The organism is Micromonospora sp. NPDC048842, from assembly GCF_040649935.1.
GTDB lineage: Bacteria > Actinomycetota > Actinomycetes > Mycobacteriales > Micromonosporaceae > Micromonospora > Micromonospora hortensis.
Genome location: NZ_JBEZGK010000006.1, coordinates 236,233 through 293,903 on the forward strand (window position 1 = coordinate 236,233; position 57,671 = coordinate 293,903).

46 protein-coding genes and 1 riboswitch (1 of these 47 running past the window's edge) are annotated in these 57,671 nt (G+C 72.4%); of the genes, 16 read left to right on the forward strand and 30 right to left on the reverse strand.

Features of this window, described 5'->3' with window-relative positions; genetic code table 11:
* Nucleotides 1–149: 149 nt before the first annotated feature.
* Nucleotides 150–2,984: a Na+/H+ antiporter subunit A gene (locus AB0C19_RS11390; protein WP_357182929.1), complete on the reverse strand. Its 2,835-nt coding sequence runs from the start codon at nt 2,982–2,984 to the stop codon at nt 150–152.
* Nucleotides 2,985–3,197: 213 nt separating this feature from the next.
* Nucleotides 3,198–3,584, reverse strand: coding sequence for a hypothetical protein (locus tag AB0C19_RS11395; RefSeq protein ID WP_357182933.1), 387 nt, complete (start codon nt 3,582–3,584; stop codon nt 3,198–3,200).
* 178 nt (nt 3,585–3,762) lie between these two features.
* Here AB0C19_RS11395 and AB0C19_RS11400 point away from each other — a divergent pair, with 178 nt between their 5' ends.
* Nucleotides 3,763–8,433, forward strand: a complete 4,671-nt coding sequence (locus tag AB0C19_RS11400) for a DEAD/DEAH box helicase (protein WP_357182937.1) — start codon at nt 3,763–3,765, stop codon at nt 8,431–8,433.
* A 114-nt stretch (nt 8,434–8,547) separates the two neighbouring features.
* On the opposite strand, the gene AB0C19_RS11405 is transcribed toward AB0C19_RS11400, so the two are convergent.
* Nucleotides 8,548–9,105 (reverse strand): hypothetical protein, encoded by a 558-nt coding sequence (locus tag AB0C19_RS11405; protein ID WP_357182940.1) that lies wholly within the window; start codon nt 9,103–9,105, stop codon nt 8,548–8,550.
* 273 nt (nt 9,106–9,378) lie between these two features.
* Here AB0C19_RS11405 and AB0C19_RS11410 point away from each other — a divergent pair, with 273 nt between their 5' ends.
* On the forward strand, nt 9,379–9,621 hold the full coding sequence (locus AB0C19_RS11410) for a CPCC family cysteine-rich protein (RefSeq protein ID WP_238671784.1): 243 nt from the start codon (nt 9,379–9,381) through the stop codon (nt 9,619–9,621).
* Nucleotides 9,622–9,654: 33 nt separating this feature from the next.
* Here AB0C19_RS11410 and AB0C19_RS11415 read toward each other — a convergent pair whose 3' ends face one another.
* Nucleotides 9,655–10,917: a hypothetical protein gene (locus AB0C19_RS11415; RefSeq protein ID WP_357182944.1), complete on the reverse strand. Its 1,263-nt coding sequence runs from the start codon at nt 10,915–10,917 to the stop codon at nt 9,655–9,657.
* Between the two features lie 109 nt (nt 10,918–11,026).
* Here AB0C19_RS11415 and AB0C19_RS11420 point away from each other — a divergent pair, with 109 nt between their 5' ends.
* Complete coding sequence (locus tag AB0C19_RS11420; protein WP_357182947.1) at nt 11,027–11,836, forward strand: DNA-formamidopyrimidine glycosylase family protein; 810 nt, start codon at nt 11,027–11,029, stop codon at nt 11,834–11,836.
* A gap of 165 nt (nt 11,837–12,001) precedes the next feature.
* Nucleotides 12,002–15,613: a hypothetical protein gene (locus tag AB0C19_RS11425; protein ID WP_357182950.1), complete on the forward strand. Its 3,612-nt coding sequence runs from the start codon at nt 12,002–12,004 to the stop codon at nt 15,611–15,613.
* A 91-nt stretch (nt 15,614–15,704) separates the two neighbouring features.
* On the opposite strand, the gene AB0C19_RS11430 is transcribed toward AB0C19_RS11425, so the two are convergent.
* The 7 genes from AB0C19_RS11430 to AB0C19_RS11460 all read right to left on the reverse strand — a co-directional run bounded on the left by AB0C19_RS11430 (nt 15,705) and on the right by AB0C19_RS11460 (nt 22,083).
* Entirely contained in the window at nt 15,705–16,490 is a 786-nt protein-coding gene (locus AB0C19_RS11430; RefSeq protein ID WP_091400455.1) for a hypothetical protein, read from the reverse strand.
* A 23-nt stretch (nt 16,491–16,513) separates the two neighbouring features.
* Nucleotides 16,514–17,386, reverse strand: a complete 873-nt coding sequence (locus tag AB0C19_RS11435; RefSeq protein ID WP_196921622.1) for a PspA/IM30 family protein — start codon at nt 17,384–17,386, stop codon at nt 16,514–16,516.
* A 198-nt stretch (nt 17,387–17,584) separates the two neighbouring features.
* Complete coding sequence (locus AB0C19_RS11440) at nt 17,585–18,019, reverse strand: helix-turn-helix transcriptional regulator (RefSeq protein ID WP_030489447.1); 435 nt, start codon at nt 18,017–18,019, stop codon at nt 17,585–17,587.
* 218 nt (nt 18,020–18,237) lie between these two features.
* Nucleotides 18,238–18,747: a CinA family protein gene (locus tag AB0C19_RS11445; RefSeq protein WP_357183163.1), complete on the reverse strand. Its 510-nt coding sequence runs from the start codon at nt 18,745–18,747 to the stop codon at nt 18,238–18,240.
* A 155-nt stretch (nt 18,748–18,902) separates the two neighbouring features.
* Entirely contained in the window at nt 18,903–19,493 is a 591-nt protein-coding gene (pgsA, locus tag AB0C19_RS11450; protein WP_357182955.1) for a CDP-diacylglycerol--glycerol-3-phosphate 3-phosphatidyltransferase, read from the reverse strand.
* Between the two features lie 77 nt (nt 19,494–19,570).
* Nucleotides 19,571–21,079 carry a 30S ribosomal protein S12 methylthiotransferase RimO gene (gene rimO, locus AB0C19_RS11455; protein WP_357182958.1) on the reverse strand — a complete coding sequence of 503 codons (1,509 nt, stop codon included), beginning with the start codon at nt 21,077–21,079 and terminating at the stop codon, nt 19,571–19,573.
* A gap of 80 nt (nt 21,080–21,159) precedes the next feature.
* Nucleotides 21,160–22,083: an ornithine cyclodeaminase family protein gene (locus AB0C19_RS11460; RefSeq protein WP_357182961.1), complete on the reverse strand. Its 924-nt coding sequence runs from the start codon at nt 22,081–22,083 to the stop codon at nt 21,160–21,162.
* 92 nt (nt 22,084–22,175) lie between these two features.
* Nucleotides 22,176–22,246, forward strand: a riboswitch (guanidine-III (ykkC-III) riboswitch).
* A 60-nt stretch (nt 22,247–22,306) separates the two neighbouring features.
* On the opposite strand from AB0C19_RS11460, the gene AB0C19_RS11465 reads away from it, so the two are divergent.
* Both AB0C19_RS11465 and AB0C19_RS11470 read left to right on the forward strand, forming a co-directional pair.
* Entirely contained in the window at nt 22,307–22,621 is a 315-nt protein-coding gene (locus AB0C19_RS11465; RefSeq protein WP_112586602.1) for an SMR family transporter, read from the forward strand.
* An 82-nt stretch (nt 22,622–22,703) separates the two neighbouring features.
* Complete coding sequence (locus AB0C19_RS11470; RefSeq protein WP_357182964.1) at nt 22,704–22,949, forward strand: hypothetical protein; 246 nt, start codon at nt 22,704–22,706, stop codon at nt 22,947–22,949.
* A 66-nt stretch (nt 22,950–23,015) separates the two neighbouring features.
* On the opposite strand, the gene AB0C19_RS11475 is transcribed toward AB0C19_RS11470, so the two are convergent.
* Nucleotides 23,016–25,478 carry a DNA translocase FtsK 4TM domain-containing protein gene (locus tag AB0C19_RS11475; protein ID WP_357182967.1) on the reverse strand — a complete coding sequence of 821 codons (2,463 nt, stop codon included), beginning with the start codon at nt 25,476–25,478 and terminating at the stop codon, nt 23,016–23,018.
* A gap of 113 nt (nt 25,479–25,591) precedes the next feature.
* Between AB0C19_RS11475 and AB0C19_RS11480 the strand changes: the two genes are divergently transcribed.
* From AB0C19_RS11480 to AB0C19_RS11490, 3 genes are all read left to right on the forward strand, one after another.
* On the forward strand, nt 25,592–26,071 hold the full coding sequence (locus AB0C19_RS11480) for a YbjN domain-containing protein (RefSeq protein WP_357182970.1): 480 nt from the start codon (nt 25,592–25,594) through the stop codon (nt 26,069–26,071).
* A gap of 86 nt (nt 26,072–26,157) precedes the next feature.
* Nucleotides 26,158–27,720 carry a YbjN domain-containing protein gene (locus AB0C19_RS11485; protein ID WP_357183165.1) on the forward strand — a complete coding sequence of 521 codons (1,563 nt, stop codon included), beginning with the start codon at nt 26,158–26,160 and terminating at the stop codon, nt 27,718–27,720.
* A 124-nt stretch (nt 27,721–27,844) separates the two neighbouring features.
* On the forward strand, nt 27,845–28,933 hold the full coding sequence (locus tag AB0C19_RS11490) for an LPXTG cell wall anchor domain-containing protein (protein ID WP_357182973.1): 1,089 nt from the start codon (nt 27,845–27,847) through the stop codon (nt 28,931–28,933).
* 79 nt (nt 28,934–29,012) lie between these two features.
* On the opposite strand, the gene AB0C19_RS11495 is transcribed toward AB0C19_RS11490, so the two are convergent.
* The 5 genes from AB0C19_RS11495 to AB0C19_RS11515 form a co-directional block, all read right to left on the reverse strand.
* The gene (locus AB0C19_RS11495; RefSeq protein ID WP_357182976.1) at nt 29,013–30,701 is read right to left on the reverse strand and encodes a ribonuclease J; all 1,689 of its coding nucleotides are present in this window, start codon (nt 30,699–30,701) and stop codon (nt 29,013–29,015) included.
* 52 nt (nt 30,702–30,753) lie between these two features.
* Complete coding sequence (gene dapA, locus AB0C19_RS11500) at nt 30,754–31,680, reverse strand: 4-hydroxy-tetrahydrodipicolinate synthase (protein ID WP_330440207.1); 927 nt, start codon at nt 31,678–31,680, stop codon at nt 30,754–30,756.
* A 47-nt stretch (nt 31,681–31,727) separates the two neighbouring features.
* Nucleotides 31,728–32,468: an FAD-dependent thymidylate synthase gene (gene thyX / locus AB0C19_RS11505; protein WP_091400425.1), complete on the reverse strand. Its 741-nt coding sequence runs from the start codon at nt 32,466–32,468 to the stop codon at nt 31,728–31,730.
* A gap of 975 nt (nt 32,469–33,443) precedes the next feature.
* Nucleotides 33,444–34,157: a DUF2752 domain-containing protein gene (locus AB0C19_RS11510; protein WP_357182979.1), complete on the reverse strand. Its 714-nt coding sequence runs from the start codon at nt 34,155–34,157 to the stop codon at nt 33,444–33,446.
* A gap of 4 nt (nt 34,158–34,161) precedes the next feature.
* Entirely contained in the window at nt 34,162–35,391 is a 1,230-nt protein-coding gene (locus AB0C19_RS11515; RefSeq protein WP_357182982.1) for a crosslink repair DNA glycosylase YcaQ family protein, read from the reverse strand.
* 79 nt (nt 35,392–35,470) lie between these two features.
* Here AB0C19_RS11515 and AB0C19_RS11520 point away from each other — a divergent pair, with 79 nt between their 5' ends.
* Entirely contained in the window at nt 35,471–36,022 is a 552-nt protein-coding gene (locus tag AB0C19_RS11520; RefSeq protein WP_357182985.1) for a GNAT family N-acetyltransferase, read from the forward strand.
* Here the strand turns inward: AB0C19_RS11520 and AB0C19_RS11525 are convergent.
* Nucleotides 35,921–37,195 (reverse strand): glycosyltransferase 87 family protein, encoded by a 1,275-nt coding sequence (locus AB0C19_RS11525; RefSeq protein WP_357182988.1) that lies wholly within the window; start codon nt 37,193–37,195, stop codon nt 35,921–35,923. The two genes, AB0C19_RS11520 and AB0C19_RS11525, sit on opposite strands and share 102 nt — an antisense overlap.
* A 35-nt stretch (nt 37,196–37,230) precedes the next feature.
* Between AB0C19_RS11525 and AB0C19_RS11530 the strand changes: the two genes are divergently transcribed.
* The 3 genes from AB0C19_RS11530 (at nt 37,231) to AB0C19_RS11540 (ending at nt 40,542) form a co-directional block, all read left to right on the forward strand.
* Nucleotides 37,231–37,827, forward strand: coding sequence for a GNAT family N-acetyltransferase (locus tag AB0C19_RS11530; protein ID WP_357182991.1), 597 nt, complete (start codon nt 37,231–37,233; stop codon nt 37,825–37,827).
* A gap of 94 nt (nt 37,828–37,921) precedes the next feature.
* The gene (locus tag AB0C19_RS11535) at nt 37,922–38,893 is read left to right on the forward strand and encodes a sigma-70 family RNA polymerase sigma factor (protein WP_357182994.1); all 972 of its coding nucleotides are present in this window, start codon (nt 37,922–37,924) and stop codon (nt 38,891–38,893) included.
* A gap of 74 nt (nt 38,894–38,967) precedes the next feature.
* Nucleotides 38,968–40,542, forward strand: a complete 1,575-nt coding sequence (locus tag AB0C19_RS11540) for an MFS transporter (RefSeq protein ID WP_357182997.1) — start codon at nt 38,968–38,970, stop codon at nt 40,540–40,542.
* A gap of 53 nt (nt 40,543–40,595) precedes the next feature.
* Here AB0C19_RS11540 and AB0C19_RS11545 read toward each other — a convergent pair whose 3' ends face one another.
* From AB0C19_RS11545 to AB0C19_RS11560, 4 genes are all read right to left on the reverse strand, one after another.
* On the reverse strand, nt 40,596–41,483 hold the full coding sequence (locus AB0C19_RS11545) for a carbohydrate ABC transporter permease (protein ID WP_357183000.1): 888 nt from the start codon (nt 41,481–41,483) through the stop codon (nt 40,596–40,598).
* Nucleotide 41,484: 1 nt separating this feature from the next.
* Nucleotides 41,485–42,606 carry a sugar ABC transporter permease gene (locus tag AB0C19_RS11550; RefSeq protein ID WP_357183003.1) on the reverse strand — a complete coding sequence of 374 codons (1,122 nt, stop codon included), beginning with the start codon at nt 42,604–42,606 and terminating at the stop codon, nt 41,485–41,487.
* Between the two features lie 72 nt (nt 42,607–42,678).
* Nucleotides 42,679–43,929: an extracellular solute-binding protein gene (locus AB0C19_RS11555; RefSeq protein ID WP_357183006.1), complete on the reverse strand. Its 1,251-nt coding sequence runs from the start codon at nt 43,927–43,929 to the stop codon at nt 42,679–42,681.
* A gap of 24 nt (nt 43,930–43,953) precedes the next feature.
* Entirely contained in the window at nt 43,954–44,943 is a 990-nt protein-coding gene (locus tag AB0C19_RS11560) for a LacI family DNA-binding transcriptional regulator (protein ID WP_357183009.1), read from the reverse strand.
* A gap of 145 nt (nt 44,944–45,088) precedes the next feature.
* Here AB0C19_RS11560 and AB0C19_RS11565 point away from each other — a divergent pair, with 145 nt between their 5' ends.
* Nucleotides 45,089–47,197, forward strand: a complete 2,109-nt coding sequence (locus AB0C19_RS11565; protein ID WP_357183012.1) for a glycogen debranching N-terminal domain-containing protein — start codon at nt 45,089–45,091, stop codon at nt 47,195–47,197.
* A 237-nt stretch (nt 47,198–47,434) separates the two neighbouring features.
* Here AB0C19_RS11565 and AB0C19_RS11570 read toward each other — a convergent pair whose 3' ends face one another.
* The 7 genes from AB0C19_RS11570 to truB all read right to left on the reverse strand — a co-directional run bounded on the left by AB0C19_RS11570 (nt 47,435) and on the right by truB (nt 55,270).
* Nucleotides 47,435–47,905, reverse strand: coding sequence for a GNAT family N-acetyltransferase (locus AB0C19_RS11570; protein ID WP_357183015.1), 471 nt, complete (start codon nt 47,903–47,905; stop codon nt 47,435–47,437).
* A gap of 67 nt (nt 47,906–47,972) precedes the next feature.
* A complete protein-coding gene (gene dapB / locus AB0C19_RS11575) occupies nt 47,973–48,740 on the reverse strand; it encodes a 4-hydroxy-tetrahydrodipicolinate reductase (RefSeq protein ID WP_357183018.1) in 768 nt (255 codons plus the stop codon).
* A 107-nt stretch (nt 48,741–48,847) separates the two neighbouring features.
* Nucleotides 48,848–50,245, reverse strand: coding sequence for a pitrilysin family protein (locus tag AB0C19_RS11580; protein ID WP_357183021.1), 1,398 nt, complete (start codon nt 50,243–50,245; stop codon nt 48,848–48,850).
* 47 nt (nt 50,246–50,292) lie between these two features.
* A complete protein-coding gene (locus tag AB0C19_RS11585; protein WP_357183024.1) occupies nt 50,293–52,683 on the reverse strand; it encodes a polyribonucleotide nucleotidyltransferase in 2,391 nt (796 codons plus the stop codon).
* A gap of 227 nt (nt 52,684–52,910) precedes the next feature.
* On the reverse strand, nt 52,911–53,180 hold the full coding sequence (gene rpsO / locus AB0C19_RS11590) for a 30S ribosomal protein S15 (RefSeq protein ID WP_030337594.1): 270 nt from the start codon (nt 53,178–53,180) through the stop codon (nt 52,911–52,913).
* Between the two features lie 199 nt (nt 53,181–53,379).
* Nucleotides 53,380–54,309: a bifunctional riboflavin kinase/FAD synthetase gene (locus tag AB0C19_RS11595; protein ID WP_196921595.1), complete on the reverse strand. Its 930-nt coding sequence runs from the start codon at nt 54,307–54,309 to the stop codon at nt 53,380–53,382.
* Between the two features lie 76 nt (nt 54,310–54,385).
* Nucleotides 54,386–55,270, reverse strand: a complete 885-nt coding sequence (gene truB / locus AB0C19_RS11600) for a tRNA pseudouridine(55) synthase TruB (RefSeq protein WP_091402049.1) — start codon at nt 55,268–55,270, stop codon at nt 54,386–54,388.
* Between the two features lie 202 nt (nt 55,271–55,472).
* Between truB and AB0C19_RS11605 the strand changes: the two genes are divergently transcribed.
* Together AB0C19_RS11605 and AB0C19_RS11610 are read left to right on the forward strand one after the other, a co-directional pair.
* Nucleotides 55,473–55,775, forward strand: a complete 303-nt coding sequence (locus tag AB0C19_RS11605) for a hypothetical protein (protein WP_357183028.1) — start codon at nt 55,473–55,475, stop codon at nt 55,773–55,775.
* A gap of 10 nt (nt 55,776–55,785) precedes the next feature.
* Entirely contained in the window at nt 55,786–56,778 is a 993-nt protein-coding gene (locus AB0C19_RS11610) for a hypothetical protein (RefSeq protein WP_357183031.1), read from the forward strand.
* Nucleotides 56,779–56,797: 19 nt separating this feature from the next.
* Here AB0C19_RS11610 and AB0C19_RS11615 read toward each other — a convergent pair whose 3' ends face one another.
* A protein-coding gene (locus AB0C19_RS11615; RefSeq protein ID WP_357183034.1) for an MATE family efflux transporter crosses the window boundary here: on the reverse strand, nt 56,798–57,671 show its 3' portion. 449 nt of this gene lie beyond the right edge of the window; 874 of the gene's 1,323 nt are visible here — the last part of the coding sequence; the start codon falls outside the window, past its right edge — the gene reads right to left on this strand; its stop codon occupies nt 56,798–56,800.

Consider the following 57,671-nt stretch of genomic DNA (forward strand, 5'->3'; position numbering starts at 1 on the left):
GGGGCTCGCAAACCCGGCTCACTCCTCGCGCTCACGGTGCCACCCCTGTTCGCGACTGCGGGGCTCGCAAACCCGGCTCACTCCTCGCGCTCACGGTGCCACCCCTGTTCGCGACTGCGGGGCTCGCAAACCCGGCTCACTCCTCGCGCTCACGCCCGGTCCCCCTTGTCGACGGCCAACCCGCCGGTGGCTGTACCGGTGGCCTCGATGTGCCGGTCCACCTCGGCACCGAGGCTGCGCAGGATGTCCAGCACCAACCCGATCACGACCAGGTACACGCCGATGTCGAAGAAGAGCGACGTGACCAGATGGGCGTCGCCGACCAGCGGCAGTGCCCTGTCGACCTTCGCGCTCTCCAGCACCGACCCGCCGACCAGCAGCGCCACCACGCCACTGCCCACCGCCATGGCCAGCCCGGCGCCGAGAATCGCGCCGGCACCGATCGGGGCCGCCTCGGTCAGCTCGTACCGGCCGCCGGCCAGGTAGCGCACCACCAGGGCGAGACCCGCCACCAGCCCGCCGGCGAACCCGCCGCCCGGAGCGTTGTGCCCGGAGAAGAGCAGGAACAGCGAGAACAGCACCACGGTGTGGAAGATCAGCCGGATGACCACCTCCAACACGATCGAGCGGCGCTCCTCGTAGAGGGTGGGGCCACCGCGCAGCCAGACCGGTCGGCCCCGTCCACCCACCTCCTGCTCGGAATCGGGCCGCCGCGGCCGCGGCCCGGTGCGGGAGCGCTCGAAGATCAGGCTGGCCACACCGGTAGCGGCCACCACCAACACCGCCAGCTCGCCCATCGTGTCCCAGGCCCGGATGTCGACAAGGGTCACGTTGACCACGTTGCGGCCGTACCCGTGCGCCACCGCCAGGTCGGGGAAGGCGGCGGAGATGTCCGGTGCCCGGCGGGCGCCGACGGCGGTGAGGGCCAACCCGGCGGCCACCAACCCCGCCGCCACCCCGATCACCCGACGGGCCCAGCGGGTACGGCGCAGCGGGCGGGCCGAGAACCGCTCCGGCAGGCGACGCAGCACCAGCACGAAGACCGCGATCGTCGACGTTTCCACCAGAAACTGGGTGAGCGCCAGGTCGGGCGCTCCGTGCAGCACGAACAACATCGCAGTGCCGTAGCCGGTCATGCCCACCAGAAGCATCGCGGTCAGCCGGCGACGGGCACCGACCGCCAGCACCGCCGCCACCGTGATCACCAGGACGACCACCGGTTGCAGCGCGCTGTCCCAGAGTGGAATCCGCGCCCGCCAGGGGCTGGCGGAGAGCATCGCCGCACCGGGCACCAGCACCAGGGTGACCAGGATGATGCCCAGATACTGCGGCAGTGAGCCGCGCTGGGTCGCGCTGGTGACCTCGATGGCCAGCCGGTCGAACCGGCCCACTACCCACTCGTACCCCTGGTTTCCCCCCACCGGTGACCGGAGCCGGGCCAGCACCGGGGCGAGCGGCCCGCGCACGGCGAAGAGCAGGCCGCCACCGACGAGCGCCAGCACGGACAGGCCGAGCGCCGGGGTCGGTCCGGCCCAGAGCGCCAGGTGCGCGTCGACCCCGCCGAGCAGATCGGCGTACGGGCGCAGCAGGTGGTCCAGCACGCTCGCGGCCGGGCCGGCGAGCAGACCGACACCGGCGAGCACCGCGGGCGGGACCAGCAGCGACGCGGCGATCGGCCCCGGCGGGACCGGCGCCACACCCGGCCGGTCGGCGAACGCGCCCCAGAGGAAGCGGGCGCTGTACGCGACGGTGAGCACAGTGCCGGCGACCAGGCCGGTCAGGAGCACCGGCTGGTCGGTGAACGCCGCGAACACCGCCTCCTTGGCCACGAAGCCGACCAGCGGCGGCACACCGGCCATCGACGCCGCGGCCAGCACCGCGACCACGAACAGCGCCCGGGACCAGTGCCGCACCCCGGACAGCTCGCGCAGGTCGCGGGTGCCGGCGCCGTGGTCGATGATGCCGACGACCAGGAACAGCGCCGCCTTGAACAGGGCGTGTGCCAGCAGCATCGCGGTGCCGGCCAGCGCGGCGTCCGGGGTGCCCGAGCCGGTCACCGCCACCAACAGGCCGAGCTGACTGACCGTCCCGTACGCCAGCAGCAGCTTGAGGTCGGTCTGGCGCAGCGCGGCCCACCCGCCGAGCAGCATGGTCGCCACGCCGGCGACCTGCACCAGCGGCCGCCACGGGCCGACCGTGGCGAGCACCGGGGCGAGCAGCCCGACCAGGTAGACGCCGGCCTTGACCATGGCGGCGGCGTGCAAATAGGCGCTGACCGGCGTGGGTGCCGCCATCGCCACCGGGAGCCACGAGCTGAACGGCAGCACCGCCGACTTGGACAGGGCACCCGCCAGGATCAGCAGCACGGCGCCCACCAGGTACCCGCCGCCGGGCAGCGGCTGTGCGCTGATCTCCGACCAGCGGTAGGTGCCGGCGTGCTCGCCCAGCATGATGAAACCGACCAGCATGGCGAGGCCGCCCAGCGTGGTGACTGTCAACGCCTGCGCCGCCGCCCAACGGCTGGACCGCCGTTCGGTGCTGTGCCCGATCAGCAGGTACGAGAAGATCGTGGTCAGCTCCCAGCCGACGTAGAGCAGCAGCAGGTCGTCGGCGAAGACCAGGACGAGCATCGCGCCCGCGAACGCGACCAGGACCGCGGCGAACTGCGCCAGCCCGATGGAGCCGGCGCCGAAGTAGCGGGCGCAGTAGACCAGCACCAGCGCGCCGACGCCGCCGATCAGCAGCGTCATCAGCCACGACAGCGTGGTGAGCCGGAACGCGATGTCGAGGCCCAACTGCCGGATCCACGGGTACGTCTCGACCACCGCCCCGCCGTCGGCGACGGCCGGGGTGCGAACCACCGCCCAGCAGAACGCTGCGGCCGGCGCGAGCGCCAGCGGGTAGCACGCGCGCGGACCCCACCAGCGGACGAGCAGGGGCGCGGCGAGGGCCGCCACGAGATGGAGGATGAGCAGTACCAGCACCTGCGCTCCCGATCGACATGGCCGACGCCCGTGGCAGCGGTGGCGCCTAGCAGCGATCAGACGCCAGTTCCTCCCCCGCCGGGCGGTTTTGCCAGAATTCGCCCCGAGAGCCCCAGCCCTCAGCTCAGCCCGTTGATCAAGAGGTTTGCGTCAGGAACACGGGCGCGGATGACGCAAATCTCTTGATCAACGCGGGAGGGGGGTGGCCGAGCGTTAGCGCAGCAGGGCGTTGTTGAGGGGTTGCACGTCGTCAGGGGTGGGGCGGTCGCGGCGCAGCACGGCCAGCAGGTCGAGTCGGCCGAGTTGGCGGGCGACCCGGTCGACCACCCGCTCGGCGGCGGTCAGCGACCGCACCGACAGCAGGCGGCCACGGCTCTCGCGGCGGAGCACGAAGTAGTGCACGGCAACGCGGACCTGACCCCGGTCGGCGGCGCTGGCCTGGGCGGTGCAGAGAACCATCTCGCGCAGACAGTGGGCGAGGCGTTCGGCGAGTTCGAGCTCGGGGCCGTGCAGGCCGGCGCGGAGCGCGGCGAGGTGGCTGTCGACCTTGCGAATCAGCACGTCGGTGCCCGGTTCGACGGTGCGCTGCTCGCCGGCCATCAAATCCCCTCACCCCGGTTCGCGTTGCGAGTGAAGTTACTTTATGTTGCTCCTTAGAAGCAAGCAGTTAAGTGAGACTTAACGTATTAAGCGCACGTTCCACGCTTTTTGCCTTTTGCTGGCTCATTCCGTCGCGAGGTCGCTCGTGGATGTCGGACCGGCGGGGCACGATGGACCGGTGACCGGGGCAGACGCAGACGCCGGCGCGGTGCTGGCCGGGTTCGGCCCGGCCACCCGCGCCTGGTTCGACAACGCCTTCGCCGCCCCGACCGCCGCGCAGACCGGCGCCTGGCGGTCGGTCGCCGCCGGCCGCAACGCGCTCGTGGTGGCGCCCACCGGCTCGGGCAAGACGCTCGCGGCCTTCCTCTGGTCATTGGACCGCCTCGCCCGCGAACCAGCACCGGCCGAGGCCCGCCAGCGGTGCCGCGTGCTCTACGTCAGCCCGCTCAAGGCCCTCGCCGTCGACGTGGAGCGCAACCTCCGCGCCCCGCTGGCCGGCATCCGGCAGGCGGCCACCCGGTTGGGCGTCGCACCGCCCGACATCACCGTCGGCATGCGCACCGGCGACACTCCCGCCGACGAGCGACGCGCCTTCGCCCGCACCCCACCGGACATCCTCATCACCACGCCCGAGTCGCTGTTCCTGCTGCTCACCTCTGCGGCTCGCGACTCGCTGCGCGGCGTCCAGACGGTGATCGTCGACGAGGTGCACGCGGTGGCCGGCAGCAAACGCGGCGCCCACCTCGCCCTCTCCCTCGAACGCCTCGACGAGCTGCTGCCCGCCCCGGCGCAGCGCATCGGCCTCTCGGCCACCGTCCGGCCGATCGACGCCTGTGCGCATTTCCTCGGCGGCGCCCGCCCGGTCGACGTGGTGCAGCCGGCCACCCCGAAGACCATCGAGGTCAGCGTGGAGGTCCCGGTGGAGGACATGACCCGCCTGGACGAGCAGGAGCAGCCACCGGAGGACGACCTCGGCGGCCCCGGGCCACGTCGGGCGTCGATCTGGCCGGCCGTGGAGGAGCGGGTCTTCACCCTCATCGGGCAGCACCGCTCGACAATCGTCTTCACCAACTCCCGGCGCAGTGCCGAGCGCCTGTGCGCCCGGCTCAACGAGCTGGCCGCCGAGGCGGTGGCCGCATCCGAGGCGGGCGAGGGCGCGATCGGCGTACCGGAGGGGTTGCCGGCCGGCGACGACCCGGCAGGCGACGGCGACCTGGCGTCCGGAGCGCAGCGCTGGGGTGGCCCCGCCGGTCCGGTGCGCAACCGGCCGCCGGCCGAGGTGATGGCCCAGTCCGGCGCGGCCACCGGCGCGACGCCCGTGATCGCCCGCGCCCACCACGGCAGCGTCTCCCGGGAGGAGCGCAAGCACATCGAGGAAGCGCTCAAGTCCGGTCAACTCCCGGCGGTGGTGGCCACCTCCAGCCTGGAGCTGGGCATCGACATGGGCGCTGTCGACCTGGTGGTGCAGATCGAGGCGCCGCCCAGCGTGGCCGCCGGTCTGCAACGGGTCGGCCGGGCCGGGCACCAGGTGGGCGCGGTTTCGCGGGGGGTGGTCTTCCCCAAGCACCGTGGTGACCTGCTCTCCTGCGCGGTGGTCGCCGAGCGGATGACCGCCGGCGCCATCGAGGAGCTGCACTACCCGCGCAACCCACTGGACGTGCTGGCCCAGCAGATCGTGGCGATGGTGGCGCTGGAGCCGTGGGCGCTGGGCGATCTGGCAGTGCTGGTCCGCCGGGCCGCGCCCTTCGCCGAGCTGCCCGACTCGGCGCTGCACGCCGTGCTCGACATGCTCTCCGGCCGCTACCCGTCCACGGCGTTCGCCGAGCTACGCCCCCGACTGGTCTGGGACCGGGCCACCGACCTGCTCACCGGCCGCCAGGGCGCGCAGCGCCTCGCGGTGACCAGCGGCGGAACGATCCCCGACCGGGGCCTGTTCGGGGTGTTCCTGGCCGGCGCCGAGCGGGCCGCCCGGGTCGGTGAGCTGGACGAGGAGATGGTCTACGAGTCCCGGGTCGGCGACGTCTTCCTGCTCGGCTCGTCCTCCTGGCGGATCGAGGAGATCACTCCGGACCGCGTGCTGGTCTCACCCGCCCCGGGGCAGGCAGCGCGCATGCCGTTCTGGAAGGGCGACCAGCTCGGTCGACCGGTGGAGCTGGGCCGGGCCATCGGCGCCCGGGTACGCACCCTGCTGCGCCAGACCGACGAGGCGGCCCTGGCCGCGCTGCGCGACGGTGGGCTGGACGACTGGGCCGCCGGCAACCTGATGGCCTACCTGCGCGAGCAGCGGGAAGCCACTCGCTCGCTGCCCGACGACCGCACGGTGGTGGTCGAGCGGTTCCGCGACGAGCTGGGGGACTGGCGGCTGGCCGTGCACAGCGTGCTCGGTGCCCGGGTCAACGGACCCTGGGCCCTCGCGGTGGGCCGCCGACTGGCCGAGCGGTACGGGGTCGACGCCCAGGTGATGCCCTCCGACGACGGCATAGTGGTGCGACTTCCGGACACTGCCGACGAGCCACCCGGCGCCGACGTGGTGGTCTTCGAGCCCGACGAGATCACCCAGCTGGTGGAGGAGTCGGTAGGCACCTCCGCCCTCTTCGCCGCCCGCTTCCGGGAGTGCGCCGCCCGGTCCCTGCTGTTGCCGCGCCGCGACCCGCGCCGCCGCCAACCGCTCTGGCAGCAACGGCAACGCGCCGCGCAACTGCTCGACGTCGCCCGCGAGTACGCGGACTTCCCGGTCACTCTGGAGGCCGCCCGGGAGTGCCTCCAGGACGTCTTCGACCAGCCGGCGCTGGCCGGGTTGATGCGCGACCTGGCCACCCGCAAGGTGCGACTGGTCGAGGTGGAGACCAGCGCGCCGTCGCCGTTCGCGCGGTCGCTGCTCTTCGGCTACGTCGGCGCGTTCCTCTACGAGGGGGACGCCCCGCTGGCCGAGCGCCGTGCCGCCGCACTGGCCCTCGACTCCACGCTCCTCGGTGAGCTGCTCGGCCGTGTCGACCTGCGGGAATTGCTCGACCCGGCGGTGCTCACTGAGACCGACCGGCAGCTGCGGTGGCTGACCGAGCAGCGCCGCCCCCGCGACGCCGAGGACGTCGTCGAGCTGCTGCGGGTGCTCGGTGACCTGAGCGACGCCGAGTTGACCGAGCGGGGTGTGCCGGAGACGTGGCTCAGCGAGCTGGAGGCCACCCGCCGGGTGCTGCGGGTCCGGATCGCGGGCGAGCAGCGCTGGGTGGGCGTCGAGGACGCCGCCCGCCTGCGCGACGCCCTCGGCGTGGCGCTGCCGATGGGGGTGGCCGAGGCGTACCTCGCCCCGGTGGCCGATCCGCTCGGTGACCTGGTGGCCCGCTACGCCCGCACCCACGGGCCGTTCGCCGCGGCCAGCTGCGCGGCCCGGTTCGGGCTCGGGGTGTTCGTCGTCGAGCAGGCGCTGCGCCGGCTCGGCGCGACCGGGCGGGTGGTCTCCGGGGAGTTCACACCGGATTCGGCCGGCGCGCAGTGGTGCGACGCCGAGGTGCTGCGGATGCTGCGCCGCCGCTCCCTCGCCGCGCTGCGCCGGGAGATCGAGCCGGTGCCGCCCCGGGCGCTGGCGACGTTCCTGCCGCGCTGGCAGCAGGTCGGCTCGTCCGCCCGAGGTGTGGAGGCGCTCGCCGCCACTGTGGAGCAGTTGCAGGGCACCGCAGTGCCGGCGTCCGCGCTGGAGCGGTTGGTGCTGCCCGCCCGGGTCGCGGACTACTCCCCCGCCCAGCTCGACGAGTTGTGCGCCAGCGGGGAGGTGCTCTGGGCGGGGTCGGGCGCGATCTCCGGGGGCGACGGGTGGGTCACCCTGGCGTACGCGGACGCCGCGCCGCTGCTGCTGCCGCCCCCGGACGAGGCGTTGACCCGTACCCCGCTGCACGACGCGGTGCTCGACGCGCTCGGCGACGGGCAGGCGCTGTTCTTCCGCCCGCTGGCCGACCGGGTCGGCTCGACCGACGACGCCGCGTTGACCGGGGTGATCTGGGACCTGGTCTGGGCCGGGCACCTCAGCAACGACACCCTCGCCCCGCTGCGCGCGGTGCTCGGCGCTGGCGGCGCGCACCGCTCCCGGCCGTCCGCGCCCCGCACCCGTTACCGGCGGCCCGGTCGGGTGGCGCTGCCGACCCGGGGTGGCCCGCCGACCGTCGCCGGCCGCTGGTCGCGTCTCCCGGAGCGAGACCTCGACCCGACCCGACGCGCCGCCGCGCTCGCCGACCTGCTGCTGGAGCGGCACGGGGTGGTCACCCGGGGCGCGGTGATGGCCGAGCAGGTGGTCGGCGGGTTCTCGGCGGTCTACCCGGTGCTGTCGGCACTGGAGGAGCGCGGCGCGGCCCGCCGGGGTTACTTCGTCGAGGGGCTCGGGGCGGCGCAGTTCGCCGTACCCGGTGCGGTGGACAGGCTGCGCGCGCTGGCCGAGCCGACCGACGGCGCCCGAGGTCGGGGCGCGGTGGCCACAGTGCTCGCCGCGACGGACCCGGCCAACCCGTACGGTGCGGCGCTGCCCTGGCCGGAACGAGTGATCGACTCCGGCGACGGCGCCACTCCGGCGACCGGGCACCGGGCCGGCCGCAAGGCGGGTGCCCTGGTGGTGCAGGTCGGCGGTGACCTCGTCCTCTACGTCGAACGCGGCGGCCGAACCCTGCTCTCCTTCACCGACGACACCGACACGCTCGCCGCGGCCGGGAAGGCGCTCGCCGACGCCGTCCACTCCGGGGCGTTGGGCGCGATGTCGGTGGAGCGGGCCGACGGTGAGGCGGTGCACTCGTCGCCGCTGCGGGACGCGTTGACCGCCGCCGGCTTCCGGGCCACGCCCCGCGGCCTGCGCCTGCGCGGCTGACGCCAGTGGCCCCGCCGAGGGCAATCCAGCAGAGAGCCTGATGTCTGTGAGTCATCGTGATGACTCACAGACATCACGGTCAAGAGAACGACATGCTCGGGCCACGCTGGCACATCAGCCCAGGCCGTTGAGGACCTTCTCGTAGCGGGGCCGGTCGGCGGCCGGGGTCTTCGCCTCCAGGTAGTTCAGCACCACGGCGCCTCGCCGGTACGACTGGCCACCCCAGGTCTCCGCGATGTCGCTGGCGCTGGTCTCGTCCGGAAACACGTAGACGGTGACGGCGTCGGTGGCCATCAGCTCGGAACAGCCCAGGCCGAGTCCGTCCGGCCCGCAGTCGACCGAGCGGTCCTTCGGGCGCGGCACCTTCAGGCCGGCGGCCCGGAAAGCGTCGACGACCTGCTTGGCGCCGGGCGCACTGGCCGGGCGCTTGGGCAGCACCACCGGCGGCGGGCTGGCCGGCCGCCGCTGCGTCGTGCCCTGTGCGGCGGCGGAGGGCGGGGTCGCGCCGTCGGCACTGGGTGCGGCTTGGGACGTCGGCGGGCCGGTCGGGGCCGCCTCGGACGAGACGGACGGGGTCGCGGTCGGGCTGCCGTCGTCGTCACTGCCACAACCGGCGCTGAGGGCGACGGCGACCAGCAGGATTCCGACTGCGGGGAGGTTCCGAGTTGTCACCAGGGCAGTCTGCCCAACGTCCTCCGGCGGCGGGAGGGGCCGGTCGGCCATCGCGCTGTCCCTTATCCGCCAGCACGCCGCGGTTCTACACCCATCTGGTGCCGCCGGCGGCCGGCCGGACTGGTGCGACTTCCGACGCCGACGGTGACCCGGGACGCCGAGGGCTTCACCGTCGAGGTGCTGACGGCGGGCGGGCCGCGGACCTCCTCGCCGCCTCTCCGGGGGACCTCCTGCGGGTATCGGGCTGATGTTCGACTGTGGAATGCTTCTCCGGTGGGTGAGCATGTGGTTCCTGTGGGCTGTCCCTGCTGTGCATCCCGGACCGGCGGGGGGACCTGCCCCGTCTGTTTCTGGACCGACGACGGCCAGACCGACGCCGACGCCGACGCCGTCCGGGGCGGCCCCAACGGCGACCTGAGCCTCACGCACGCCCGTCTCAACTACGCCGTCTACGGTGCCAGCCACCCGCGCTACCAGGACATGGTGCGCACGGCTCGCCCCGACGAGCGCCCCTGACGTTGACGGGGCGCCCGACGGGGTGAGCGTGGCTCAGCAGACCGGCACGCTGCCGCCGTACACGCCGGAGATGTACGCGTGGCTGACGTACTGGCCACTGGCCAGACGGTTCCAGCGGGTGGTGGTCCGGTAGGGGCCGGCGACCGACTGACCGGTGACGTAGCACTGGATCGGTACGTGGGCCAGCCGGGCCGCGAGGCCACGCGTCGCGTACGACGTGCTGGCCCCGGTGCGGATGTTGAGCGGCCCGTCACCGACCACGCCGCGCGGCCCGCCTCCGGTCCACAGGTAGGCGACGTCCACCCAGGCGTTGGTGGTCAGCCGCAAACCGTCCCAGAACGTACCGTCGGCAAGGTCGATGCCGGCCGGGTTGAGCACTGTCCGCCCGAACTGGTCCCGTCCGCCGTTGTAGCCGGACTGGTACGCGGCCTGCGCCTCGGGCCGGCCCTGCGGCAGGTTCTTCCAGTTCTCCCGGACCGACGAGGGGTTCCAGTAGTCGTCGCGGGTGTTCCACGGCCCGACGTCCCAGACCGGGGCGTACTCGCAGCGGGAGCCGCTGGTGGTGCAGACCCGCACCGTGTAGTCGCCGGTGTTGAGCGGGGAGAGCCCCCGCCGCGACGGCAGTGCGGCGAAGTGGTCCCGGGGTTGCACGGTACGGCCGTTGGCGGTCAGCTCACCGACCAGCCCGATGCGGGTGGCGTACACCCGGTAGGTGCGGCCGGGCGTGGCGGCGGAGACGGCGGCGTTCGCGTCGGCGGTGAGCTGCACGCCCCGTACCGTGGCCGTCGCGCCGCCGTTCGGGGTGGTGAGCACCACCCGGGTCTGTACCCGGGTGACCGGTCGGTCGAAGACCGCGCCGGTGGTGGCTGCCCGCCACTCCGTCCAGCCGGCGGCCCGCCAGCCGCGGACCTGCGCCTCCACTGTCGCCCCGGCCGGGACCGCGGCGTTGATCTCGGCACGGACCCGGGTGGCCGGCCGGGCGAGGGTGCGGGGCGTGGTCAGCAGCATCCCCTCGGCGACCGCGCTGTGCGGGCTGCGGGCGCCGCGCCAGGTGGACCGGGCCTCCCGCAGGCGCAGGCCGGCGGCGGTACTCCGGACGTTGACATCGTCGCGGTCGACGATGGTGAGGTCGGCGCTCCACCGTTCGTCGCCGGGTGCGGCGGCGACGAGGGTGATCGGAGCGCCGCCGGGTGCGACCGGGGCAGGGCCGGTCGCGGGTAGGAGCGCTGCGGTGAGCAGGAGGGCGAGGGTGGCGATGAGGGCGACGGATGGGATACGACAATGGGGTCGCGTCATGGGCATTCTCCTCAGAACCCCCTGACCTTCGCATGTCAGGAGATCATGAGGAACCTGAGTACAAATAGCGACACATGCGAATCTTGCTCGAAAGAGGGAGGATGGCAGGGTGCCCGAAGGCGACACCGTCTGGAACACCGCGCGCGTGCTGCACCGTGCGCTCGCCGGCGCGCGGATCACCGGCAGTGACTTCCGGGTGCCACAACTGGCGACCACGGACCTCACCGACTGGACCGTGAGCGAGTCGGCCAGCCGGGGCAAGCACCTGCTGCTACGGCTCGACGCCCCGACCGGGGAGCACTGGACACTGCACTCCCATCTGCGGATGGACGGCGCCTGGCGGGCGTACGCGCCGGGGGAACGCTGGAGCGGCCGGCCCGCGCACCTGATCCGGGTGGTGCTGCGCAGCCCCGGCGCTGTCGCGGTCGGCTACCACCTGCACGACCTGGCCCTGGTGCCGACCGCTGAGGAGGACCAGCTCGTCGGTCACCTCGGCCCCGACCTGCTCGGCGCCGACTGGGACGCGGCGGAGGCGGTCCGTCGGCTCGCCGACCACCCCGAGCAGACCATCGGTGAGGCGCTGCTCGACCAGCGCAACCTGGCCGGCGTGGGCAACCTCTACAAGTGCGAGGTGCTGTTCCTGCGGGGCGTGTCACCGTGGACACCGGTCGGCGGAGTACCCGACCTGCCCGGCCTGGTGGCCCTCGCGCAGCGGCTGCTCGCCGCCAACCGGGGCCGGTGGACGCAGAGCAGCACCGGCTCACTGCACCGGGGGCAGACCAGCTACGTGTACGGCCGCCGTGCCCAGCCCTGCCGCCGCTGCGGCACGGCGATCCGCAAGGAGGAACTGGGCGAACGGGTCACCTACTGGTGCCCGGTCTGCCAGCCCGAACGTCCGGGTGCGCCGTCATCCGGCTGACCAGGCTCTCACCAGACGGGATCCGTGGCAGAAACGGACGATTGGGTAATTCCTAACCGGCCGCCGGAGTCGCATGCTGCGGTTGAGCGCTCACCGACCGTCAGCAGAGTGCCGAGGTCCCCCACGCCGGGGTGGCGGACCTCGCGCCCCGAACCGGGGAGAGTCATGGCGATGTTCCGCAGACTCCGCTCCACCTTCTTCGAGCGGACCACCCGCGACACCGACGCCGACGGCCGGGCGGCGTCAGTGCCGGCCCCGCGTACCGCCGAGGAGGCCGTTGTCACGCCGAGCCTGGACCCGGCCGTCGTGCCCCGCTACTTCGGCCCGGTGCCGAACTTCGCCCACAGCCCCCGCCCGACGCGGAACCCCCACGGGCAGGTGGTCGCCGGGAGCGGGCTGCGCAAGTTCATCGACCCACTGCCCCTCCCGGGCCAGCCCGGCCGCGGTGACCTCGGCAGCCACCTGCCGGTGGCGGTGCCGGACACCATCAGCTATCCGGGCTGCGACTACTACGAGATCGGCCTACAGGAGTACGCCCAGCGGCTGCACCGGGACCTGCCGGTCACCCGGCTGCGCGGCTACCGGCAACTCAACCTGGGCACCGACCCGGCCGGCCACAACACTGTGGCGCCTCCGGAGCGGCAGTGGCACCTCGGGCCGATGATCCGCGCCCGTCGGGGTCGACCGGTCCGGGTGAAGTTCATCAACCAGCTCCCCACCGGTCGGTCCGGCGAGCTGTTCCTGCCGGTCGACGAGACCATCGAGGGGGCCGGCCTGGGCCCACTGGACGGACCGGCGCCGTACCCGCAGAACCGGGCCGTGCTGCACCTGGCCGGGGCGCAGACCGGCTGGACCAGCGCGGGCAACCCGGGGCAGTGGATCACCCCGGCCGGGGAGATCACCCCGTACCCGACCGGACCTGGCGTGGCCCACGTGCCGGACATGCCGGCACCCGGCGCCGGGGCCACCACGCTCTACTTCCCGAACGAGCAGAGCGGCCGGCTGCTGTGGTTCCACGACAACACCCTCGGTCTGGCCCGGCTCACCGTCTACGGCGGACAGCTCGCGCTCTACCTGCTCACCGACCCGGCCGAGGACCAGCTCGTCGTCGACGCGGTGCTCCCGGCCGACCAGGTGCCGTTGGTGATCGAGGACAAGACGTTCGTTCCGGACGACACCCAACTCGCCGCCGAGGACCCGACCTGGGACCGGGAACGCTGGGGCGCCCGCGGCAGCCTCTGGCACCCGCACGTCTACCAACCCCGGCAGAACCCGTACTCCTCCGACGGACGCAACCCCACCGGCCGGTGGGACTACGGACCCTGGTCCCGCAACTCCGCCGCGGACGACGCCCGCGCCGACGGCTGGGTGCCGAACCCGTACCACGACCCGGTCGACGCGCCGGACGAGCCGCCGCTGAGCCCCGGCGTACCGCACCCGTCGGCAGTTCCCGAGGCGTACGGAGACACCCCGCTCGTCAACGGCGTCGCCTACCCGTACCTGGAGGTGCGGCCGCGCGTGTACCGGTTCCGGATCCTCAACGCCTGCCTGGACCGCAGCCTCAACCTCCAGCTCTACCGCGCCTGCTCCGACGCGGCGATGTGGACGGCCGACGGTGCGCTCGCCGACGCCGACGCCGGTGAGGTGCCGATGGTGCCCGCCGCGCGGGCGGCGGACCGTCCGGCTGCGTGGCCGACCGACGGACGCGACGGCGGTGTGCCGGACCCGCGCGCCGCCGGCCCGGAGTTCATCCAGATCGGCAACGAGGCCGGCCTCCTGCCGGCGCCGGTGGTGCTGCCGAATCAGCCGATCAGCTACCGCTACGACCGGCTCGACCCGACAGTGCTGAACGTCGACGGACACACCGTGCTGCTCGCCCCGGGCGAACGAGCCGACGTGCTCGTCGACTTCTCCGCCGTGCCGCCGGGGAGCACGCTGATCCTGTACAACGATGCTCCGGCCCCGCTGCCCGGCTTCGACAGTCGCTACGACCAGCACACCGACGCCCCGGACCGCAGCGCCGAGGGCGGCCCGCCCCAGACCGAACCGGGGTACGGCCCGAACACCCGCACAGTGCTCCAGTTCCGGGTCACCGGGACGCCCGAGTCGCCGTACGACCTGGGCCGGCTGCGCGAGCAGCTGCCCCTGGCGTACGCGGCCAGCCAGCGCCCGCCGATCGTCCCGCAACCGGTGTACGACCCGGCGTTCGGCACCCGGACCCCGGCGCAGACGACGGTGCCGGTGCACGCCACCACTGTGACGTTCACGCCGACGGCCGGGACCGGCCCGGTGACAGTGCCTATCGCGGTGAAGGCCGCACAGCAGATCTTCGAGCCAGACCACGGCCGGTCGGCGGGCCGGCTCGGCGTCGGGCACCCACACGCCGGGCCGCTCAACCCGACGACGCTGCCGCTGGGTGCTACCGACCCGGTCACCGAGGTGCTCTTCGCCACCGACCCCGGAGGTCCGGTGGGCTCCCCCACTGACGGCACGCAGCTCTGGCGGATCAGCGGCAACGTCCGGCAGACCGAGCCGTTGCACGTCAACGGCTGCGACGTGCAGGTGATCAATCGGGTTGGCTGGGACGGCACGCTGCGACTCCCGCACGGCACGGAGCTGGGCTGGAAGGGAGTCATCCGGGTCAATCCCCGGGAGGACGTAGTGGTGGCACTGCGTCCGGTCGCGCCGGTGCTGCCGTTCAAGCTGGGTGACAGCGTCCGGCTGCTCGACCCCCGTCGCCCCGCCGGAGCACGGACCGGGTCGACGCCGGTCAGCCCGATCGACGGGCGACCGGCCACAGTGGTCAACCAACTGGTCAACCTGGGCTGGGAGTATCGCTGGCACAGTCAGCTCGCCGGCCACCGCGACGGCGGAATGAGCCGGCCGCTGGTGCTGCGGGTGACGCCGAAGGCGCCGACCGGCTTGACCGCCACACCGGTGCCCGGCTCGGCCACCGCGCTACCCGCGATCGCACTGACCTGGACCAGCAACGGAGGGCGACCGCCCGCCACCAGCCACCTGCTGCAAAGGGCCACCGACGCGACCTTCGGCGGCGAGGTCACCACGATCACCGTCGCGGCCGCCGCCACCCGCTACACCGACGCGACTGTCACCCCCGGGGTGACCTACCACTACCGGATCCGGGCGGAGAACGCGGTCAGCTACTCGTCCTGGTCGAACGGGGTACCCGCCTCGGTGCACCTGGCCGCGCCGAGCGGTCTGGTCGCGACGCTCCCGCCGGCCGCGCCGCTGCGCGTGGCGCTGCGCTGGACGAACCGCTCGTTCGCCACAGGCATCGACGTGCAACGGGCCACCAACCCGACGTTCACCAGCGGCCCGGGCACCACGGCGATCGGGGTCGGCGACAACCACCTGGACGCGACAGTGGCACCGGACACCACGTACTACTACCGGGTTCGGACCACCTACCTGGGCTCCGCCTCGGCATGGTCGACTGTCGCCACTGTGACCTCGCCACCCGCGCCGGGAACCCCCAGCGGGGTGGGCGCCGCCGCCAGCGCACCGGGGCCGGACACCGCGACGGTGATCCTGGCCTGGGAGGCGAGCACACCCGGCGGTCCGGGTTCCGGGTTCATCGTGCAGCGGGCGCTCGACCCGGCCTTCGAGCAGGAGACGGCCACCTTCACTGTCACCGGCCACGGCTTCACCAACACGGGGCTGGCCCGGGGCGTCACGTACCACTACCGGATCCGGTCGTTCAACGTCGTGGGCACCTCGCCGTACACAGGGCCGGTGGTGGTGACGACACCGCCGTGACCGGCCCGGGGTCCGCGCGGTGTCCCGGGGCTCCGTCAGCGCGGTCTCTCGCGGCGCGCGCCGTCAGCGCGGTCTCTCGCGGCGTGCGCCGTCAGCGCGTCGGCGCGCGCAGCGGGGTGCCGACGGCCCGCAGCTCGGCAAGGGCCCCGGCGACCCCGTGCAGCAGGTCGGTCGCCTCGGTGAGCCGGTCGGCGGCCGGGTGGGCGGTCTCCGGTCGGGAGTCCTCGGCCAGGTAACCGGCGGCGGCGACCACCAGCCGTTCGTACGCCGCCACCCCGCCCTCCAGTTGAGCGGTCAGCGCGGCGTGCGCCTCGGCCAGCGGTGGTCGGGCGTCGGCCGGGGCCAGCCGCAGCGCCCGTTCGACGCTGGCCACCCGCGCGGCCAGGTCGCGAAGCGAGCGGTCGGCGGCGGCGGCCTCCAGCACCGCCGGCTCGGCCAGCCCGGTGAGCCGGGGCGCCATCCCGGCCAGGGTGAGCGCCGCCCGGTCCAGTCGGGCCCACTGCTCTCCGGCGCTGGTGCCGCGCAGCGCGATCCGGGAGCGGACCCGGCGCACCTCGGCCAGCACCCCCGGGCCGACCGGCAGCCGCTCGACGGCGGCGATCAGTCGGGCCCGCGACCGGGCCGCCGCCTCGGCCGGGTCGAGCGCGGGAGGCGCCGGCTGGGCGGCCAGGGCGCGCACGTCGATCCAGCGCCAGGCGGCGAGCGCCACAGCGCTGCCCGCAGCGCCGGCCCAGGCCGCGTCGGGCAGACCAAGGCCGGCGTACGGAGTCAGCACCACTGCCGCGCCGCCGAGCCCACCGGCCAGCACGCTCCACCGTCGGGCCGATCGGCGAAGCCGACCCAGCCTCCGGAAGTACCGTGTCCGCTCGTCTGCCACAGTGACCCCCTCGATCCGGTCGTTCAGCCGGCGGCGGTCGGGTCGCCGGTGCCCCGCTCGCGAGCCATGCTGGCGCGCAGCTCGTCCAGCCGGGCGGCGGCCGTCGGGTCATTGGCCGGGCCAGCCTTCTCGGCCTGCGGCACTGCCGGCCGCTGGGCCGCGCCGCCGAGCTGCTCCCCCGCCATGCTGGAGCGGATCTGCTCCAGCCGGGCGGAGCCGGCCGAGTCGATGGTGGCCTTCTGAATCTCCAACATACGGCCCTCGACGGAGTTGCCGGCCAGTTCGGCGCGGCCCATCGCGTTGGCGTACCGCCGCTCGATCCGGTCGCGCACCTCGTCCAGCGACGGGGTGTTGGTGGGCGCGGTCAGCGACGACATCGACTCCAGCGAGCGGGCCACCGTCTCCTGCATCTTGGCCTGCTCGAGTTGGCTGAGCAGCTTGGTGCGCTCGGCGAGCTTCTGCTGGAGGATCATCGAGTTGTTCTCGACCGCTCGGCGGGCCTGGGCGGCGGCGCCCAGCGCCTGGTCGTGCAGGGTCTTCAGGTCCTCGGTGGCCTGCTCGGCGGAGACGAGCTGGCTGGCGAGCGTCTGCGCGGACTGCTCGAACCGCACCGCCTCGGCCTCGTCGCCCTTGGCCCGGGCCTGGTCGGAGAGCACCAGGGCCTGCCGGGCGTTGCCCTGCAACCGCTCGACCTCGGTCATCTGCCGGGACAGCTTCATCTCCAGCTGACGCTGGTTGCCGATCACCGCGGCCGCCTGCTGAACCAGCGCCTGGTGCTGCCGCTGGGCATCCTCGATGGCCTGCTGGATCTGCACCTTGGGGTCGGCATGCTCGTCGATCTTCGCACCGAAGAGCGCCATCAGGTAGTTCCAACCCTTGACGAACGGGTTCGCCATCTCCGCGGTATCCCCTCAGTAGCGTCGCTCCACCACGGCCGGGCCGACTGGACCGACCGACAGTGACCGGTCGGTCTCCATCGTCCCAGCCGAACGCCAACGAGGCATCCGTACCGGGCGGTCGACAGCACCGGCGGCTCCTGCGAGCAACCCTACGCGGCCGGGGCCAGCCCGCCCATGGTCAACTGGATCGGCGGCTCAGGCCGCGCAGACCACGTCCCGGTCGCGCTCGGTCGGGCGGACCCGGGTGCTGCGCAGGGTGGCCTTGAGCGGCGAGTCCTGGCGGACCGAGACAGCGACCTTGCCGTCGGAGGTGACCTGACGGACACCCCGGTTGGTGCTCTTGGCTGCGGCGTCGGCCGGCTCGTCCTGCATCGAGACGAGCACCCCGGGCATCTGCTCGGCGAGCGCCACTGTGTCGCTCACCTCAAGAAGCAGCTCGGAGAGGCGGGCGCCGAGGGCGTCGCAGATCGCGGCGAGCAGCTCGCTAGACGGCTCCTTGTGCCCGCGTTCAATCTCGGAGAGGTAGCCGAGGCTGACGTTGGCGGCGGTGGAGACCTCACGCAGCGTGCGCTGCTGGCCCTGCCGGCGCGCCCGCAGTGCGTCACCGATCACCCGGCGTAGCAGGATCATCGCACCTCCCCCTGAGGGATACCTCGCGCCCGCCGCTGGGCGGCCGGTCGCGGCGGACCGCGCCGACCCCGAACGTCGGAGCCTTCCCGCAACCGTACCCGTTGCGGGCCCGGGCGACATCCCGCCCCGCCCGTCGGTTCGTCGGGACGGGCTCACCGGGGCGCGCCGCTGCCCGTGTGACGTCGGCTCGGGTGTCTCTGACCCTTCGGCCCCGGCGTTCACGAGGTCGCGGCGGCCAGTCGCTCGGAGAGCAACCGCAGCGCCTCGACCACCGCCTCCGCTCGGACGCGGTCCCGCCCGCCGCCCAGGTCGAGCTGGCGGACCTCGCCGCCGTCCGGGCCGGCGACAGCGACGTAGACCAGGCCCACGGGTTTCCCGTCCTGCGGCTCTGGGCCGGCGACCCCCGTGGTGGCCAGCCCCCAGTCCGCGCCGCACCGCTGCCGGCCGCCCTCGGCGAGCGCCGCAGCCACCTCCGGGTCCACCGGTCCTCGCTCGGACAGCAGGTCATCCGGTACGCCAGCAAGCGTCGCCTTCAACTCGGTGGCGTAGACCACGAGGCCACCCCGGTAGATCCCGCTGACCCCTGCGATGTTCACGATCGAGGCGGCGAGCGACCCACCGGTGAGCGATTCCACGGTGGCCAGGGTTTCGTGCCGCTCGGCCAGCCGGTGCACAACCCCCGCCGCCGCACTGCCCACCTCGACACCGACCGACTCAGCACCCTTCACCGACACCCCACCGTCCTTCCCCACCAAACTGCCCCCAACCCCAACCCAATCGCGTCGATCATGAAGTTAGCGTCACGACACGCCGCCCCGACTGGCAACAACCTCATGATCAACGGGGGGAGCGGCGGAGGCCGGCGGAGGCCCGGGGGGCAGGGTCAGCGGGGGCGGCGGAGGCGGAGGGCTTGGGCTATGTAGTCGAAGCCGGTGGCGACAGTGACCAGGACGGCGGCGGCCATGATCCAGGGGCCGACGGCGGCGAGCGCCGCCGGCATCGGCCAGAGGTACCAGGCGATGGCGAGGATCTGGAGGGCGGTCTTGACCTTGCCACCTCGGCTGGCGGCGATCACCCCGTGCCGGATCACCCAGAACCGCAGCCCGGTGATGCCCAGCTCGCGGACGAGGATCAGCGCTGTCACCCACCAGGGCAGTTGGTCGTACCAGGAGAGCAGCACCAGCGCCGCGCCGGTCAGCGCCTTGTCGGCGATCGGGTCGGCCACCTTGCCCACCGAGGTGACCAGCCCGAATCGGCGGGCGATCCAGCCGTCCACCAGGTCGGTGGCCGAGGCCACCGCGAAGATCAGACAGGCCGCCATCCGCCAACCGGAATGGGTCATCCCGGACATGATCACCGAGGCGCCGAAGACCGGCACCAGCACCAGCCGCAGGGCGGTCAACGCGTTGGCCGCGTTGACGACGGGCACCACGGCCACCACCCGGGCCGGCGTCGACTCCGTCGCCCCGGTCACCGCCGCACTCCGCTCGGGCCGCCGTGGCGTTCCCGGCACCGCACCACCTGGGTCCCCCGCTCCGCTCGGGCCCGCCGTCACCGTGCCGCGCCGGGCGCCGCCGAGATCATCTCATCCGGCACAGCGAGGAGGTCCACCCCTTCGGTGCCGGTCACCGTTGCGCGCACCAGATCGCCCGGGCGCAGCGCGGCCAGGTCGACCCCGCCCTCGGCCGGGGCGACCAGGGTGGTGGAACCGTCCACCTCCGGCGCCTGGTGGGCCGCCCGGCCCTCCACCACGCCGTCCTCGATCGAGTCGACAAGCACCTCGACTGTCGAGCCGAGCCGGTCTTCGGCCCGCTGCGAGCAGAGCTCGTCGGCGAGGGCGCTGAGCCGGTCGTAGCGCCGCTTGATCGTCGCAGCGGAGACCTTGCCGGGCAGGCCCGCGGCCTCGGTGCCGTCCTCGTCGCTGTAGTCGAACATGCCGATCGCGTCGAGCCGGGCCTCGGTCAGGAACCGGACCAGCTCGTCGACGTCGGCGCGGGTCTCGCCGGGGAAACCGACGATGAAGTTGCTCCGGGCGCCCGCGTCCGGGGCCAGGGCGCGGGCACTCGCCAGCAGCTCAAGGAACCGGTCGGTGGAGCCGAAACGCCGCATCCGACGCAGCACCGGCTCGCTGGAGTGCTGGAACGACAGGTCGAAGTACGGTGCCACGCCCGGGGTGGTGGCGATCGCCTCGACCAGCCCGGGCCGGGTCTCGGCCGGCTGAAGGTAGCTGGCCCGCACCCGGACGATGCCGGTCACGGCGGCGAGCTGCGGCAGCAGCTTCTCCAGGGCACGCGGGTCACCCAGGTCCTTGCCGTACGAGGTGGAGTTCTCGCTGACCAGCACCAGCTCCCGTACGCCGGTCTTGGCCAGCCACTCCGCCTCGGCGAGCAGCTCGTCCGGGGTACGCGAGACGAAGGCCCCGCGGAAGGCCGGGATGGCACAGAACGCGCAGCGGCGGTCGCAGCCGCTGGCCAGCTTCAGCGAGGCCACCGGACCGGTGTCGAGCCGCCGGCGCAACACCTGGCGCAGGTGTGCCGGGGTGTGCTCGTCGGTGTCGACGACGGTGCGGCTCACAGTGCTGTGGCCGGGCAGCGACACCTTGCTGTCGCGGCGCTGCACCGGGGTCAGCGGCAGCAGCTCGCGCCGGTCCCGTGGGGTGTGCGCGGTGATCTGCTCGCCGGCGACGACGGCGTTCAGCCGGGCGGCGATGTCGGGGTAGTCGTCGAAGCTCAGCACCGCCTGGGCCTCGGGGAGACTGTCGGCCAACTCCCGGCCGTACCGCTCGGCCATGCAGCCCGCGGCGACCACCTTGGCGCCTGTTCCGGCGGCGGCGAGCAGGGTCTGGATCGAGTCCTGCTTGGCCTTCTCCACGAAACCGCAGGTGTTGACGACCACCACGTCGGCGCCCTCGCCGTCGGTGGTCACCTGCCAGCCGTCGGCGTGCAGGCGGGCGGCCAGCTCCTCCGAGTCGACCTCGTTGCGGGCACAGCCCAGGGTCAGCAGGGCGACGCGACGGCCCTCGGCGTGGTCAGCGGGAGAAGGAGAGGTGGCAGACACCATCCGAGGGTACCGGGCCGGCCGGGTAACCCCGCGCACGCGGGCTGCGGAGACGGTCGACACGGAGGCGAACGTCATTCCGCTCAGCGTGCCTCGGCGCCAACCCGGGTCAGCGCGTCGAGCAGGAACACCTCGGTGCCGGCCAGGCCGGTGGAGCAGAAGACGGAGATCTGATCCGCTGTGGTCCGGCCGGGGACCGCGCCGGCCAGGATGCCGCCCAGGTCGCGCAACCGCCCGGCGTACGGGGGTGTGGCCGCGAGCATCGGCGGCTGGTAGTCCGCCGCCTGGGCCGGTGAATCGGTGACCAGCAGGTCGGCGGTGTCCAGCAGGTCGATGCCGAACTCGCTGCGGTCGCGCTGCTTGAAACCGACAGCGTTGACGTGCGTGCCGGGGCTGAGGTCGGCGGCGCAGAGCACCGGGGTCGGGCTGGTGGTCGCCAGCACCACCAGGTCCCGTCCGGCCACGGCCGAGCCCGGGTCGGCCGCCGCACGGGCCGGCACGCCCAGTTCGGCACGGACCCGAGCGGCGAAGGCCTCCCGGCGAGCGGCGGAGCGGCTGTGCACCACCACCTCGCGCAACGGGCGGACCGCTGCGGCGGCCCAGACCTGGGTCCACGCCTGTCGGCCGGAGCCGATCACCCCGAGGCTGGCGGCGTCGGGACGCGCCAGCGCGTCGACAGCGAGGCCTCCCAACCCCCCGGTACGACGGGAGCCCAACTCCTCGCCGACGGCGACCGCCCGGATCGCCCCGGTCCGTGCGTCGTGCAGCACCACCAACTGCTCGCCCTGCGGGTGACCGAAGGTGTCGTACGAGCGGAAGCCGTACCACTCGCCGACCAGGTGCCCGGCGGTGAGCACCATCCGCCCGCCGCCCAGCGGTGCGGCGGCCCGGGGCGGCGCGATCAGGCGTCCCTCGTACGCGGCCAGGAGGGCAGCGCGCATGGCGTCGACAGTGGTGGCGGCGTCCAGCGCGGCGGCGACCTCGGGGTCGGCGTAGAGCATGGTCATGGTGGCGATACTGCAAGTTGAAGTCAGGTAGAGGTCAACGGACCGTGGTGGTGGTCACCGCCCCACCACCGGGGTCGGTGCTAGCGTCGGCATCGGCGGCCGGATGCTCGTGGCCGCTCCGGACGAGTGGTGGGCGTACCCGGTCAGGCCAAGACGCCCCGCGTGACGTGCAGACTCGACTCGTCCCGGCGCGGCAGCCCGGGCGCTTCCGGTGAGGTGAACGATGGCCTGGCTCGTACTGGTGATCTCGGGACTGTTGGAGACGGCCTGGGCGATCGCCCTGGACCGCAGCGCCGGTTTCAGCCGGCTGGTCCCGTCCGTGGTGTTCGTGGTGACCCTGCTGCTGAGCATGGCCGGGCTGTCGTACGCGCTCCGGGACATCCCCGTCGGCACCGGCTACGCGGTCTGGGTCGGCATCGGCGCGGTCGGCACCGCGCTGGTCGGGATGCTGGCGCTCGGCGAGTCGGCGAGCCTGCCCCGGATCCTCTGCCTCCTGCTGGTCGTCGCCGGCGTGATCGGTCTCAAGATCTTCCACTGAGGTGCTTCGTCGGTAGGCGTGGCCAGCGCCCACAGTGGGTAGTGATCGATTCGTCACGACAGGCTCTCACCCAGAGGAAGACATGGCCGACATGCCGAGCACCGCCCGTCCCCGCAGCAACGCCGCCCGCATCCTCACCATCGTGGGCTTCGTCTTCGCGGTCCTGGCCCTGCTGCTCAACCCGATCATCTTCGGCGTGCTCGGCGTCATCGCGGGCGTCGTCGGCGCGGTGCTCGGTGACAAGCCGCTGGGTTGGTACGCCGCCGCGGCCAGCGTCGTCGCCGCGATAATCAGCCTGGTGGTCTTCACCGCGCTGATCAACAACTGACCACTCCCCCGTCGCGGGCCCGCCGGATTCCGGCGGGCCCGTCGCGCGTCCGGGGTCGGCTGTCGGTCAGTCCACGTCGCCGCGCAGGCCGGTCAGGACCTCGTCCAGCTCGTCCGGCTTGACCAGCACGTCGCGCGCCTTCGACCCCTCGGACGGCCCGACCACCCCCCGGGTCTCCATCAGGTCCATCAGGCGGCCCGCCTTGGCGAAACCGACCCGCAGCTTGCGTTGCAGCATCGAGGTCGAGCCGAACTGCGAGGTGACCACCAGCTCCACCGCCTGCACCAACAGGTCCAGGTCGTCGCCGATGTCCTCGTCGATCTTCTTCTTGCTCTCCTGCGCCGGGGCCAGCACGTCAGTGCGGAACTCCGGCTCACGCTGGTCCTTGCAGAACTTCACCACGTCGGCGATCTCGCGCTCGGTGACCCAGGCGCCCTGGATCCGGACCGGCTTGGAGGCGCCCATCGGCAGGAAGAGCCCGTCACCACGGCCGAGCAGCTTCTCCGCGCCCGGTTGGTCGAGGATGACCCGGGAGTCCGCGAGAGAGGACGTGGCGAACGCCAGCCGGGACGGCACGTTCGCCTTGATCAGACCGGTCACCACGTCGACCGAGGGGCGCTGGGTGGCCAGCACCAGGTGGATGCCGGCGGCCCGGGCCAGCTGGGTGATCCGGACGACCGAGTCCTCCACGTCGCGCGGCGCGACCATCATCAGGTCGGCCAGCTCGTCCACGATCACCAACAGGTACGGGTACGGACGCATCTCGCGTTCGCTGCCCGGCGGGGCCTTGATCTCGCCGCTGCGAACCTTGCGGTTGAAGTCGTCGATGTGCCGGACCCCGTTTGCGGCGAGGTCGTCGTAGCGCATGTCCATCTCGCGGACCACCCAGTCCAGCGAGTCGGCCGCCTTCTTCGCGTTCGTCACGATCGGGGTGACCAGGTGCGGGATGCCCTCGTAGCCGGTCATCTCGACCCGCTTCGGGTCGATCAGCAGCAGCCGCACCTCGTCCGGGGTGGCCCGGGTGAGGATGGACACCAGCAGCGTGTTGAGACAGCTCGACTTGCCCGCGCCGGTGGCGCCGGCGATCAGGATGTGCGGCATCTTGGCGAGGTTGGCCACCACGTAGCCGCCCTCGATGTCCTTGCCCAGCGCCACGACCATCGGGTGGTGGTCGCTTGTCGCCGCGCGCGAGCGCAGCACGTCGCCGAGGGCCACGTTCTCCGGGTCGGTGTTCGGGATCTCCACGCCCACGGCGCTCTTGCCCGGGATCGGGCTGAGGATCCGTACGTCCGGCGACTTCACCGCGTACGCGATGTTGCGGGACAGCTGGGTGATCCGCTCGACCTTGACGCCGTGCCCCAGCTCCACCTCGTAGCGGGTGACTGTCGGGCCACGGGTGAAGCCGGTGACCGCGGCGTCCACGTCGAACTGGTCGAACACGCCGGTCAGCGCGGCGATCACCTCGTCGTTGGCCTTGCTGCGGGTCTTCGCGGCGGCCCCGGCACTGAGCATGTTGGCCGGCGGCAGGGTGTAGTCACCGGCCAGCCCGGTCAACGCGAGCTGCTCGGCCCGGGTCGGGGCGGGCGAGTGCTCCGGCGGCTCGACCGACGGCTTGCGGCTCGCCGGCACCTTCGCCGGAGACTTGCGCGGCAGCACCATGGTCTCCTGGAGGTCCGCGCCGTCCAGGTCCTCGAAGTCGTCCGGGTCCAGTGGCGCGGGCATCCGCTTCGCCGGTCGCTTGCGGGCCGGCTTGGCGGCGACCTCGTCCGCCTCCTCATCCACCTCCGGTGCGCCGCCGACAAGCCCACCGGCGAGCAGGCCCAGCCGCTCCGGGATCTTGTTGATCGGCGTCGCGGTCACCACGAGCAGGCCGAAGAGCAGCAGCAGGACGAGCAGCGGCACCGCCACCCAGGCGGTCACCGCCCGCTCCAGCAGCCCACCGACGCCCGCGCCGACCAGACCGCCGGCGAAGTCACGCTCCAGTGGGTCAACCGGGTCCTGACCGATCTGGAGCAGCGCGGCGGTCGACACCAGCAGCGAACCCCAGCCGATCAACCCACGGCCCCGGTGCTCCGGATCGGCCGGCTGACGCATCAGCCGCCACGCCCCGATCATCAGCAGCACCGGTACGACAACCGAGATCGCGCCCAGGAACAGCCGGATCGTGTCGGCCAGTCGCGCGCCGACCGGCCCCGCACCGGACAGCCAGAGCGCCACGGCGCTGAGCAGGGCGAGCCCGAACATGAGCAGCCCGGCACCGTCGCGGCGGTGCTCCGGGTCGAGGTCGCGGGCCGAGGCGGCCTGCCGGCCAGCGGCCCGCACCGCCCAGCCCATCCCGTGCGCCAGCCCCATCCACAGTGCACCCACCGCACGACCGACGTAGACCGCCGGGCCGGGCCGGGGCGGCGTGGTGCGACGTCGTACCGGTGCCCGCGTGGTTTTCTTCGCCGGTTGACGGGCACGACTGTTGGTGCCACCGCGCGGCGACGCGCCGCGCCGCCGGCTCGCCTGAGAGGTACGGCCCGCCATAGAGTCACGGTAACGGTGGGGCCGGGCAGATCCCCGCTTTTCCGGGTCGTGTCCGCGCGTCGTAACACGAACCCCACCGCCGGTCGTGATATCCGCCTCAGAAGGGATGCCCCATGGCGTCGCCGGGAATCGAAGGCGATCCGGACGATCCGCTGGCCGGGCACCCTGGCGCGCTGCGTCCGCTGACCGGTGAACTGGTCGCCGCGGTGCTCGCTGCCCGGGGCCGCTCCGTCGGCCCGACCCCGGACGGCGAGCTGGTGGGCACCTTCGACGACAACCTGATCTGGTTCCTCCGCGTCGGCGGGGACGGCGAGCTGCTCCAGATCCGCACCATGGTCGATCCGACCTTCGGCATCGAACGGGTGCCCGACCTCTACGCGTTCTGCAACTCCTGGAACCACGACCGGCTCTGGCCCAAGGCGTTCGTCCACGTCGCCGACGACGGTCGGGCCCGGGTGTACGGAGAGGTGATCGCCGACCTGGAACGCGGCGTGACCCCACACCAGCTCGACCAACTGCTCGACTGTGGCATCTCCACCGGTTGCCAGCTCGCCGTGGCGGTCCGCCGACTGCCCGGCGCGGTGCCGTCGTGACCGGCCGGGACGAGTTCACCGGCAGCCGCACCGGCACGCCACGCACCGGCTCCGGTGACCGCCTCGCGCGGGGCCGCGTACCGGCGCTGGAGACCGCGCTCGCCGAGGCCCGGGACCTCCCCGACGGCCCGGCCCGGCAGGTGGCCCTGGAGCGGCTCGCCGAGCGCGCCGACGCGGCCGGCGACGTCCGGTCCGGGATGGACGCGCGGTTCGCGTTGATCGAGGCGTACCTGCTGCACGGGGAGCGGTGGCGTCTGGTCGAGCCGGTTCGACGCTGCCGGGCCGCCGCCGACCACCGGCCCGACCTGCTCACCGAGACGGAGACCGGGCTGCTGCTGCGCTACCAGCGGTACGCGGTGGAGGCGCTGCTCGGCACCCCCCGGGTCGGGCTGGACCAGACCCGGTCCCTGCTGCACGACCTGGCCCACCGCGTCGGCGCTGATGGTCCGGACACACCGACAGTCGCGGAGCTGCACTGCCGGATCGCCGATCACCTGGGCGACGAGCCCACCGCCCGGCACTGGTACGAGCGATGGTCCGGAAAGCGGCCGGGCCCGGCCGGCGGCTGCCCGGGCTGCGCCTCCGCCCGGCGCGCCGAGCTGCTGGCCGGCTGGGGCGAGTGGCACGCGGCGGTCAGCGAGCTCGGGGAAACCGACGGCGACCCGCGGTCCTGCACCGACCAGCCCGAGCGGAACCTGGTCGCCGGTCTACTGCCGGCACTGCGCACCGGCGAGCCAGCGCGGGCGGCGACGGCGCACGTGCGGGCGTACCGCCGGCACCGGCGGGAGCGCGCGGCGTTCCCGCACCTCGCCGCGCACCTGCGGTTCTGCGCGCTGGGCGGGCACCTGGAGCGGGGCCTGGCCATTCTGGCCGAGCAGCTGCCCCGGTTGGACCAGCCGACCGACGATCTCGCCGCCATGGAGTTCGCCGCCGCCGGGGCACTGGTCTGCGGGCTGGCCGCCGACGCAGGGCTGGGCGGGCGGACGATGCCCCGACCGGCGTACGGCGAGCGAACAGCCACCGAGTTGGACGTCGCCACGCTCGGGGCGCTGCTGCTCGGGGTTGCCAACGAGTTGGCCGGCAGCTTCGACGCGCGCAACGGCACGGGGCACCACTCCGGACGGATGGCCGCCTGGCTGGCCGAGCGCCCGCTCGCGGCGCCGGTGCCGCTGCCCAGCGACGACGAGCCCGACGCCGACCGGGCCGACGTCCAGGCCGACGCCGAGCCCGAGCTGGGCGAACGCGAGTTGTCGGCGCTCTCCCTCGACATGATCACCGGGATCCTGGACGGGCGCGGCGACCGGTACCTGGTGGACGAGGGCGAGACAGTGGTCGGCCACTGGGAGGGGACGGTGATCCAGTTCCGGCGGGCCGGTGAGCGCGGCGAGGTGCTGCACGCCCGCGCCATGGCCAACCGCCGGCTGCCGGCGGCCCGCCGCGCCGAGGCGTACGCCTTCTGCAACGCCTGGAACCACGACCGGCTGCTGCCCAAGGCGTACGCGCACGACCTCGGCGACGAGTTGGTGCTGGCCGGCGACGTGGCCACCGACCTGGCGCACGGGGTCGCCCCGGCGCAGCTACGGGTCCTCATGGACGCCGCCATCGCCACCGGCATCGCGTACGCCGAGGCTGTCGCCGCGCTGCCCTGATTCGCAAGAGGCGCCAACGGTTGCAGTTGACGCGCGACTGCACGACATCCGACAGCTCGCAACCGGGAGTACGGCACCGAGGTGGTATCGCCGTCAGCCCCACCGCAACCCCTCGGGAGTCGTCATGAACCGCCCGCTCCGGTCCGGCATTCTCGGTGCCGCCGTACTCGCCCTGTCCGCCCTCGCCGCCCTGTCCGCCCTCGCCGCCCTGTCCGCCCTCGCCGCCCCGACCGTTGCCGGTGCCGCCCCTGCCAAGCCGACCGTCTCGCCGAGCACGACGGCCGGGAGCGCCGCACCGACGATCCTGGCACGGGCCGACATCGCCTTCCTCAGCGGCGACCCGTGGCACCCGTCGGGCCCGCTGGAGGTCAAGGTCGTCAACCACGGTGAGGCAGCGGCGAAGGGCTTCTTCGTGCTCCGCCTGCCACAGGACGCCGACCTGACCGCTGGCGGCGGCTGCCGGGCCGGCGGCGGTGCGACGAGGACCTGGGTCTGCGGCGGCGCGGAACTGCCCGCCGGGGGCGATCGGACGTACCGCCTGACGGTGACCTCATCGGCTGCGCAGCCGGTCTTCGGGGTGGCCGAGTGGGGTTCCGTTGCCGGTCAGGACGCCACCGGCCGCGCCGACCGACCCACCGACTTCCGGATCAACTGGCCGGACCCCACGACACTGCGGCTACGGGCCGCCGCCGGCCCGGTCGTCGACGGTGCCGCGACCATCCGGGTGCTCGTCACGAACACCGGCACGTTCGACATCGGCGGGTACTCGTTGAACGTCGCCACCCCGGACGGGGTGCGGGTGACCGCACCGGGGTGCTCCGACAGCGGCCGGATGAACGGTGTGGGCTGCGAGATCCTGCGCGAGCGCCGCCTCGCGGACGGCGCCACCGACAGTTTCGACGTACGGGTGGCGGCCACTGGCGGCACGAAGAGCGTTCGGCTCTGGCTCGCGCCCACCAACCGGTACACCAACCAGGACACCTCGGTGACGCTCCGCCTGGCCGGCGGCGGATCCGGAGGCGGCGAGGCCACCACCGCGCCACCGGCCGACCCGACCCCGCCAGCGACCACGGCACCGGCCACGCCCGCCCCGGAGGCAACGGAACTGCCGCGCACCGGCACGACCACCGTCGCGTACGGCCTGATCGGCGTGTCACTGCTGACCCTCGGCGGCGGACTGCTGCTACTGCGACGCCGGCTCCAGCGCGACTGACCCAGAACGGCGGGCCCAATCGTGAGACGACGATGCCCGTCCGCACACGAGGTGCGGACGGGCATCGTGACGCGTGCGGTCAGACCTCGACGACGGTGGGCACGATCATCGGCCGACGACGGTACTTGTCGTTGACCCACCGCCCCACTGTCCGCCGGACGATCTGCTGAAGCTGGTGCGGGTCGGTGATGCCGTCCGCCGCAGCCCGGTTGAGCGCCTCGGTGACCAGCGGCACCACCGGGTTGAACGCCTCCGGATCCTCGGAGAAGCCCTTCGCGGAGAGCGTCGGGCCGGCGACCACCTTGCCGGTGACCGAGTCGACGACAACCGTGGTGGCGATGAAACCGCCGTCACCGAGGATCCGCCGTTCGGTGAGCAGCGACTCGCTGACGTCACCGACGGCGAGGCCGTCCACGTAGACGTACCGGCTCTTCACGTGCCCCACCACGCTGGCGCGGCCCTCGACCAGGTCGACCACGTCGCCGTCCTCGCAGATCACCACCCGGTCGGCGGCGACCCCGGAGTCGATGCCGAGCCGGGCGTGGGCGCGCAGGTGGCGCCACTCGCCGTGCACCGGCATCAGGTTGCTGGGCCGGACCACGTTGAGCAGGTAGAGCAGTTCCCCGGCGGGGGCGTGCCCGGAGACGTGCACCTTGGCCACGTCCTTGTGCACGACCACCGCGCCAGCCCGCGCGAGCCGGTTGATCACCCGGTAGACCGAGGTCTCGTTGCCCGGCACCAGCGACGAGGCCAGCACGACGGTGTCACCGGGAGCGATGGTGATGTGCCGGTGGTCGCCGCTGGCCATCCGGCCCAGGGCGCTCATCGGCTCACCCTGGGAACCGGTGGACATCAGCACGATCTCGTCCGGCGGCAGCGTGGTCGCCTCGTCGATGCTGATGACCAGGCCTGCCGGGATGTTGAGCAGGCCGAGGTCCCGGGCGATGCCCATGTTGCGGACCATGGACCGGCCGATCAGCGCGACCTTGCGGCCGTGCTCGGCGGCGGAGTCGAAGACCTGCTGCACGCGGTGTACGTGCGAGGCGAACGAGGCCACGATGATCCGACCCTTGGCCTTAGCGAAGATCGAATCGAGCACCGGGCCGATCTCCCGCTCCGGGGTGACGAAACCGGGGATCTCCGCGTTGGTGGAGTCGGACAGCAGCAGGTCGACGCCTTCGGCGCCGAGCCGGGCGAAACCGGCCAGGTCGGTGATCCGGCCGTCCAGCGGCAGCTGGTCCATCTTGAAGTCGCCGGTGTGCAGCACCAGGCCGGCGGGGGTGCGGATGGCCACCGCGAGGGCGTCCGGGATCGAGTGGTTGACAGCGAAGAACTCACACTCGAACGGACCGAGCCGCTCGCGGCCGCCCTCCCGCACGGTCAGCGTGTACGGCTGGATCCGCCGCTCGGCCAACTTCGCCTCGACCAGGGCGAGGGTGAACTGTGAGCCGACCAGCGGGATGTCGGGCTTGTGGGCGAGCAGGTACGGCACCGCGCCGATGTGGTCCTCGTGACCGTGCGTCAGCACGATCGCCTGGACGTCGGCCAGCCGGTCCAGGATCGGACCGAAGTCGGGCAGGATCAAATCCACACCCGGCTGCTCGACGTCGGGGAACAACACCCCGCAGTCGACGATCAGCAACTTGCCGTCGTACTCGAAGACGGTCATGTTCCGACCGATGGCACCGAGCCCGCCGAGCGGGATGATCCGCAGGCCGCCTTCCGGCAGCGGCGGGGGTAGCTCCGCCTCGATGTGCGCCTCGGTCACGCGTCCACCTCATTCTGCGACGCCGTTACTCGACGTCCATCGTGTCGTTCGTTCATTCGGGCAGCTCCAGGCCCGCTGCCGCGAAGTCCGCGCGCAGCTGGGCGATCTCGTCGTCGGTGGCGTCCACGAGCGGGGGTCGCACCGGGCCGGCCGGCAGGCCCAGCGACGCCAGGCCCGCCTTCACCAGAATGGTGCCCTGGGTACGGAAGATGCCGGTGAACAGCGGCAGCAGCCGCCGGTGCAGGGCCAGCGCGGTAGGCATGTCCCCCGCGTCGTACGCCTCGATCATCTGTGCGGTCAGCGCCCCGGTGAAGTGCGTCGAGGTGCCGACCACGCCCACGCATCCGACGGCCAGCGCCGGCAGGGTGAGGGCGTCCTCACCGCTGTAGAAGGCGAGGGTGGTGCGGCTGGTGACCCAGCTGGTGGCGGTCAGGTCGCCCTTGGCGTCCTTGACCGCGACGATCCGGCCGTGTTCGGCGAGCCGGACCAACGTCTCGGTGTCGATCGGCACGCCGGAGCGGTGCGGAATGTCGTACAGCATCACCGGCAGGCCGGTGGCATCGGCCACCGCGGTGAAGTGTCGCAGCAACCCGCTCTGCGGCGGCTTGTTGTAGTACGGGGTGACCACCAGCAGGCCGTGCGCACCCGCCTTCTCGGCGGCGGCGGCCAGCTCGATGGTGTGCCGGGTGTCGTTGGTGCCGACGCCCGCGACCACCTTGGCGCGGTCACCGACGGCCTCCACCACGGCCCGGATCAGGTGTTCCTTCTCCGCGTCGGTGGTGGTCGGCGACTCGCCGGTGGTGCCATTGACCACCAGCGCGTCGTTGCCCTGCTCGTCGACCAGGTGGCTCGCCAGCCGGGCGGCGCCGTCGAGATCGAGGGAACCGTCGGGGGTGAACGGGCTCACCATGGCTGTGAGCAGCCGGCCGAAGGGGCGGGACGCCGGTCGGGCCGCGGCGTCGAGGTGGTCGTGCGTCATACCCTCCAACCTAGCGGACGACCAGCCGAGGCCCGCCGGGGAAGGGCTCAGGACGCCTCGTGCGGGCTGGCCGCCACTTCGGTGCCGTCCGGCAACGTGGTGATCACGAAGTCGGCGAACACGTTCGGGGCGACCCCCTGGAGCTGGCGCAGGCACTCCACGGCCAGCTCACGGATCTCCACGTCGGCGTGCTCGGTGGCCCGCATCGCGATGAAGTGCCGCCAGGCCCGGTAGTTGCCGGAGACCACGATCCGGGTCTCGGTGGCGTTGGGCAGCACCGCGCGGGCAGCCTGCCGGGCCTGCTTACGGCGCAGCGTCGGGTTGGGCTCGTCGGAGAAGCGCTGCTCGAGGCCCTCCAACAACTCGGTGTACGCCCGAACGCTCGCCTCGGCGGCCTCCACGAACTTCTTGTGCAGCTCCGGGTCGTCGGCGATGACGGCCGGCTCGACCATGGCCGCGTCCCGCTCCGGGACGTAGCGCTGCGACAGCTGGGAGTACGAGAAGTGCCGGTGCCGGATCAGCTCGTGGGTGAAGGAGCGGGACACCCCGGTGAAGTAGAAGGTGACCGACCCGTGCTCCAGCACGCTCAGGTGGCCCACTTCGAGGATGTGCGCCAGGTAGCCGGCGTTGGTGGCGGTCGCCGGGTTCGGCTTCTTCCACGACTGGTAGCAGGCCCGACCGGCGAACTCGGCGAGCGCCTGGCCGCCCTCCGCGTCGGTCGACCACGGCACGTCGTCCGGGGCCGCGAATTGGGTCCACGCGATCAACTTGACCTGGGGCTGCACCATGTCCGGCATTCCTGGGACTTTAGTGGTGGGGTGCCGCCCGACCCAACTCAGGCGCGCCCCGTGCAATGTCGATCACTCAGACAACGCCGAACCCGCCGATGCCCAAGGCGTTGGCCGGGGTCGGGGGTCCGGGGTCCGGGGTCCGGGGTCCGGGCGTCGTCGACGGGGCCGGGGCGGACAGTGCCGTCGGCGTCCTCTGGAGCTGAATCGTTGGCGACATCAGCCCTGGCGGATGGGTCACCAAAGCCGGCGACCAAGGCCCGGGCGCCGTTCAGGTGCCCCAGCGACTCGAGCGGGCCAAGCGGACCGAGCAGCCCAAGCGACCCAGGCCGCCCGCGCCCGAGCGACCCGCGTCCGAACAGCCCGAGCCCAAGCGACCCGAGCCCAAGCGATCCGGCCCCGAACGACCCAACCCCGAACGGCCCTAGCCCGAACGGTCCAAGCGGCTCAGCAGCCGCTTCCGCTCTCAAGATCACGCAACATCCTGGAGGTAGTGCCATCCGGCGCGCCCGAAACCACTACTTCCAGGATCGAGCACGATATTGGGGCGAGGTGCGTCGGCAACCGTGCGCCGCGCACGCGGGTGTGCGGCTGCTCAGTGGGTGATCGACTCGGTTTCCTGAAAGTCGGGGTCTCCGGGTCGGGTGGATGGCCCGGTTTCCTGGATGCCGAGTCGATCATGGGTCGTGGGCACCGGAGGACCCGTGATGTCGTAAACGAATCAGCTCCAAAGGACGTCGACACAGCACATGCCGGCCGAGGCCCACATCCGCCCGCCGGTCGGATCCGAGCACTGGGCCCGTCGGGCGGCGACAGGTTCGGCGGGGGCGCGTCAGACAGCGGCGCGTCGGGCGGCGGCGCGTCAGACAGCGGCGTGTCGGGCGGCGGCGATCGCCGCGCGCGAGGCAACGGCGTCGCGGCCAAGTCGCCGCGCGTCAGGCGACGGCAGGTCCGGGACGGGCGACGGCGGCGCGGTCAGACGTAGAGCGAGGTGAACGGCGCCCAGGGCAGGTTGCGTAGCACCGAGAAGGCCAGCCAGGCGGCCAGGAAACCGCCGATGACCTTCGAGCTGATCCGCAGCTCGGGCAGCCGCCACCCGAACGCCTGGTTTCCCGCCCAGGCCACGAAGAGGTACGCGAGGAACGGCAGCGCGAAGACGAACAGGAAGTGGTGCCGGGCGGCGGCCGGCAGGTCGCCGTGCAGCACGTACCAGAGCGCACGGGTGCCACCACAACCCGGGCAGTCCAGCCCGGTGGTCAACTTGAGCAGACAGGTGGGCGCGGCGTCCGGGTCGGCGTAGGTCGGGTTGCTGAGCAGCGCGTAGCTCATGCCGATGGCGACGCAGCCGACCGCGGCCAGCGGCACCGCCCAGCGCGGGGAACGTTCGTAGAGCCGCAGCACGAACCGGGTGAGCCGGTCGGGCTCAGGCGCCGGGTAGCCACCAGGCGGGGTCGTCGGCCAACCCTCCGGACCCGAGCCGCCGGGACCGAAGCCGCCCGGACCGGAACCGGCGGGACCGAAGCCGCCCTGACCAGGGCCGCCCGAACCGGGGCCGCCCGAACCGGGGCCGGCGGGACCCGAGCCGGCGGAATTGAAGCCACCGGGACCCGTACCACCGTCGGCCGGCGCCGTGTGGACCGCGCCGGGGGCGGGGTGCGGCTGGTCGACCGGTCCGGGAGCGCTCGTCACGCGCTCACGGTACACCGGACACGCCGGCCAACGCGGCGGTGAGCGGACCGGCCAGATCGCCGGCCGCTGGAGGGGCCACCGCGTCCAGGCCGAGCCAGCCGGCGAGGCGGTACAGCTCGGCGGCGAGCGCGACGGCTGTCTCCCCCGGCTCGGCGCCGGGTTCGAGCCAGGCGGCCGGCACCAGCAGCACCCCGGCCTTCCGATCGGCCTTCAGATCGACCCGGGCGGTGAACCGATCGCCTTGCAGGAACGGCAACACGTAATAGCCGTAGACCCGCTGTGGGGCCGGGACGTAGATCTCGATCCGGTAGCTGAAGTCGAACAGCCGCTCGGTGCGGGCCCGTTCCCAGATCAGCGGATCGAAGGGGCTGACCAGTGTGTTGCCCCGCACCCAGCGGGGCAGCCGGGCGGACGTGTGCAGCCAGGCCGGCTGCCGCCAGCCCGGCACTGTGACAGGCACCAGCTCACCGGCCTCGACCAGCTCCGCGACGGCCTGCCGGGCGCCGGCCAGCGGCAACCGGAAGTAGTCGCGCAGCTCCGGCTCGGCTGCCACCCCGAGAGACCGCGCGGCGAGGGAAACCAGCGTCCGGTACGCCTCGGCGTCGGTCGGGGTGGGCGCGGCCAGTACCGCCGGAGGCAGCACCCGCTCGGGCAGGTCGTAGCGGCGGGCGAAGGAGGTGCTGCGTTCGGCGGCGGCGACCTCCCCGGCCCAGAACAGGAACTCCAACGCCCGCTTGACCGCCGACCAGTTCCAACCCCAGTTGCCGGTCTCGCGGGGGGCGTCGTGCTCGATCTCGGCGGCGGTCAGCGGCCCCCGGACGGCCACCTCGTCCCGCACCCAGGCGACCAACTCCGGCTGCTCCTGCGCGATCCGCCGCATGCCGCCCCAGGATTCGCTGTGCGCCCGGGCCATCCGCCAGCGCAGTATCGGGTGCAGCTCCACCGGGACCAGCGACGCCTCGTGGCCCCAGTATTCGAACAGCTCACGCGGGCGCCGGTAGGCAGCCTGGTCGAGCAGCGTGGTCGGGTAGGGGCCGAGCCGGCTGTAGAGCGGCAGGTAGTGCGCACGTTGCAGCACGTTGACCGAGTCCATCTGGATCAGCCCGACCCGGCCCAGCACGCGACGCAGGTGCCGGCGGCTGGGCACGCCCGTCGGCGCCGGGTCGGCGAAGCCCTGGGCGGCGAGCGCCACGCGGCGGGCCTGGGCGAGCGAGAGTGATTCCGGTGCGGTCATCGTCGGCGACCTTAATTCATCGGTACGACGCCGGTGCGGGAAGCTGGACGTGACGACCAACGGGGCATAGAACGGTGCAATGCTGACCATCCGTCGGGAGGAGCCGGACGACGCCGAGGCGGTCGCCCGGGTACACGTGCACGGCTGGCAGGCGGGCTACGCCGGCTTCATGCCGGACGAGGTGCTCGGGCGGCTCAACGTGGTGGCCTGGGCGCAGCGTCGTCGCGACGTCGGCACCGCCGATCCGGAACACCCGTTCACCACGCTGCTCGGCGAGGTGGACGGGTTGGTCGTCGGCTTCACCACCTTCGGGCCGTACCGCCGCAACCAGGACCGGGACGACCTGGACCCGGCGGTCGGCGAGGTGGTGGCGCTCTACGTGGAGCCGGCCCACTGGGGTGACGGGACCGCCGCGGCATTGCTGGACGCCGCCCGCGGCGGACTCACCGAGCGGGGCTGGGCCGGCTACCGGGCGTGGGTGCTGGCGGACAACCGGCGGGCCCGGCGGTTCTGCGAGCGCGCCGGCCTGTCACCGGACGGTGAGCGGTCGACCTACCAGGTGCCGCTGGCCGGTGGGGGCCCGCCGGTCGGGCTGGTCGAGTTGCGGTACGCCGGACGCCTCGACAGCTGATCCGTTCGGGGTGAGCCACCGGCGGATCGGCAGGAAGGCCAGCAGCGCCAGACTGACCCACACGTAGGCGTTGCTGCCCAGGAAGCCGTCGACGCCGGTGAAGTCCTTCTCCCAGAGCCAGACGGTCCGGCTGATCAGCAGCGCGTACCCGATGGTCGCGGCGAGCAGCAGGACCTGCCGTCGGCGGCCGGCCGGCGCGGCCATCGCGTTGTCGACCAGCAGGATCAACGCGGGCAGCAGCCAGACCAGGTGGTGCACCCAGGTGACCGGGCTGACCAGGCACATCACCGCGCCGGTCAGCGCCAGGCCGGTCGCCTCGTCGCCGGCCGCGACGGCGGCCCGGGAACGCCAGGCCCAGAGCGCCAGGGTGCCGAGCACCAGCAGCAGCCACAGCAGTGTGCTCGGGTGCTCCGGGTCGAGCCGGGCGACCACCCCGCGCAGCGACTGGTTGGAGACGAAGGCCAGCTCGCCCACCCGTCCGGTGTTCCACAGCGCCTCGGTCCAGAACTCCCGGGACGCGTCGGGGAAGAGCGCGGCGGCCAGCAGCGACACCCCGGCGGCGGTGCCGCTGGCGGTGAGCGCCGCCCGCCACCGCCCGGTCACCAGCAGGTAGACGATGAACACGCCAGGGGTCAGTTTGATCGCCGTGGCGAGGCCGATGCCCACCCCGGCCCACCGGTTGCCGGCGGGTAGCAGCCGCAGCAGGTCCACCGCCACCAGGAAGAGCAGCAGCGTGTTGACCTGGCCGAAGTTGACCGTCTCCCGCATCGGTTCGAACGCGGCGGCCAGGCAGAGCGCCACGGCGAGGGCGAACCACCGGGTCCAGCCGGCGCGGCGGGCGATCGGGTCGACCAGCCACCAGATCAGCACCGTGGTGGTGGCCACGCTGGCGAGCACGCTCACCACGATCGCGGCCGTCCACGGCAGGTACGCCATCGGCAGCATCACCAGCGCGGCGAACGGCGGATAGGTGAAGCCGTACTGGGTGCCCGGTTTGAGGTAGTCGTAGATCTCCCCGCCGTCGTGCACCCACCAGGTCAACGCGCCGTAGTAGACCTTCAGGTCGAAGAACCCGTGCCGGACGGCGGCGACGGCGAGGAACCCGGCGACCGCCGCGGCGAGCACCACCACCCCGACGACCTGCGCGGTCGTCCTATTGGCACCCTGCGCCACCGTCGTCTCCCTCGCCCTGCGTAGGCTTCCGTCCCATGGCTCTCGGGTACGTCCGCCCGGCGCGTCCCGAGGACGCCGGCGAGATCGCACGCATCCAGCTCGCGACCTGGCGGGTCGCGTACCGCCGGATCCTGCCTCGGCATGTGCTCGACAACCTGGACGAGGCGTTCCTCGCCCGGCGGTGGAGCGCCGCGGTGCTGGAGCCGCCCTCGGGCGCGCACCGGGTGCTGGTCGCCGTCGAACAGGCCGAGCAATCGTATCTGGTGGGGTTCGCCGCCTCCGGCCCGGCCGACGCCGAGGCGTTGGCCCCGGGTGAGCCGGCCGACGCGCTCGGCCCGGACGTGGCGGCGGTGACCGATCTGCTGATCGAGCCGCGGTGGGGCCGTCGGGGGCACGGCAGTCGACTGCTCGCCGCCGCCGTCGACCTGTGGCGGGAGGACGGGATGAGCCGTGCGGTGGCCTGGGCGTTCGACGGTGACGAGGCGACCCGCAAGTTCCTGACCAGCACCGGGTGGGAGCTCGACGGCGCGGCCCGGGCGCTTGACGTCGACGACATGCTGGTGCCCCAGGTGCGCCTGCACGTGGGCGTGCCGACCGAGAAGGTGCCTGTCGACGACGAGCCCGTTGGCTGACCCGCGCTGACGCCCCGGCCCGGATACCGGCACGGGTCGGCGTGCCCCGGCCGGAGTGGGCGCCGATGTCCGACCTGTCGCCTACGGTCGGCCCATGAGCTCAGCCACCACGCCGCTGTCGGCGCCGACCGCCGAGGGTCACCTGGAGGGGTTCCGGGTCGAGCTGACCGGCTACTGCTACCGGATGCTCGGCTCGCTGTTCGACGCCGAGGACGCGGTGCAGGAGACTCTGCTGCGGGCCTGGCGCGGGTGGGACGGCTTCGACGGCCGCGCCAGCACGCGCACCTGGCTCTACCGGATCGCCACCAACGTCTGCCTGGATCTGCTGAGGGGTCACCGGCGGCGGGCCATGCCGACGGATTTCGGTGACCCGTCGCCGCCGGTGGCCCCGAGCCTTGGTGACGCGGAGACGGGTTGGGTAGGGCCGGCGGCGGATGCTGCGGTGTTGCCCACTGCGGATCCGGCGGAGCTGGCCGTGCTGCGGGACTCGGTCCGGTTGGCGTTCGTCGCCGCGCTCCAGCACCTGCCTCCCCGGCAGCGCGCGGTACTGATCCTTCGGGACGTGTTGCGCTGGCATGCCGACGAGGTCGCCGGTCTGCTCGAGACCAGCGTGCCCGCCGTCAACAGTGCGTTGCAACGTGCCCGGGCCACGCTGGCCGAGCGGGCCGGCGCGACGCCGGGCCCGGCCCTGGACGAGGAGCATCGCGACCTGCTGGACCGCTACGTGCGGGTGTTCGAGCGCTACGACATCGACGCTCTCGTGGGTCTGCTGCGCGAGGACGCGGTGCACAGCATGCCTCCGTACCGGATGTGGTTGTCGGGGGCGGCCGACATCGGCCGGTGGATGGTTTCCTGGCCGGCGTCCGGCTGCCAAGGTTCCCGGCTCCTGCCGGTGTCGGCCAATGGCGCTCCGGCGCTGGCGCAGTACCGTCCTGACCCGGCTGGGGGGCGCCGAGCGTTCTCCATCCAGCTCATCGACGTCGCCGACGGCCGGATCACCCGGCTCACCCACTTCCTGGAGCCGGCGCTCTTCGCCCGCTTCGGCCTGCCCGACAAAATCGCCTGACGATGCACCGATGAGTTCGGGGCCGGACCGTCGTCCACCCTCCGACACTGACCGTCACCAGGAGGGTGAGAACGATGCGGACAGCACACCCCGCAGCCGGGCGTCGGGAGTGGATTGGGCTGGCCGTGTTGGCCCTGCCCACTCTGCTGCTGGCACTCGACCTGAGCGTGCTCTATCTGGCCCTGCCGAGCCTCAGCGCGGACCTCGGCGCCGACAGCACCCAGCAGTTGTGGATCACCGATGCGTACGGTTTCCTGGTGGCCGGTTTCCTGGTCACGATGGGCACCCTGGGCGATCGGGTGGGTCGTCGACGCCTGTTGTTGATCGGGGCCGGTGCCTTCGCCGTGGTCTCGGTGGTGGCCGCCTACGCACCGAATCCGCCGCTGCTGATCGCCGCGCGGGCACTGCTCGGTGTCGCCGGGGCCACGCTGATGCCTTCCACGCTGGCCCTGATCAGCAACATGTTCCAGATCCCGGCGCAGCGCGCGGTGGCGGTCGGGGTCTGGATGAGCTGCTTCATGGGCGGGATGGCGGTCGGGCCGGTGATCGGCGGGGTGCTGCTGGAGAATTTCTGGTGGGGCTCGGCGTTCCTGCTGGGTGTGCCGGTGATGGCGGTGTTGCTGGTGGTCGCGCCGCTGCTGCTTCCGGAGTTCCGCGACCCGCGCCCCGGCCGACTGGACCTGGTCAGCGTCGCGTTGTCGCTCGCCACCATCCTGCCGGCGGTCTACGGCATCAAGGAGCTGGCCCGGCACGGTTGGCGCCCGCTGGCCGTGCTGGCGATCGTGACCGGCCTGCTGGTGGGGGTGGTCTTCGTGCGGCGGCAGCGCCGGCTTCCTCATCCGCTGCTGGACGTGGGCCTCTTCGGCAACCGCACGTTCACTGCCGCACTGCTGGTGTTCCTGCTCAACGGTCTGTTGATGGGCGGCACCTTCCTGCTGGTCAGCCAGTGGCTGCAACTGGTCGAAGGGCTGACCCCGCTGCGCGCCGGGCTGCTGCTGGTGCCGCAGGCGGTGGCGATGATCGGCGCGACCACTGTGGCTCCGTTGCTGGCCCGTCGGTTCCGGCCGGGGCACGTGATGGCCGTCGGGCAACTGATCACGGCGGCGGGTTTCCTGCTCCTCACCGGCGCGGAAGGCGACCACGCCCTGTTTGTCGTCCTGGTCGCCTTCGTCGTCACCTCCGCCGGGATCGCGTTGCCGTCGGCCCTGGTCACCGACCTGATCGTCGGGTCGGCGCCGCCGGAACGGGCCGGCTCGGCAGCGTCGCTCTCGGAGACCAGCGGCGAGTTGGGCATCGCCCTGGGTGTGGCGGTCCTGGGCAGCGTGGGCGCCGCCGTCTACCGTGCCGAGCTGGGCCCGGCGCTGCCCGCGGGTCTGCCCGCCGAGGCGGCGGCCCGGGCCCGCGACGGGTTGGCCGGGGCGGTCACGGTGGCCGGTGAGCTGCCGGGCGGGATGGGCGGTCCGCTGGTCGAGGCGGCCCGGGCGGCGTACACGAGCGGGCTGGTAGTGGCGGCCACCGCCGGTGCCGTCGTGCTGCTCGGGCTGGCAGTGGTCGCCGCGTTGGCGTTCCGGTCGGTGCCGTCCTACGCGCCGGTCGGTGCCGAGCCGGCCCAGCCCGAGGAGCCCGCGTCGACCGCCACCCCACACTGATGCGCGGAGCCGGTGTGGCGGTTCCGATTATCGGCACCGCCACACCGGGCCGGTCAGCCCTTGTCCGAGCCGTCGTTGCCGTCGCGGACGAAGTACCGCTGGAACACCACGAAGATGATCGCTACCGGGATGGTGGCCAGCAGCGCGGCGCCGAGTTTGAGCGGGTACTGGGTGCCCTTGCCGAGCGAGCCGCTGACCAGGTCGGCCAATCCGCGCGGCAGGGTGAACAGGTCAGGGTCCTGCACCGACACCAGGCTGTGTGGGAACTCGTTCCAGGAGCCCTGGAACGACAGGATGGTGAGGGTGATCAGCGCCGGTTTCGCCATCGGCAGCACCACCGACCAGAAGGTACGGAAGATGCTCGCCCCGTCGATCCGGGCGGCCTCCTCGACACTCACCGGAATCGACTCGAAGAACTGCTTCATGATGAACACGCCCGCCGCGTCGGCCAGCAGCGGCACCACCAGCCCGGCGTAGCTGTTGTAGAGGCCGAGCTGGTTGAGCACCAGGAACTTCGGGATCAGCAGCACCACACCGGGCACCGCCATCACCGCGATGACGGCGGCGAACAGCCCGCTGCGGCCGCGGAACCGCAGCCGGGCCAGCGCGTACCCGGCGAGCGAGTCGAAGAAGACCCGGCCGATGGTGACCAGCACCGTCACCAGCAGCGAGTTGCCCAGCCACAGCGGGAAGTTGGTGCCGGCGAAGATCCGTTCGAAGCCGGCCAGCGTGAGCGGGTCCGGAAAAGGTGACAGCGGGTTCGCCGCCGCGTCGGACTCGGTCTTGAGCGCGTTGCCGATCTGGATGACGAACGGGTAGAGGAACACCAGCCCGAAGAAGACCAGCGTGGCGTACCCCAGGAAGCGGGTGGCCAGGGTGCGGGCCGCGCGCTGCTGACGCCGCGCGGGCGCCGCCGCCGGGCGGTCGGTGAGCATTGCCATCTCAGGACCTTCCCGGTACGCGCCGACGCCACAGGCCGCGGCGCGGCTGGTCGGTGTCCCGCTCGGCCAGCGCCCGGCGCTGGATGAGTGTGAGCACGATGATGATCAGGAACAGCACGAAGGAGATCGCCGCGCCGGAGCCGTAGTCGAAGTCCCGGAAGGCGGTCCGGTACGACAGGTAGGCCGGGGTGAGCGTGGTCTTGGCCGGGTCGCCCTGGCTCATCACGTACACCTGGTCGAAGACCTGCCAGGAGCCGATCATGCCGAGGGTGAGCACCAGGAAGGTGGTGGGCCTGATCATCGGCAATGTGACGTACCGGAAGCGCTGCCACCGGGACGCGCCGTCGAGGGTGCTCGCCTCGTCCAGGGCGACCGGCACGTTCTGCAGCCCGGCCAGGAACATCAGCATGAAGGTGCCGGAGGTGGTCCAGACGACCAACGTGATGATCGAGATCATCGCCACGCTCGGGCCGGCCAACCAGTCCCACCAGGTCAGCCCGAACGGGCCACCGTCGGCCAGTGCCGCCGGTGGCGAGTCGACGCCGACCGCGCCGAACAGCAGGTGCAGCACACCCCGGGAGTCGGCGAACCACTCCGGGCCGTCGATCCCGAGGAAACCGAGCAGCGCGTTCACCGCGCCGGAGTTGGCGAAGAGAAACAGGAACACCACGCTGATCGCGACCGAGCTGGTCACCGAGGGGAAGTAGAAGGCGCTGCGGAAGAAGCTCTTGCCCTTGAGCATCCGGTTGTTGACGACCAACGCCAGCCCGAGCGCGAGCACTGTCTGCGCCGGCACCACGATCGCCACGTAGTAGATGTTGTTGCGGATGCTGGTCATGAAGTCGCGGCGGGCCAGCCCGTCCTCGGTGAACAACTGGGTGTAGTTGTGTGCGCCGACGAACGGGACGTCGCCGGTGAACGGGCTGCCCTGGCCGTTCCAGTCGGTCAGGCTGACCCAGAGCGCCATCAGGATGGGCAGCAGCAGGAACAGCCCCAGAATGACGAGAACCGGTGCGACGAAGAGCCAGCCGGCGAGGTTCTCGTTGCTCCGGATGCCGCCCCTGCGTCGGCGGGGGCCGGCCCCGCCCGCTGTCGCCACGGCGGTCAGTGTCTCGGTTGCCATCTTCCCTCCCTTCCTCTGTCCGGCCGACGTGCGGCGGGGGCCCCGGTGGTCGCCGGGGCCCCCACCAGCACCTCAGCTGCCGCCGAGCGCCGCCTTGGCGTTCTTGTCGAAGTTCTGCAGCACGGTCTTCGGGTCGCCGTTGGCCAGGCCCTGTAGACCGGTGTCGAGGTCCTTGAGGACGCTGTCCATCTTCGGGGCGTTCACCGGGCCCTGGGCGTACGCGGCACCGTCGATGAACACCTTGTCCGCCGGGAACGCGGCGGTGTACTGGTCGCGCGCCGACTGGCGGGACGGCATGACACCGAACGCCTTCGCGAAGGTCATCTGCTGCTCGCCGCTGGTCATCGCCTCGACGAACTTGATCGCCTGATCCTTGTACTTGCTCTTCGCGGCGACGCCCCAGCACTGGGTGAAGGAGAGCGTGCCCTGCCCCTTGGTGCCGGCCGGCAGCGCCACGACCTTGTACTTCACGTTCGGGAAGTCGTTCTGCAGGGCACCCTTGATCCAGTTGCCCTCGATGGTCATCACTGCCTTGCCCTTGCCGAACGCCTCACCCGACCAGCCGGCGTCGAGCTGCTTCGGGTACTTGGCCAGGCCGGTGCTGAGCATGGTCTTGACGTACTGGAGGGCGGCGAGGTTCTCCGGGGTGTCGGCGGTCGGCTGCTTGCCGTCCTTGCTCACCAGCCAGCCGCCGTTCTGCACCATGAAGGCGCCGATCCGGTCCCGGGTGTCACCGAGGGCCAGCGGGACCTGCCCCTTGGCCTTGATCTTCTGGGCGACGGCGGTGAGCTGCTCCCAGGTCGTCGGCACGTCGGCGTCGGTCAGCCCGGCCTTGCTCCACAGGTCGGTGTTGATCTGCAGGGCCAGGGTCGAGAAGTCCTTGGGCGCGCAGTAGAGCTTGCCGTCGTACGTGAAGGTGGTGCGCAGGCTCTCGTAGAAGTCGCTGGAGTTGCTGATCTTGTCGCCGTACGGCTCGAGGGCGCCGACACTTGCGTAGTCGGCGAACTGGGCCGCGTCCACGTAGAAGACGTCCGGCGGGGTGCCGCCGGCGAGAGCCTGACCGAGCTGCTGGGTGAGGTCCTGCGCCGGGGTGACAGTCGCGGTGTTGCCGGAGCTGCCGGCCCACTTCGCGGCGGCGTCCTGCACGGCCTTGGTCTCGGCCTCGCCGGACGAGCCGATCAGGATCTGCAGGCTGGCCGGGCCGCTGGACTGGGCGGTGTCGCCGGAGGAGTCGTCGAAGCCGCTGCCGCAGGCGGCGGAGCCGAGGAGGGCGACGGCGGCGAGGCCGGCCACCGCTGCCCGGGTGATTGTTCGAGGTGCCATGGTTTCTCCTGGTGGGGGGTGGGACTACGCGGTGTGCCGCAGTGCCAACGAGGGCTGGAGCAGCACGGGGGTGGGGGTCTCGTGGTCGCCGTCGAGGACCCCGGTGAGCAGGTCCACGCAGCGGGCGGCGGCCTCGCCGAGCGGCTGGCTGACGCTGGTCAGCCCGACCGCGGCGGCCACCGGCGTGTCGTCGAAGCCGATCACCGACACGGGCGGGTCGACGCCCCGAATCGCCTGGAGAGCGCCGAGGGCGAGTGAGTCGCTGGCGCAGACCACGGCGCTCGGTGCCACTGTGTCGAGCAGGTCGCGCATCAGGCGTTCACCCTCGGCGATGCCGTCCTCGGTCTCCCGGTGCAGCCCGGTCGGGTCGACGCCGGCCGCACGCAGCGCGTCGCGCCACCCGGCCCGCCGGTCGTCGCCGACGCCGGAGCCGACCGGCCAGCCGAGAAAGGCGATCCGCCGGTGGCCGGCGTCGAGCAGACGCCGAGTGGCCTGGGCGGTGCCGGCGGCGCCGTCCACGTCCACCCAGGGGTGCGCGTCGAGCGCGTCCCATGGGCGACCGAAGGTCACGAACGGCACGTCCCGGTCGGCGAGCCATTCGGTACGCGGGTCGCCGTACTTGGTGCCCACCAGCACGAACGCGTCCAACTCGTAGGTGCCGAGCAGGTCGCCGTAGGTGGCGATCTCCCGGTCGTCGTCGGTGGCGGTGTAGAGCAGCACCCGGTAGCCGGCGGCGTCGGCGGTCTCGGTGAGGCCGTGCAGGAAGCGGTCGAGCACGGAGCCGTTGATGCCGTCGCGGGTCGGGTCGATCCGGGCGGCGATGAGGCGGGACCGGCCGGTGCGCATCTGCCGGGCGGCCTGGTTGGCCCGGTAGCCGAGCGCGTTGATCGCGTCCTCGACCCGCTGACGGGTCTCCTGCCGCACGATGTGCGGGCTGTTGAGCACGTTGGACACCGTCTGCCGGCTGACTCGGGCGTGCCGGGCCACCGTCGCGATGGTCACCTTTTCGGCCACTTAATCCCTCTCGCCATCTTGAACGATCCAATTTGGATAAGGCAGGATTGGATCGTTCAAGTTTCTGGAATGTTTCGCACTTTGCACCGCCAGGGGCGCGTTGTCAAGATGGCCGCCCCGCACCCCGAGGATCTGGAGCTACACCGTGATCGAACGCCAGCTGCAACCCCTCCTGCACGAGTTGGTCGGGGTGGTCCTCGCACCGACCAGCGCGCTGGGGGACGCGACCGGTCAGATCCGCCCGACCGGCGTCCAGGGCGTCTTCCACGCCGATGCCCGGGTGCTCTCCCGCGCCGAGCTGCGGGTCGACGAGCGGGAGCTCGAAGGGCTGACCCGCGGCGACGACGGCCCGCACGGCGCACACTTCGTGAGCCTGGCCCGCTGGCTCGGTGACCCGACGCCCGACCCCACCGTCCGCGTCGACCGGCTCCGGCGGGCCACCCGCAACGGCCTCACCGAGGAGCTGCGGATCGTCTCCACCGCCACTGTCGGCGTACGGGCCACCGTCTCCGTCGACCTCGGCTGCGACCTGGCACCCATCGAGGTCGTCAAGTCCGGTGGCGCCACCGACGCGCTGACGGCCAGGCCCGGTCAGCCCGGCACGCTCACCTGGTCGGGCACCGGGATCACCGTCACCGTCACCGCGCCGGGCGCCGACGTGCTGGTCGACGGCGAGCGGGCCACCGCACCCCGGCTGGCCTGGCCGGTCGACCTGCCCCCCAGGGGCGAGTCCGTGCTGCGCTGGCAGTTGACAGTCGACGACCCGCGCGCCGTCGTCGTCGGCCCGGCCGGCGAGCCCGAGTGGTCCCGACCCGAGGTGACCGCCGACGACCGGCGGCTGATCCGACTGCTCGACCGCAGCCTGGACGACATGCGCGGCCTCCGACTGGTCGAGACCGGCGCACCCGGCGACGTGTTCCTCGGCGCCGGGGTGCCCTGGTTCCTCACCCTGTTCGGCCGGGACAGCCTCTGGGCCGCCCGGATGATGCTGCCGCTCGGCACCGACCTGGCCGCCGGCACTTTGCGCGTGCTCGCCCGGCGACAGGGCACGCGGATCGACCCGACGACCGGCGAGGCCCCCGGCAAGATCCTGCACGAGCTGCGCCGTCACGCGTTCGCCCTGCCCGACAACGGCCTGCGCCTCCCGCCGGCGTACTACGGCACTGTCGACGCCACGATGCTCTGGGTCAACCTGCTGCACGACGCGTGGCGTTGGGGAATGCCCGCCGAGCAGATCGAGCCCCTGCTGCCGCACCTGGAGGCGGCGCTGCGCTGGCTCGGCGAGCACGCCGACCCGGACGGCGACGGCCTGGTCGAGTACGTCGACACCACCGGGCACGGGCTGTCCAACCAGGGCTGGAAGGACTCCGGCGACGCCGTCCGCTTCCACGACGGCACCCTGGCCACCGCGCCGATAGTGCTGGCCGAGGTGCAGGGGTACGCGCACGAGGCCGCCGTGAACGGCGCCGCCCTGCTGGACGCCTTCGGCCGACCGGGCGCCGACCGCTGGCGCGAGCACGCCGCCGCGCTGGTCGGTCGGTTCCGCAAGAGCTTCTGGGTCGACGGTCGCCACGGACCGCAACCCGCGCTGGCCCTCGACCGTGACAAGCGCCCGGTCGACTCGCTGACCAGCAACATCGGCCACCTGCTCGGCACCGGACTGCTCGACCGCGACGAGGAGGCCCAGGTCGCGCACCTGCTCACCACCGACACCATGGCCACCGGGTTCGGGCTACGCACCATGTCCAGCGACGACGCCGGGTTCAGCCCGTTGTCGTACCACTGTGGCTCGATCTGGACCCACGACACAGCGATCGTGCTCGGTGGGCTGGCCCGCGCCGGGCACCGCGAAGCCGCGCTCGGTCTGGCCGACGGGCTGCTCAGCGCGGCCGAGGCGTTCGACTACCGGATGCCGGAGCTGTACGGCGGCGACGACCGGGCACTGGTGAACCGCCCGGTGCCGTACCCGGCCGCGTGCCGACCGCAGGCGTGGGCCGCGGCGGGCGCGGTGCTGCTGCTCCAGGCCGCCACGGGGCTCTACCCGGACGTGCCGGGCGGCACGGTCCGACTGGCGCCCCTGGCGGGAGCGGAGTTCGGTGCCGTGGCGGTCGACGGCCTCCGCGTGGCCGACACGCCGGTGCACGTGGCGATCGACCGCACCGGCAAAGCCACAGTCACCGGCCTCCCCACAACGCTGACCCCAACCCCACCCGTCCCCACCCAACGCCGCCCCACAGCCCCTCTCCCCCGCTAATCCCCAACCCGCCCCACCCCACCCGACCCCACCCGACCCCGACCCGACCCCGCCCCGCCCCGCCGTCGATCATGGAGTTGTGGTGGGCAACAGCTCCATATGTGCCCCTTATGCGAGGCACCACAACTCCATGATCGACCCAGGCCGGGCCGGACGCGCCGACGATCTTGCGGCTTCGGTTGTCCAGATGGGTCGAATGTTCTTTATGTCGCCACTGAAACTGCAAGATCGCGGGGCTCAGGGGGTTCGTTCGGCGATCAGCTCGTCGTCGTCAATGGCACCCGTGGGGTGGAAGCCCAGGGAGGTGTACAGGGCTGCGGCCGGGGTGTTGTCGGGGTGGTACGACAGGCGGACCGGGGGCTTACCGTCCCGGTCGGCCAGCCAGGGGGCCAGGGTCTGCACCGTCGCCCGGCCGACACCCTGGGCCTGCTCGGCGGCATCGATCAGCATCCCGCCGATCCAGTGCGAGCCGTCGTCGTCCACGCCCCACATGACGTGGCCGACGACGGTCTCGTCGGCGTACACGGCGAGCGAGTTCCACACCTCGGAGCGCATGCTCAGCAGCAGGTAACGCGCGCCCAGCGCGGCCACGTACCGGCGCTGGTCGTCGCGCGGGGCGACGTCGGCCACCGCCCGCCAGTTGTCGTCGTCGACAGGCCGCAGTGTCACTCGCCGCCCGGCCCGGTCACCATGTCCACCATCGATCATCGGGGCAGCCTAGGGTCGGCCGGACCCGTGCCGCGACCAGGTTTCGCCCCGGGCCGACGTGGGCCGGTCAGTCGAGCAGGGCGTCCAGGCCGACGGTGAGGCCGGGACGGTTGCGCACCGCGCGGACGGCCAGCAGCACACCCGGCATGAACGACACCCTGTCGTACGAGTCGTGCCGGATGGTCAGCGTCTCGCCGGTGCCGCCGAACAGCACCTCCTGGTGGGCGACCAGGCCGGTGGCGCGCACCGCGTGGACTCGTACCCCGTCGATCTCGGCGCCGCGCGCACCCGGCACCTCGTCCTTGGTGGCGTCCGGGACCGGGCCGAGGCCGGCCTCCGCGCGGGCCCGGGCGATCTGCCGGGCGGTGTGGGTGGCGGTGCCGCTCGGGGCGTCGAGCTTGCGCGGGTGGTGCTGCTCGATGATCTCGACGGACTCGAAGTGTCGGGCGGCTCGCGCGGCGAACTGCATCATCAGCACCGCGCCGATACCGAAGTTCGGGGCGATGACCACACCCACCTCGGGCTTGTCGGCCAGCCAGCCGCGCACCTGCTCCACCCGCTGCTCGGTGAAGCCGGTAGTGCCGACCACAGCGCTGATGCCCTGCTCGATGCACCACTGGAGGTTGTCCATGACGACGTCCGGGGTGGTGAAGTCGACGACCACCTCGGCGGTGGAGACGGAGGAGCGGTCGTCGCCCTGGTCGATCGCCGCGGTCAGGGCGAGATCGTCGGCGACGTCGACCGCCTTGCAGACCTCGATGCCCATCCGGCCGCGCGCACCAAACACACCGACCCGCAGCTGCTGGGCCGGGGTCTTTCCCTGCTCGTCAGTCACGGGGCACAACCTATCCCAATCGGGACGGGCCCTTCCGGCCGGATCCGCTGTGCTCCACCGGGCGGGACACCCCGACCGGGCTGCCTCGACCGGCCGGGCGGCAGACCTCAGACCGCGAAGTCGCCGGCGCCGAACGGGCCCACCACGGCCAGCGACATCGGCCGGCTGAGCAGTTCGGCGGCGAGGACGTTCACGTCCTCCACTGTGACCTCGTCGACGCGGCGGAGCAGCTCGTCGACAGGCATCAGGTCGCCGTAGAGCAGCTCACCCTTGGCCAGCCGGCTCATCCGGGAACCGGTGTCCTCCAGGCCGAGCACGAAGGAGCCCTTGCTCATCCCCTTGCCCCGGGCCACCTCGGCCTCGGTCAACCCGTCGGCGGCCACCCGGGCCAGCTCGGCACGGGTCAGGGACAGCACCTCGTCCACCTTGCCCGGCGCGCAGCCGGCGTAGACGGCGAACAGGCCGGTGTCGGCGTACTGGCTGGCGTAGGAGTAGACCGAGTACGCGAGGCCGCGCTGCTCGCGGATCTCCTGGAACAGACGGCTGGACATGCCGCCACCGAGCACGTTGTTGAGCACCCCGAGGGCGAACCGCCGATCGTCGAGCCGGTCGATGCCGGGGCAGCCGAGGATGACGTGTGCCTGCTCGGTCTCCTTCGGCTCCACCAGTGTGGTCGCCGGCTTGGTGCGTACCGCCGGGGTCGCCGCGCGGTGCGGCGCCGGGCCGGCCGGGTCGCTGTCCAGCGGGGTGCCGCGCACTGCCTGACGGACCATCTTGACCACGGCGGCGTGGTCGAGGTTGCCGGCGGCGGCGATGACGATCTGCGGCGCGGTGTACCGACCCCGGTAGAAGCTCTGGATCTGCCGCCGGGTCATCGGGGTGACGGTCTCAGCGGTGCCGGAGATCAGCCGGCCCAGCGGGTGATCGCCGTAGACGGCCTGGACGAAGAGGTCGTGCACCTCGTCACCCGGCTCGTCGTCGTGCATGGCGATCTCCTCCAGGATCACGCCACGCTCGGTCTCGACGTCTGCCGGCTCCAACAGCGAGTCCGCTACCAGGTCGCACATCACGTCGATCGCCAGCGGCAGGTCCTCGTCCAGCACGCGGGCGTAGTAGCAGGTGTATTCCTTCGTGGTGAAGGCATTGGTCTCGCCACCCACCGCCTCGATCTGCGAGGAGATCTCCAGTGCGGTGCGCTTGTGGGTGCCCTTGAAGAGCAGGTGCTCGAGGAAGTGCGCGGCACCGGCCTGCGGGCCGGTCTCGTCACGCGAGCCGACCGCCACCCAGATGCCGAACGAGACGCTGCGCATCGCCGGAATCGCCTCGGTGAGGACGCGCAGGCCGCTGGGCAGCACGGTACGACGTACCGTGCCGCCCAGCGGGTCGTCGCTGAGCGTCCGGGTCACCGCGCGGGCGGTGCCGCCGGAGCGGCCCGCCCCGGTGTCCCGAGACGGGGCCACCCCCCGTCGATCCGGTGGAAACGGCGCGCTGATGGCCCGACTCACGACTTGCTCCCGGTTCGACGAGGGGTGGGTGATGCGTTGTACGACGGTCAGCTGTGCCGGGTCCGACGGCGCGGACGCTCGCCGCCCTCGCCACCCTCGCCGCCGCCGCCGTTGCCGCCCTCGCCGCCGCGCTCCGGGCCACGCCCGCCACGGTCGCCGCCACGCTCACGGTCGCCGCGGTCACGCGGAGCCCGGTCGCCCCGGTCCCGACCAGCCGGCCGGTCGCCAGCGGCGGCCTCACCGGCGGCCGGAGCCTCGGTGCCCTCCGGGCGGACCTTGTCGAGGTAGATCTTGCCGCGGGCGTCGATGTCAGCGATCTCGACCTCGACCCGGTCACCGACGTTGAGGAAGTCCTCAACGCGCTCGACCCGCTTGCCGTCGCCCACCTTGGAGATGTGCAGCAGACCGTCACGGCCCGGCAGGAGCGAGATGAACGCGCCGAACGCGGCGGTCTTGACCACCGTGCCGAGGAACCGCTCGCCCTGCTTCGGCAGCGTCGGGTTGGCGATGCCGTTGATCCGGTCGACGGCCGCCTGGGCCGACGGGCCGTTTGTGGCGCCGACGTAGATCGTTCCGTCGTCCTCGATGGAGATCTCGGCGCCGGTCTCGTCCTGGATCGCGTTGATGGTCTGCCCCTTCGGGCCGATCACCATGCCGATCTTGTCCACCGGGATCTTGACCGTGGTGACCCGCGGCGCGTAGTCGGACATCTCGGCCGGAGCCTCGATCGCCGCCTTCATGACGCCGAGGATGACCTGCCGGGCCTCGTTCGCCTGCTGCAACGCGGCGGCCAGCACGTCCGACGGGATGCCGTTGAGCTTGGTGTCGAGCTGGAGCGCGGTGACGAACTCCGGGGTGCCGGCGACCTTGAAGTCCATGTCACCGAACGCGTCCTCGGCACCGAGGATGTCGGTCAGCGTCACGTACTGGGTCTTGCCGTCCACCTCGTCGGAGATGAGCCCCATCGCGATGCCGGCGACCGGCGCCTTCAGCGGGACACCCGCGGAGAGCAGGCCCAGCGTCGACGCGCAGACCGAACCCATCGAGGTGGAGCCGTTGGAGCCGAGCGCCTCCGACACCTGCCGGATGGCGTACGGGAACTCCTCGCGCGACGGCAGCACCGGGATCAGCGCGCGCTCGGCGAGAGCGCCGTGGCCGATCTCGCGACGCTTCGGCGAGCCGACCCGGCCGGTCTCACCGGTCGAGTACGGCGGGAAGTTGTAGTTGTGCATGTAGCGCTTGCGGTTCTCGGGGGACAGCGTGTCCACCATCTGCTCCATGCGGAGCATGTTCAGCGTGGTGACACCCAGGATCTGGGTCTCGCCCCGCTCGAACAGCGCCGAACCGTGCACCCGGGGCAGCACGCCGACCTCGGCGGTCAGCGCCCGGATGTCGCGCGGGCCACGCCCGTCCATGCGGACCTGCTCGCGCAGCACGCGGTTGCGCACCTCGGACTTGGTCAGCGACCGGAAGGCAGCACTGAGCTCCTTCTCCCGGCCCTCGAACCGTGCGCCCAGCTCCTCGGCGACCCGGGCCTTGACCCGGTCCAGGGCCTCCTCGCGGTCGGCCTTGCCGGCGATGGTGATCGCCTCGGCCACGTCGGCGCGGGCCAGCTCGGAGACGGCGTCGTACACGTCGTCCTGGTAGTCCAGGAAGACCGGGAACTCGGTGACCGGCTTGGCGGCGACCTCGGCCAGCTCGCTCTGCGCGCGGCACAGCTCACGGATCGCCGGCTTGGCGGCCTCCAGGCCGCTGGCGACGACCTCCTCGGTCGGTGCGGTGGCACCGGCCGAGATGAGGGCGACGGCGTTCGGGGTGGCCTCGGCCTCGACCATCATGATCGCGACGTCACCGTCCTCGAGCGTGCGGCCGGCCACGACCATGTCGAAGGTGGCGCGAGCCAGCTCCTCCAGGGTCGGGAAGGCGACCCACTGGCCGTCGATGTGGGCGACGCGGGTCGCGCCGATCGGGCCGGAGAACGGCAGGCCGGAGAGCTTGGTCGACATCGAGGCGGCGTTGATCGCCACGACGTCGTACGGGTGCTGCGGGTCGAGCGCGAGGATGGTCTCGACGACCTGGACCTCGTTGCGCAGGCCCTTGACGAACGACGGGCGCAGCGGCCGGTCGATCAGCCGGCAGGTGAGGATCGCGTCCTCGCTGGGCCGACCCTCGCGGCGGAAGAACGAGCCGGGGATGCGGCCCGCGGCGTACATCCGCTCCTCGACGTCGACGGTCAGCGGGAAGAAGTCGAACTGCTCCTTCGGGTGCTTACCGGCGGTCGTGGCGGAGAGAACAACCGTCTCGCCCAGCTGGGCGATGACGGAACCGGCGGCCTGGCGAGCCAGCCGACCGGTGGAGAAGGTGATCTCGCGGGTGCCGAAGGACCCGTTGTCGATCACGGCGGTGCGGGATTCGGTGCCGAGTTTGGTCTCGGTCATGTGCTGTCGTGCTCCTTCGCGTCGTGGGCCCACGACATCGGGGAGCTGCTCAGCCGGCCGGTCTTCGATCGAAGCGCCCGGGTGGCCGGCATGATGCCGGGGTTCCCGGGGGCCACTACCGGAGACCGGTACGCTGACCGGCTCCCTCTCGGGTGGTCGCGCGGCCCGTGTTTCTTCAGGTGGGACGCGGTACGGGGGAGCGGCCGTCCGGCCACTCCCCCGTCACGTCACCGGCGCAGACCGAGCCGCTCGATGAGCGACCGGTAGCGGGCAATGTCCTTCTTCTGGACGTAGTTGAGCAACCGACGGCGACGGCCGACCAGCAGCAGCAGCCCACGGCGGCTGTGGTGGTCGTGCTTGTGCACCTTCAGGTGCTCGGTCAGCTCGGCGATCCGCTTGGTGAGGACCGCTACCTGGACCTCCGGCGAACCGGTGTCGCCCTCGGCGGTCGCGTACTCCGCGCGGATGCTGGCCTTGGCTTCCTGATCGAGCGCCATGTTCTCCCTGTTTCGATGGGTTGATCAAATGGGTGTCCGCCGTCCCGGTGGACCGGGAACGGACCGGTACCTCGCACCCGCGGCGTCGAGCAGGCACGCGAGGCCCCACGCCGGTCACCCGACGTCCCGGCAAGACTACCAGCACTCGCCGGTAACACCCGGCGAAGGGCCTCGGTGGCGGCCCGTCACCCCGGCGCGATCAGGCCAGTACGCGCCGGGTGCGCTCGACGTCCTGATTCATCTGGGCGATCAACGGCTCGATCGAGTCGTACCGGATCTGACCACGCAGGTGCGCCACGAAGTCCAGGGCCAACCGCTCGCCGTACAGGTCACCGGAGAAGTCCAGCGCGTACGCCTCCACCCGCCGCTCCCGGCCGGAGAAGGTCGGGTTGGTGCCAACGGACACCGCCGCCAGCAGCGGCTCGTGCTGACCGCGGCGGATCAGCCGGGCCGCGTACACGCCGTCGGCGGGCACCGCCGCGTACCTGTGGCAGAGCAGGTTGGCGGTGGGGAAGCCCAGCTCCCGGCCCCGCTGGTCGCCCCGGACCACGACGCCCTCCACCCGGTGTGGGCGGCCCAGCGCGGCGGCCGCCGCGCCCACGTCACCCGCGTCGACACAGGACCGGATGTACGTGGAGGAGAAGACGGTGCCGGCCTCGGCGACCAGCGGGGCGCCCTCCACGCCGAAGCCGAACGTCTGACCCAGCCGTTCCAGCAACGCCACGTCGCCGGCGGCCCGGTGCCCGAAGCGGAAGTTGCCGCCGACCACCACCAACGCGGCGTGCAGGTGCTCGACCAGGACGTCGTGCACGAACTGCTCGGCCGGCACCCGGGAGAACTCCGGGGTGAACGGCACCACGCAGAGCACGTCCACGCCGAGCGCCTCGATCAGCTCGGCCTTACGGGCCGGCTCGGTGAGCACCGCCGGGTGCGAACCGGGACGGACCACCTCGGCCGGGTGCGGGTCGAAGGTGACCACCACCGACTGCACGCCCAACTCGCGGGCCCGGGCCACGGCGTGCCCGATCGTCGCCTGATGCCCCTTGTGCACGCCGTCGAAGACGCCGATGGTGACCACCGAGCGTCCCCACCCGCCGGGCGCCGCGTCGTAGCCCCGCCACCGCTGCATGCCGTTCCTCTCTGCTGTCCCGCCGGCCGGCGGGTCGACACCGCCGGCTGCGGGCCGACGGACCTGCGCTGCGCTGTCAGGCCGGTGCGAGCACGATCTCCGCGCGGGCGCGCCCGTCCCGTTCGCTGACGATAGCGATCAGGCCGCCGGCCGGCCCGAAGACGGCGTACGGCCCGGTCAGGCCGGCCGGGTCCAGTGGTCCACCGTGGGCGAGCACCCGGGCCTCGTCCGGCGTGGCCTCCCGGCGCGCGAAGAACCGGTCGGCCGCCGCGTCCAGTGGCAGGTTCACCACGTCCGGGGCGCGTTGCTCCAACTCGTCGAGCGTCGCCGCCTCGGCGAGGGTGAAGCCACCCACAGCGGTACGCCGCAGCGCCGTGAGGTGCCCGCCGACGCCGAGCGCCAGGCCGGCGTCGCGGGCGATGGCCCGGATGTACGTACCGGAGGAGCAGGTCACGTCCACGTCCACGTCCACCACGTCCGGCTCGGTGCGGCGGATCGCCAGCACCTCCAACCGGGAGATGGTGACCCGCCGCGCCGGCAGTTCCACGCTCTCCCCGTCGCGGACCCGCTTGTACGCCCGCTGCCCGTCGATCTTGATGGCGCTGACCGCGCTCGGCACCTGGTCGACCTCGCCGCTGAGCCCCGCCAGAGCCGACCGGATCGCGTCGTCGGTGACCTGCCCGGCCGGCACTGTGGCGGTCACGTCGCCCTCGGCGTCGTCGGTGACTGTGGTCTGGCCGAGCCGGATGGTGCCGGTGTAGCTCTTGCCGGCGCCGATCACGTAGGTCAGCAGCCGGGTGGCCCGGCCGACACCGATCACCAGCACACCGGTCGCCATCGGATCGAGGGTGCCGCCGTGACCGACCCGTCGGGTCTTCGCCAGTCGGCGGATGCGCGCCACCACGTCGTGCGACGTCATGCCGCCGGGCTTGTCGACCACGATCAGACCATCGGTGCTCACGTCGGCCAAGCCTGCCAGATGGCACCCACTCCGCAGTGCGTGGGCAGGCCCGGCGTGACCCGAGCCTCCCGCACCAAGGGCTGAGCCGATTTGTCGGGACGAGGCGTCCGTCCGGCGGTTTGTCAGGCGGGGGCAGCCGGACGACCTCCCCGGATGCGAAGATCACCCGCCCGCTGCCACCACCTCGAGATCAGGACCGCCGATGACCACCGACCGACCGCCGGGCCACGAGCACCGCGCTCGGGTCGACCTTCCGGATTGGATGCGGCATCCGACGCCGAAGCGGCGGACGCCGGCACGCTATGTCGACGACCTGATCGAGGGTTGGCCGGCGCTTCGGGCCGCCCGTCGGACGGTGTGGCACTGGCGCGGCCGGAGCAGGTGGAGCGAGTCGCATCCGCACCTCGTCGCCGTGCTGTCGTTCGTCGTGGCAGTCGTCCTCGGGACCGCGTTGGTGACCGGCACCTACTACCTGCTCGCGCTGGCCACCAGCGGCGACTACTGACGGAGAGAACATGGAACACACGTCGCCGGAGCCGGTCGACCCGCCACCGCCGCCCGTCGCGGTAGCGGAGGTCAACCCGGTGCAGCTACCGGACTGGCTGCGGGCACCGCAGACCGAACACCAGCCCGCCGGATGGGACCGGGTCCGCTTCTTCTCGGCCCGGCACAACGGGGCCCTGCTGCTCGGCTTCGGCCTGGTGCTGACCCTGCTGATGATCGTCGGCGGGGCGGTGTTGGTCGGTCGGGTCGCCGATGGCATCCAGGCGTCCGCCTCGGCGAGCCCCACACCGAGCCCTACCCCGCCGGTGAGCAGGGTCGGCGAGCCACGGGACCTGTTCGCCGGGTCGCCGGCGGCCTCCTTCGCGCCGGGTGAGCAGGCCGTGCGCATGCCGGCGGCCAAGGCCACCGGGCAGTTCACCGCGGCGCAGGTGCGGTCCGCGCTGGAGTCGGTGCGCAAGGCGTTGATCAAGAGCCGGCTCGACACCTCGATGTTCATGGGTGATCCCGAGCCGTTCCTGGCGCTGCTCGCCCCGGACGCCCGCGAGCGGCTCCGGCCGGACTTCACCAGCAACACCTTCCTTCGGTACGCGACAAGGATGGCGTCGCCGTCGGAGTGGGAGCCTGGCGCCCGAGCCGACGGCCGGGTCAGTTACCGGGCCACCGAGGAGAACGGCATCCGGTTGCTGGAGGTGTCCACCGAATTCGTGTGGGCGTACCCATTCGACGTGGACCTGCGTGCGCCCGCCGGCGCCAGCGTGGTGGCACTTCGCGACCGCGTGGTCTGGCAGGTGCCACACCCGGACGACGTGCAGGCATCCTCGGAGGGCCTGTGGCTCGGTTCAGCGGAGGCCATCACCTGGAACGCGGACTGCGCTCAACTGCGGGACGGCTGGGTCCGCGAGCAGTACTGGTTGGCCGACCTGCACGGGAAGCGGATACCCGCTGGTGACCCGGGCACCATCTTCGACCTTGGCGCGCCCGCGCCGACCACCACGCGCTGCTGACGGCAGGCCCGGCGGGCGGTCAGCGGACCGCCCCGGTCACCGCCCACCTGCCGTCGCGCAGTCGCAGCAGCAGGGCGACCAGCCGGATCACCACGAACACTGTCAGCCCGGCCCAGATGCCGCCCAGCCCGAGGTTGAGCGCGTACGCCAGCCAGATGGCCGGCAGGAAGCCGCCGAGCGCCGCCACGATGGTGAGGTTGCGCAGGTAACGCACGTCACCGGCGCCGATCAGCACGCCGTCGAGGGCGAACACCACCCCGGCCAGCGGCAGCATGACGACGAACCACGGCCAGGCCACCATTGCCTGCTCGCGTACCCCGGCATCGGAGCTGAACCACGACGGCACCACGCTCGCGCCGGCGGCGACGAGCAGCGCGAAGCCCACGCCGCAGACGCCGCCGAGCAGCCCGACCCGGCGGGCGAGCGCCCGCGCACCAGCGTCGTCGCCGGCGCCGAGCGCGGCACCGACCAGGGACTGCGCGGCGATGGCGAGGGCGTCGAGCACCAGCGCGGTGAAGAACCAGAGTTGCAGGGCGATCTGGTGGGCGCCGACGGCGGCGGCGCCGAAGCGGGCGGCGACGGCGGTCGCGGACAGGAAGCTGGCCTGGAACGCCAGCCCACGGATCAGCAGGTCCCGGCTGAGCACCAGTTGTTGGCGGATCACGCGAGGTTGGGGTCGCAGCGACACCCGCTCACCGACCAGGGCGACGGCGAAGAGCACCCCGCAGAGCGTCTGCGCGACGACGTTCGCCACCGCCGAGCCGACCAGACCCAGCCCGCCGGGGTAGACCAGCAGCGGGCAGAGCAGCGCGGAGAGCAGGTTGGGGCCGAGCACGAAGTACAGCGGGCGGCGAGTGTCCTGCACGCCGCGCAGCCAGCCGTTTCCGGCGGCG

Bases quoted from the DNA above. Each gene is read 5' to 3' on its own strand.
- AB0C19_RS11545 (WP_357183000.1), bottom strand. From the start codon at position 41,483: ATGGCAATGCTCACCGACCGCCCGGCGGCGGCGCCCGCGCGGCGTCAG.
- rimO (WP_357182958.1), bottom strand. From the start codon at position 21,079: ATGGTGTCTGCCACCTCTCCTTCTCCCGCTGACCACGCCGAGGGCCGT.
- AB0C19_RS11465 (WP_112586602.1), top strand. From the start codon at position 22,307: ATGGCCTGGCTCGTACTGGTGATCTCGGGACTGTTGGAGACGGCCTGG.
- AB0C19_RS11470 (WP_357182964.1), top strand. From the start codon at position 22,704: ATGGCCGACATGCCGAGCACCGCCCGTCCCCGCAGCAACGCCGCCCGC.
- AB0C19_RS11535 (WP_357182994.1), top strand. From the start codon at position 37,922: ATGAGCTCAGCCACCACGCCGCTGTCGGCGCCGACCGCCGAGGGTCAC.
- AB0C19_RS11570 (WP_357183015.1), bottom strand. From the start codon at position 47,905: ATGATCGATGGTGGACATGGTGACCGGGCCGGGCGGCGAGTGACACTG.
- AB0C19_RS11520 (WP_357182985.1), top strand. From the start codon at position 35,471: ATGCTGACCATCCGTCGGGAGGAGCCGGACGACGCCGAGGCGGTCGCC.
- AB0C19_RS11605 (WP_357183028.1), top strand. From the start codon at position 55,473: ATGACCACCGACCGACCGCCGGGCCACGAGCACCGCGCTCGGGTCGAC.
- AB0C19_RS11555 (WP_357183006.1), bottom strand. From the start codon at position 43,929: ATGGCACCTCGAACAATCACCCGGGCAGCGGTGGCCGGCCTCGCCGCC.
- AB0C19_RS11435 (WP_196921622.1), bottom strand. From the start codon at position 17,386: ATGGCGAACCCGTTCGTCAAGGGTTGGAACTACCTGATGGCGCTCTTC.
- thyX (WP_091400425.1), bottom strand. From the start codon at position 32,468: ATGGTGCAGCCCCAGGTCAAGTTGATCGCGTGGACCCAATTCGCGGCC.
- AB0C19_RS11595 (WP_196921595.1), bottom strand. From the start codon at position 54,309: ATGCAGCGGTGGCGGGGCTACGACGCGGCGCCCGGCGGGTGGGGACGC.
- AB0C19_RS11530 (WP_357182991.1), top strand. From the start codon at position 37,231: ATGGCTCTCGGGTACGTCCGCCCGGCGCGTCCCGAGGACGCCGGCGAG.
- AB0C19_RS11515 (WP_357182982.1), bottom strand. From the start codon at position 35,391: ATGACCGCACCGGAATCACTCTCGCTCGCCCAGGCCCGCCGCGTGGCG.
- AB0C19_RS11585 (WP_357183024.1), bottom strand. From the start codon at position 52,683: ATGACCGAGACCAAACTCGGCACCGAATCCCGCACCGCCGTGATCGAC.
- AB0C19_RS11480 (WP_357182970.1), top strand. From the start codon at position 25,592: ATGGCGTCGCCGGGAATCGAAGGCGATCCGGACGATCCGCTGGCCGGG.
- AB0C19_RS11540 (WP_357182997.1), top strand. From the start codon at position 38,968: ATGCGGACAGCACACCCCGCAGCCGGGCGTCGGGAGTGGATTGGGCTG.
- AB0C19_RS11550 (WP_357183003.1), bottom strand. From the start codon at position 42,606: ATGGCAACCGAGACACTGACCGCCGTGGCGACAGCGGGCGGGGCCGGC.
- AB0C19_RS11475 (WP_357182967.1), bottom strand. From the start codon at position 25,478: ATGGCGGGCCGTACCTCTCAGGCGAGCCGGCGGCGCGGCGCGTCGCCG.
- dapA (WP_330440207.1), bottom strand. From the start codon at position 31,680: ATGACGCACGACCACCTCGACGCCGCGGCCCGACCGGCGTCCCGCCCC.
- AB0C19_RS11425 (WP_357182950.1), top strand. From the start codon at position 12,002: ATGGCGATGTTCCGCAGACTCCGCTCCACCTTCTTCGAGCGGACCACC.
- AB0C19_RS11395 (WP_357182933.1), bottom strand. From the start codon at position 3,584: ATGGCCGGCGAGCAGCGCACCGTCGAACCGGGCACCGACGTGCTGATT.
- rpsO (WP_030337594.1), bottom strand. From the start codon at position 53,180: ATGGCGCTCGATCAGGAAGCCAAGGCCAGCATCCGCGCGGAGTACGCG.
- AB0C19_RS11610 (WP_357183031.1), top strand. From the start codon at position 55,786: ATGGAACACACGTCGCCGGAGCCGGTCGACCCGCCACCGCCGCCCGTC.
- AB0C19_RS11460 (WP_357182961.1), bottom strand. From the start codon at position 22,083: ATGACCATGCTCTACGCCGACCCCGAGGTCGCCGCCGCGCTGGACGCC.
- AB0C19_RS11490 (WP_357182973.1), top strand. From the start codon at position 27,845: ATGAACCGCCCGCTCCGGTCCGGCATTCTCGGTGCCGCCGTACTCGCC.
- AB0C19_RS11440 (WP_030489447.1), bottom strand. From the start codon at position 18,019: ATGATCCTGCTACGCCGGGTGATCGGTGACGCACTGCGGGCGCGCCGG.
- AB0C19_RS11415 (WP_357182944.1), bottom strand. From the start codon at position 10,917: ATGACGCGACCCCATTGTCGTATCCCATCCGTCGCCCTCATCGCCACC.